Source organism: Marinobacter albus, from assembly GCF_030238305.1.
GTDB lineage: Bacteria > Pseudomonadota > Gammaproteobacteria > Pseudomonadales > Oleiphilaceae > Marinobacter > Marinobacter albus.
Map to the genome: position 1 here is coordinate 1 of NZ_JASSQD010000005.1, position 57,065 is coordinate 57,065.

Here is a 57,065-nt window from a genome sequence, read left to right on the forward strand (position 1 = left end):
CATGTGAGAGTAGGTCATCGTCAGACTCCTAATACCAAAAACCCCAGCTTCCTCGAGGCTGGGGTTTTTTATTGCCCGGAGAAAAGTTGCTGACGCGGTCAGGGCAACCAGATTTCGAAGACACCCCCACCAAGACTGCTGCCATTGTGCAACTTGATGGAACCGGTTCGCTCGCCCTCACAGTGAAGGCGAGCGATGGACGATGCGAAAAATAAGCCCAGGCTGGTACTGCCGTTGTCGAAGTCCAGCGATCTGAAATTCAGCGTCCCCGAGTGCTGCATGCTCTCCGGATAGCCTTCGCCGTCGTCCTCAACACCAATGACGAGATAGCCGTTCCGTTCCTCTGCCGTCAGTCGAATCCTGCTTCGCGTGTACCGTAGCGCGTTGTTGATGGTGTTGTTCAGCACGCCGGTCAGCAAGTCCACATCGAAGAAGCCATTAATATCCTGAGCTTCAATGTGACACTCGATGCCGAGGCCGTTAAGAAGGGGCGTGTGGCGGGCAAGATGCGCCGATAGAAAGTCCGGAACGAAATGCTCTTCGATGTGGGCCGACAGTTTTTCCTCACCGAGCCGGTAGATGCCGAGTAACTGCACCAGATCGTTATGCATACGTTCTGCTTCGTACTGCAGGGTATTGAAGCGGGATGAGTCATTCGGGGCTTTGTCGTAATCCGCTCGTAACTCGTCGAGAGAGTTCAGTAGCATCCCCAGAGAGTTTTTCATGTCGTGGACGGCCGATGCCAGGACCATTGAAAAATCGATGCTCTGGTCGCCCGGTCGGGCCGGTTTTTTTGACGCTTGTGAGTCGGTCATGCTGTAAGTCCCTCCAGTTTTCGGCACAGCGCCACATACCTTCGATGCTGCCGGTGTTGCTCGGGAAGCCCCTCAAGCCGGTTGAGGCACTCCCTGCACTGTTTCAGGAGTTCGGTGTTGTTGGAATCGGCTTCATGTTCCTTCATCAGCACCTGAACCAGATTCAGGTTCAGGGCAGCGTGGTCCGGAACCACGGCCAGTGCCCGGGAGAAAGCCTCAGCCGCGGTCCGGAGTTGGCCGGACTCAAAGGCTTTTATACCGTCCCGGTTGAGAGTACGAGCCTGAAGTTTCTGGCGAAATCCCACGGGTTCGTCAAGAAGGTTCTCAATCCGCTGCACAACGTCCGCATCGTCAGAAAAGCGCTCGGCAAGCTGTGCCAGCAGGGCCTTGGCGTCCTTGTCACGTTCGACCCGGAAAAGCGTCTTGGCAAAATCGAGACCGGTTTCGGCATCCAGCGTATCTGTGCTTTCAATAGCCTGCTCAATCCCGGCGAGAAGTTTTTCAGCGTCCTGCTGGTTCCCCTGGCCGGCGTGCACCCGGCACTGGATGAGCCTGCTCCGTAGGCCAATGTTGTCCCGGTCCGAAAATCGTTTCTCCATCCGGTTCAACACGGCAATGGCCTCGTGAGCACGATCTGCCCCTTCCGGTTCTCGATCACCCTCACTGAGCTCTGAGAGGCTCTGGCCGAGGGCCAGGTGATGTTCGGCACAGTCGTGGATGGAATGGGTGCCGAGCGACACAGTACGTCGCCAGGCCTCGGCTGCGGTTTCCATGTCCTGGTTGGCTTCGGCCAGTTCCGCCAACTGTCGCTGGCGCAAGAGTGCTTTTGGGGAATGGTCAACGGCCTGTTCGAGTACCCGTTGGGCCTCTGTTACCTTGCCTTGACGTTCGAGGCCGTCGGCCAGCAGATCGTAGGCTTCCATGTAGTCCGGGTGCTTGGTGATGAGTTGTCTGAGGCTGTCGACCGCCTGGTCGTAGCTCTGGTTGGCCAGCAGTACCTTGCTGCGCCCGAGCCGAGCCCAGGACAGCTCCCGCTGGTTGAGCACCTCGTCATAGATCTTCGCGGCATGCGCCAGGTCGCCAAGACGGAAGTAAAGGTCGCCCAACGTCTTCATCAACCAGGTTCTATAGCGCGGCTGTTTGGGTAAGGTCTGCAGGCACAGGGAGATGGCCTCGGGATAATTTTCCCGGTCGATCTCACGATTTATGGGATATAGCGCAGTACGCTGATCAATCAGGGCGCTCAGGCGCTGTTCCAGTACGGCGCGATTGATGGGTTTGGTCAGGTACCCGTCGGGCTGGTTTTCACGGGCGCCCATGACCATTTCTTTGGACGTTTCTGCCGTTACCATGAGAAAGAGCGACGAACGTTTCAGCAGTTTCTTGTGTCGGAGTTCCTCCAGTACATGCTGGCCATTTCGGCCTTCGCCAAGGTTGTAATCGCACAGAACGACGTCGATGTGATTGTACGTACAGATCTGGATGGCCTGTGCGGCATTGGCTACCAGTTCAATGTTATCTGCACCACAACTCCTGAGCATCTGGCGCATTGAAAGGCGGAAGTTCTCGAAATCATCAATGACCAGGTAGCTCAGTTTGTTGAACGCGCCGGCTTTGTTGCTGGGATCAGTCATGACCGCTTCTGCTTGAGTAACTTGTTGACCAAGGCTCGCAGGGCTGCTGGCTTAACGGGCTTGTAAAGTATGTGATAGCCACGGTTTATCGCATCGTCACGGACTTCTGGCGCCATGTAACCGGTGATCAGTATGCCGGGAATGTCATTGCTGACTGCTTCCCGGAGGCTGTCCATCGCATCCAGCCCGTTCTTGTTATCATCCAGTTGATAGTCAGCCAGAATGATTTCAGGCGTCCGACCATCCAGTTTCTGAACCGCGTCTTCCAGACTCTCTGCCGCGGTGACATCACACTTCCAGTTGCCCAGGAGCGCCACCATACCCTGGAGGATAGCGGGGTCGTTGTCGATACACAGCGCATGGAGACCGCCAAGGCTGGAAACCCGGCGGGAACCCGACGAGGGCTTGTCACTGACCGACTCGCGCTGTTCCGGAACAGCAATCGGAACAGTGATGCCGAACAGACTGCCGCGACCCTGGATTGAATGCACGGTTACCGGGTGGTTGAGCATGCCACTGATCCGGTCGACGATGGCCAGCCCCAGGCCCAGGCCTTTCTTGTCCCGCCCGGTCTGGAAGCGCCGGAATTCCTCAAAGATATGGGCTACCTGATCTTCCGGTATGCCCGGTCCGGTGTCCCAGACATCGATCCGGATATAGCCTTTGAGTCGGCGGCAGCCGAGCAGGATCTTGCCTTTTGGGGTGTAGCGAATGGCGTTGGAAAGGAAGTTCTGTATCACCCTGCGCAACAGCTTGGCATCGGACCGGACCCAGGCGGTGCTGGGTACCACGTGCAGGTCGAGTCCCTGATCCTTGGCAATGGCGGAAAAATCCGTCGCCAGGTGGCGCAGAATCTCGTTGACAGGGAAAACGCCAATGTCCGGCTCCAGTGCCCCGGCGTCGAGTTTGGAGATGTCCAGCAGCGTGCTGATGATCTCTTCGGCAGCGCCAAGGGAACTGTCGATGTGATCAACCAGATCCTTTGTTTCGCCATCGGAGGCCTTGCCGGCCAGGGCAGAGGTAAAGAGGCGGGCAGCGTTCAGGGGTTGCAGCAGGTCGTGACTCGCAGAAGCGAGGAATCGGGTTTTACTCTGGTTTGCCTGTTCAGCAACGGACTTTGCCTTGAGCATCTGCTCGTTGATGACCTGCAGTTCCTGGGTCCGTTCCTTGACCCGTTGTTCCAGATAGATATTAGTCTCTTTCAGCGCCTGTTCGGTTCGGCGCATGGCGGTGATGTCCTGGAAGGTGGTGACATAGCCCCCACCCGGTATGGGGCTGCCATCGACTCGCAGCACCGTTCCATCCGGACGCTGGCGCTCGTAGGACATCGGTTTGCCTTCGCGCATGCTGGCGCATCGGTTGGCGACGATGTCGTCAATACGCCTTGCGGACAGGTTGGCATTCGTCAGGTTGTAGCGCATCAAATCTTCCACCGGACGGCCGACCCGAACGAAGCCTTTAGGGTATGTGAACAGCTCCAGGTAGCGATGGTTCCAGACCACCAGTTGCTGCTGGTGATTCACGACCGACACACCGAGGCTGATATTCTCAATGGCCGACTGCAACAGTTCCCGACTGAATGTCATGGCCTGGGAGGCTTCGTCAACAATGCTGACCACGTCCTCAATCTGCATGTCGCGGCCGGTGAGGGTTGACTCCAGAACCACCCGCGCCGTTGATGCCCCGATCACCGATGCCAGTTGACGCTCAATGTACTTCATCAGATGCGAGGAAGCCGGACGGTGCGGATGCAGGCGAATTGCATTACGACGTTCGTAATTGCGGAAAATGGTTTCCGAACGCTCCTCTCCCATGAACCGATCGGTCAGCGCCTGCAGATCCGATGTCAGGATTTCTCCCTGCCAGCTTTGATGTTGAGCGGTCTCTGCCTTGGGTTGGGGATCATGGAAGAACGAGGCAATCTGGATCTTTTCCCGCACCCGTTGACGCGTCAGCATCGACAGGACGGTGTAGGTAAGGGTATTGATCCCGAGACTCCAGATAATGCCATGGCTGATCTGGTCCAGTTCCGATCCGAACAGGGCGGTTGGACGGGTCCAGCTCAATCCCCAGAGGCCCTGGTTGATCAGGGTGTCGGTAACCCATCCTGTGGTCGCGAGTGCTGGCAGCAACAGCGTGTAGCACCACATCAGAAAACCGAGAGCCAGACCCCAGACGGCGCCCATGTAATTGCCCCGGCGCCATATGATGCCTCCCACCAGAGCCGGACCAAACTGGGCAGCGGCCGCAAAGGAGAGGAGCCCGAAGGCCGTCAGGCTGTAGTCCTCGCCGGCCATTCGGTAGAAACCATAAGCGGTGAGCAGAACCACAAAGATGGCGACACGGCGAATGCTGAGCAGCAGATAGCTCAGGTCCGCTCGCCGGTTCATTCTCGGGCGGAAGAATTTCAGCAAGGCCGGCATTATGATTTCGTTGCTGACCATGGTCGCAATGGCGACAGAACAGACTATGACCATGGCGGCAGCGGCGGATCCGCCGCCCAGGAACGCCAGAATGGCGAGCCATTCTTCGCCTGCCATGATTGGGAGTTGCAGGATGAGGATGTCGGGGTTGCCGTTTGCAGCCTCAGGGGCCAGCAGCCCGGCGGCGGCAATCGGGAGCACGAAAGCGCTGGCAACAATGAGGTAGATCGGCATGGCCCAGCGGGCAATCTCAAAGTCCCGATGATCGGTGTTCTCGACAACCATGACGTGAAACTGCCGGGGCAGGCAGATGATGGCCAGCATGGCCACCAGTGTCTGAGTGATGAACGCCGGAGCCTCAAGACCTTCCGTGGTAAGGGTGCTGATCAGGTCTGCGTCCCTTGCCCTCGTCAACAGGTCGCCAAATCCGCCGTACAGTCCATACCCGACGAACAGCCCAACGGCGACGAAGGCGATCAGTTTGATCAGTGACTCGAAGGCAACGGCCTGAATCATCCCCCGGTGGTGTTCCGTGGATTCCAGGTGACGGGTACCGAACAGGACGGTAAAGACTGCCAGAGCAAGGGTGATGTACCAGGCCGAGTCGTTCCAGGCGACAGTACTGAGTTCGGTGGACCCAGTGCCGGTTTCGGAGAGGACATTAAAGCCCATGGAGATTGCCTTCAGCTGAAGCGCGATGTAGGGCACGCTTCCGATCAGTGCGAACGTGGCAATCATTGCCGCCAGGAGCTGAGATTTGCCGTATCGGGAGGCGATGAAATCGGCAATGGAGGTGCTGTTGTTGCGCTTGCTGATGTAGATGATGCGGCGGAGCAGCGGGGCACCGAACAGGAATACCAGCAACGGACCAAGATAGATGGGCAGGAAGCCCAGACCCTCCTGGGTTGCCCGCCCAACAGCGCCATAGAAAGTCCAGGACGTGAAGTAAACCGCCAGGGAAAGCGCATAGATATGGGTGCGCACGAGCCGGCGGCGATAGAGTCCCGGGTGTTTGTCACCGGCCCAGGCGATGACAAACAGAATCGAGATGTAGGTGAAAGAGATTAAAACCAGCAGCCAGGCACTAATCATGGTAAAGCGATTCCATCGGGTGCGGGCATTGTGCTACCGGCCCTTCAACCGGTGCAGACTGTTTTCAGCAGAGTGTCGGAGGTACCGAGTACCTTCATGTTATCCACCCGGGGCGAGCCGTCGGAGCCCAGTGGAACCAGTTCCCGGGATTCGCAATTGAGAATGTGGATCCGATGTGACACTGCGTCAGTCAGTTTCTGTTCGAAGCGATACAGGGTAAAACGGACAATATCCGAGTTGGAGGTATCGTGGCTAATGCTTTTGGTATCCACGGTCGAGAATGCGGTGACATAAGGGAAGGCAAAGGTCCAGGGACGCCAGAGAATGCTGTCGGATTCAGTGTTGACGATAACCGCCTCGTCCGGAAGCAGGGTTTTCTTGTGTTCATACCAGGTGTATTCGCCATGAATCAGGTATCCGAGCATCCCCATTCCGGCAAACACCGGGATAATCCACTTCGGAGCTCTATTGCGGGTGGCTTTGCGGATGCCAAGGGCAATACCGGCAGCGCCCAGGCCGCAGAATACAGTGGCGACTAAAATCCAGAACATACGATCGTTTCCTCAAAAAAGAACGGGCTCCCTCATTGAGGAAGCCCGTTCAGTACAACCTGTCAATTCAATGAATCAGGTCGGTTTGTAGCTTAGTGGTCTTGAGCCTGACCGGCACCGCGAGGGTAACGGACGCTTTCAACCAGCTCCTGAATCTCAACGGGCGGTTCTTCAGTTGCGTTGGATACAGCGAAGGCTACCGCAAAGTTGACGATTGCACCAACCGCACCTATCGACAGTGGGGAGATGCCCAGTACCCAGTTTTCCGGGGTGTCTGGCAGGTTGTTGGTGCCAGGAATGAACAGCCAGCCCTTGTACACGAAGATGTACGCGAGGGTGAAGACCAGACCGGTCAGCATACCGGCGATGGCGCCAGTGTTGTTAACGCGCTTGGAGAAGATACCCATCATCAGCGCCGGGAACAGGGATGCAGCGGCGATACCGAATGCCAGTGCAACAACCTGTGCCGCGAAGCCGGGAGGATTCGCCCCAAGCCAGGTGGCGACCACGATAGCGACGGCCATGGAGATCCGTGCCGCGAGCAATTCGCCTTTCTCCGAGATGTTCGGGTTAATGGAACCCTTGATCAGGTCGTGACTGACCGCGGAGGAGATCGCCAGCAACAGACCCGCTGCTGTGGACAGGGCCGCGGCAAGACCACCCGCTGCAATCAGACCGATAACCCAGCCTGGCAGGTTGGCGATTTCGGGGTTGGCCAGTACCAGGATATCCCGGTTAACGACCAGCTCATTGCCTTCCCAGCCGCGTGCCTGTGCTTCGGATTCGAAGGCGGGGCTGTCGTTATAAAGCTGGATACGGCCGTCCGAGTTCTTGTCTTCGAACTGGATCAGACCGGTAACTTCCCACTCTTTCACCCAGTTTGGACGCTCATCGTACTGGATCGGCTCGGAAGAGGTGCCGTCCGGGTAGATGGTGGTCATCAGGTTCAGGCGCGCCATGGAGGCAACCGCAGGGGCTGTCAGGTACAGCAGGGCAATGAACACCAGGGCCCAGCCGGCAGACCAGCGAGCGTCAGCAACCTTCGGTACGGTGAAGAAGCGGATGATTACGTGCGGCAGGCCCGCAGTACCGATCATCAGTGACAGGGTGAACAGAACCATGTTCAGCTTGTTGTCCACGTCTGCGGTGTACTCGTTGAAACCGAGATCAGTGATGATCTGATTCAGCTTGGTGAGCAGCGGCATGCCGGAATCCACGTGTGTGGAGAACAGACCGAGACCGGGAATCGGATTGCCGGTCAGTTGCACGGAGATGAACACGGCAGGGATGGTGTAGGCGATGATCAGAACGCAGTACTGGGCTACCTGGGTGTAGGTGATGCCCTTCATGCCGCCGAGTACGGCGTAGATGAAGACCACGATTGCTGCGATCATCAGACCCAGGGTGGCGTCAACTTCGAGGAACCGTGAGAATGCAACGCCCGCGCCGGCCATCTGACCGATTACGTAGGTTACCGAGGCCACAATCAGGCAGAGAACCGCCACCAGACGCGCATTCTTGCTGTAGAAGCGGTCACCGATGAACTCGGGGACGGTGAACTTGCCAAACTTCCTCAGGTACGGAGCAAGCAGCATCGCGAGCAGCACATAACCGCCGGTCCAGCCCATGAGGAAGGTGGAGTTGGCATAACCACCGGCGGCAATCAGGCCGGCCATGGATATGAAGGACGCCGCTGACATCCAGTCCGCACCGATCGCCATACCATTGGTGATCGGATGAACGCCGCCGCCGGCGACATAGAAGTCCTTGGTGCTACCGGCTTTCGCCCAGATAGCGATCAGGATGTAGAGGAGGAAGGAGCCCCCTACGAAGATGATGTTGATGGCAAATTGGCTCATTCGTTCTTACTCCTCGTGCACGCCGAATTTTTCGTCGATCTTGTTCATGCGCCATGCGTAGTGAAAGATCAGCGCGATGAACGTGAGAATGGAACCTTGCTGGGCAAACCAGAAGCCCAGGTCTGTTCCACCGACGGGAATACCGGCCAGCATTGGGCGGAGCAGAATGGCAAACCCGTAGGAAACGAGGGCCCAAACGACGAGGCTCCCGATTATCAGGCGCAGGTTTGCCTTCCAGTAGTTTTCAGCGTCGTAGCTATGACCAGACATAAGATCACTCCTGTGTTGTTGTTGTGGAGGTTGGGTGCGTTTTGTATGTGGTTTTCCGGATAGAGAATTTATTATTCATATAGTAACTCTCCGACTTGTTGTCATACCTGACTTTACCCGTCAAGGGATAGATAGATATTGGCAAAAGGTCTAATTCTCAGTGATTTGCCGCCGATTTCGACCATTCAGGGAGTCCCCCGATCGGTATTTGTTCAGAATCGATGCATGTTTTGCAGGCGACGGTGGTAATGCAGTTTGTCGTGAAGTTCCTTTAACGTCCTCAGGCCTTCCTTGCGCGCCAGATTCAGGGCGATCAGAGTGAGTTCGGCGGTGGCGAGGGCATCGGCCGCAGCATTGTGTCGGGCGCTGACCTCCAGACCGAAGTAGTCGGCCCAGTGATCCAGGCCTTTTCCACCGGTTTTGGCCTCCGGGAAGAACGCGGGCAGCAGGTCAGCCACGTCCATCCAGGTGTGGCTTGTGGTGTAGCCCAACTGGCTGCGGAGTGTTTTTTCCAGGAATTTCTGATCAAACGCCGAATGGTAGGCCAGCACGGGATCGCCGTTCATCCAGTCCAGCAGATAGAGCAGGGCGTCTTCGGTTTCGTGCCCCTGCGTCAGAGCCTCGTGGCCGATGCCGTGAATCAGGACAGTTTCGGTGATGTCCAGTTCCGGTCGCCGGAGAATCAGGTCGAATTGGTCATTCAGGTGAATGACGCCGCCGCGAATGGCGACAGCCCCAATGGCAATTACCTCGTCCTTGGCGGCATTCAGCCCAGTCGTCTCCAGGTCGAGGACAATCAGGCGGCTGTCCGAAAGCAACTGGTCGCCCGGGGTTTTGGGATTCGGCAGGTTCTCCGAGTCCAGGCCGGCGCTGCGGCCGCCGCGGCGCCGTTCTATCCACTGTTTGATCTGCTCAAGCATGGTTCAGGCCGGCCTTCAGAGTTGGTAGGTTACTTCCAGTTTCTGCTGCAATCGCTGCGCCTGCCGGAAGGACTCGCGCAGAATACGCCGGTCCAGCGGGTTCAGGTCGTCCGGATTGATATAGTTTGTCAGTTCCTCGCCCCGGTTCAGCATTTCCTGGTGGGATCGCATGCGAATGGCCTGGATCAGGCTGTAACCCTCTTTCCACGCGTTGGCATCTTTAGGATCGAATATTCCTTTCTTGGCGAGTTCGTCCATCCGCTCCAGTGTGTTCGCGGATTCCACTCCATTGGCGAGCGCAAACACCCGCACCGACTCAACAAACGGGGCAAGGCCCTGACGCTTGAGATCGAGGGCGTGCTTGTTGCCATCGGAGACGTAGCGGAAGTTGCGGAACATAGTCAGCGGCGGTTTGCGCTGGAACGCATTCCCGGCAAGCATTTTCTGGAACAGGGCATTCTTGCGGATGCGGGAAAGCACTTTATCCAGAAGACGGTGCAGAGGCTCGGTGGGGCCGAACACGGCCCGCATGTCCAGGAAAATAGAGGAGTAGACCAGGTTCTGCGGTGTCGAGGCATCGATAAACCGGATGAACCAGTCGTCCCATTCGCGATCGCTGAGGCAGAGCTTGGGATTGCTCGCCATGATGTTGCCCTTGCACAGCGTGAAACCGCACTCAGCGAGCTCCTGGTTCACCGTTTGCGCGAAGGGGAGCAGTTTCTCGCGAACCTGGTCCTCGGTCATGCCTTCTGGCGTCTGGAACAGGATGCCGTTGTCCTGGTCGGTTAACAGGGTTTGTTCCTGTCGGCCCTCACTTCCGAAGGTCAGCCAGGTGAACGGGACTCCGGGGTCGTTCTTCTTGATGTTGAGTTCCAGTACCCGGCGTACAGTGACGTCGTTCAGGGTGGTGATGATTTTTACCACCTGGCCCGAATCCGCGCCGTGGGCCAGCATGGCATCGACCAGTCGCGACACATCGGTTCTCAGGCTGATCAGGGTGCGCAGGTGGGTTGCGGTGCCGATGGTACGGGCGAGGTTGACGAGATCGACCCGTTGCAGGGCGAACAGGTCGCGCTCGGATACCACGCCGATCAGACGATTTTCATCATCGACCACACACAGGTGGGCAAAATGATGCTCCGCCATCAGCATGGCGGCTTCGAAGGCGTCGGCATGAGAGGGCAGGCAGCAAGGATCCTTGGTCATCACCTGCCGTATCGGGGTGTCCAGCGGACCTTTCTCCTCGGCAATCATGGTTCGCAGGTCCCGGAGAGTGAAAATGCCGGCGGGATGCCGGTTGTCGTCGGTCACGATGATGCTGCCGACACTGTTGTCGTGCATGCGGGCGACGGCTTTTCGCACTGGAAGGTCCGGAGAGCAGACGATGGGATTCCTGAGGGCGTAGCGCTCAAGCGGGGTGTCAAGGGTGTTGCTGGAGCCGATCGAGGCCATTGCGCTGGACTGGATTCGCTGATTGACCTGATCGAGCAGGCTGCTCACGCCGCGAAGACAGAAATCTCGAAAGGGGTCGCTTTCAGAGAACAGAGTGATAAAAGCGTCCTGTTCGATACTCAGGCAGAAGGTGTCGCCTGACGCCCTGTGGAGGGTGCGGGTCGGCCTCTCGCCGATGAGCGCGGCCAGCGGAAAGCACTCCCCCTGGCTGATTTCGAAGGTGGTATCGGTGCGATCTTCCTTTTCGTTGTGGCGTTCGCCGCGAATCCGTCCCTGCTTTACGATGTAGAATCGTTTTACCACCCCGTCGTCCGGAGATATGACTTCATCTCCGTCTGCGTAAAATCGAAGAGTGGCATGCTCTGCGAAATGAGCGAGATGGTTGTCATCCATGCTGGAAAACGGAGCATGCTCCCGAAGGAATGTCATGATCGCGCGGGTGTTGTGTGGGCGGGAGCTGTCCTGATTCGCTGCGGCCATGTCGGGGGTCCTTGCCTGCGTTATTATTGTCCGGTTCCAGTGTAGTTCACCTGGCCGATGAGGAGCCTTACGATTTTCGTCGAACGGGTGAGGCCGGATCGCAATTCTTTAAGGCAAAGAGAGCGAGTGGTAAAGTTTGCCAATTCACTGAACACTGACAGCACCGCCATGACCACGAAAGAAGAACGCCAGAGCTTTCTCGAAGAGATGAAGGATGTCAGGCGTATAAAAAAGCCCAATCGCGCCCAGGTCCAGACGCCAAGGGAACTGACGCCGGGCCATCTGGAACGTCAGCGTGCGGCGGTTGAAAAGGTTATCAAGGACAGGAATCCGCTGACCTCGGACATGGTTGAGCCATTGACGGCTCATGACATCCTGGCCTGGCAGCGTCCGGGTATCCAGCACGGTGTCTTTCGCAAGCTGCGTTTGGGGCAGTATCCGATCGAAGCCCGACTGGATCTGCACCGGATGACTGTTGATCAGGCGCGCCGGGAAGTGTTTGCGTTTGTCGGGGATTGCGTCCGGTACGGGTTGCGATCCGTAATCATTCTGCACGGCAAAGGTGAGCGCAATCCCGATGGTATTGCACAGTTAAAGAGTTATCTGGCGAAGTGGCTGCCCGAGCTTGAAGATGTGCTGGCTTTTCATTCGGCCCAGAAACACCATGGCGGCACCGGTGCCGTCTATGTCATGGTTCGAAAGAGTGAACGGGACAAGCAGCACAATCGTGAGCTTCACGGGAGCCGTTAATCCGCCCCGCATCCCAGTTTTTCCTAATCAAGCCGCCTAAGCGGTCCCAGAGAGGTAGTAGCGTGAAAAAAATGTTGTTGATTGTATTCGCCGTAGCCGCACTTGCCGGTTGCAAGGATCGAGTCATCTGGAATGACAACGGCAAGCTGGAAGGCGCCACCGAAAATCGAGAGGTATGGAACACCAACGGCCAGATGGACTCCGGAGAGCGCAAAATCTGGGTCGATAAGGAAGGCAAGGAAATCATCAAGTGATGGTCTGGCCCGGACACGATCCGGGTCGGCAAGAATAAAAACATAGCGTTTCGGATCGCCGGAAGCACCACAGGGAGAGCAGGGGTATGGCGTTGAGCCTGACAGTCAATGGCGAGCAGCGTTCACTGGAAGTCGAGGGGGATACTCCTCTGTTGTGGGTCATCCGGGACGAACTCGGGCTCAAGGGCACCAAATTCGGGTGTGGTGCAGGCCTCTGCGGCGCCTGCACGGTCCATCTCGACGGACAGCCGGTGCGCTCCTGTTCTACGCCCGTGGAACTGGCGGCCGGTGGCGAGGTTACGACCATCGAAGGTTTGGGCGACCGGGAACGCCTGCACGCCTTGCAGGAGGCCTGGATCGAACACGGCGTGCCGCAGTGCGGTTACTGCCAGTCGGGCCAGATCATGAGCGCAGCCCACCTGCTGGCCACCAACGCCAGCCCATCCCGCGAGGACATCGTCGCAGCCATGACGGGCAACCTCTGCCGCTGCGGCACCTACTCGCGAATAGTTGCCGCCGTTGAGTCGGTTGCCAATGCCATGCCTTCCGAGCCAAAGGAGGGCGCGTAAAATGATCATGAACCGACGCGACTTTCTGAAAGTCAGTGCCGGCACGTCCGGCAGTCTGATGCTTTCGCTCTCATTGCCCGGCTGTTCCGGCGTCCAGACCGGATTCCAACCTGACACCGGTGAATGGAAACCGGATGCCTGGCTCGAGCTGACCCGGGACGATGAAATCTTCTTTACCCTTGCGCGAGTCGAGATGGGGCAAGGCACTTATACGGGTCTGACGACTCTGATTGCCGAGGAACTCGAAGTGGCGCCCGAGGCGATAACGCCAAAGTTTGCGCCGGCGGCACCGGAATACCGCAACCCTCTGTACAAACTTCAGCTTACGGGTGGCAGTACCAGCGTGGCCACCAGCTGGGAACCGTTGAGAGTCGCTGGGGCGTCGGCCCGGCAGATGCTGGTAATGGCCGCAGCCCGGGTCTGGAGGGTTGAGGCTGCCGACTGTTCCGTCCATGACGGGCACGTAGTGCACCCCAACGGAATCGACTCCATGCGCTTTGGCGAGCTGGTCGAGCTGGCGTCCAACGAGGTTATTCGCGGCGATGTCCGGCTCAAACCCCGCAGCGAGTGGAAGTACATCGGTATGCGGGGTGGCCGGCTGGACGCCGAAGCGAAATCCACGGGCACTGCCGAATATGGTATCGATATTGAGCTGCCCGGCATGCTCTACGCGGTGGTGACCCGCGCGCCTCGCTTTGGTGGTCGTGCCCGTTCCTTCAACGCGGAAGAAGTTCGGGTCATGCCCGGTGTCGTGGACGTGATCGAGATCGAACGTGGCGTAGCCGTGGTCGCAGACAAATACTGGCGTGCCCGGAAGGCCCAGGCGAAATTGAGCGTTGAATGGGATTTCTCGGAGGCACTGGCCTTATCTACCACCGAGGTGTTCGAGACCTATCGCAAAGCCGCAGACGAGGACCCGGGGGAATCCGAACGCAGCGAGGGCGATTTTGACGAGGCTGTAAAGTCAGCACCGACGGTGCTGGAAGCGGAATACGCCCAGCCCTACCTGGCTCACGCGACCCTGGAACCGATGAACGCGACGGCCTGGTACCGGGAAGACAGCCTGGAAATCTGGGCTCCGACCCAGGCGCCGGATCTCGGGCAGATTGCAGCCGCCCGGGCGACAGACCTTTCGCCGGATGACGTCACGATCAATACAACCTTCCTCGGGGGCGGATTTGGGCGCCGTCTGACCCAGGATTTCATCGAGGAAGCCGCTGCGGTCTCGTACCGGACAGGAAAACCGGTGAAAGTCATCTGGTCCCGTGAGGAAGACACTCGCCATGATCTCTATCGTCCGGCCATGTTGCATCGGATGAGGGCGTCGCTCTCGGGCGGGGAGCTGACTGGCTGGCACCACCAGGTTGTTGGCCCCCAGATTCTCGACTGGTATGTGCGCAATGCGGCTCCGGCCCAATACCCATGGGCCCCCAAATTCATGTATGACAGTCTCGGATCGATGGGTCTGATGCTGGAGGGCGTTGCCACGCCCAAGGATATGTCGGCCATTGAAGGCGCAGTCGACTACCCCTACGCGGTCAGCAATATCGAGATCCGCCACACCCATACCGACCCCGGCGTGCCGATTACCTGGTGGCGTTCGGTGGGCTTTTCCCACAATGGCTTCGCGGTTGAGACCTTCATGGACGAACTTGCCCATGAGGCCGGAGAGGATCCGTACCAGTTTCGCCGCCGGCTGCTGGCGTCCGAGCCCCGTCACCTTGAAGTGCTTGATCGTGCCGCCCGGCTGGCGGACTGGGATCAGCCGGTGCCCAAGGGGCGTGGTCGTGGAATCGCCCTGTTCCGGAGTTTCGGAACCTTTGTTGCGCAGGTCGTCGAGGCCGGGATTGAGGATGGCGCCATCCGCGTGCACCGGGTGTCTGCGGCCGTGGATTGCGGCCAGGTGGTCAATCCCAGAATTGTTGAGGACCAGATCGAAGGGGGAATTCTCTTTGGTCTGACCGCGGCGCTCTATGGCGAGATCACCCTGCAAGACGGTGAGGTCCAGCAAAGCAATTTCCATGACTACCGGTTGATGCGGCATTTCGAGCGGCCGGATGTAACGGTAGACATCGTCGACAGCGAGGCTGCGCCAACCGGTGTCGGTGAGCCCGGCGTTCCCCCGGTCATCCCGGCGCTTGGAAACGCACTATTTGCCCTGACTGGCGAACGCCAGCGCAGCCTGCCGTTGAAGGCCAGGGGCTGAGATGTCCGGCGAAGGCGCACCGGTCGCAACTCGGTCATTCGTGATGTCGCAACCTGGCTGAACAAGGGCGAGCGGAGCCGGCTCTGTACGATTGTTGGACCCTGGTGGGGCTCTTCGCCCAGGTCTGTTGACTCCTGGCGGCACGACATCATTTGCGGGCTGCTTCACCATCCCTATAATGTCGGCAAATGAACGCTTCCAAGGCGATTCGATTCCTGGGGGATTAGCCGTGTTTGATGTAACCCGATACGCCGCTGCGGCGGATGCCATTGTTGAAGCAGGGCGCTTCCTGTATCAGCGGGGCTGGTCGCCGGCCACGAGCAGCAACTATTCCGCGCGCATCGATGACCAGCACATCGCCATTACTGTATCCGGTCGGCACAAAGGTGAACTGGGCGCCGGCGACGTCATGGTGGTGGATCTGGACGGCCATCCGGTTCAGAGTGATTGCCGGTCTTCGGCGGAAACCCTCTTGCACACGGTGCTCTATGACGTGTTTCCCGACGTGGGCGCGGTGCTCCACACCCACTCTGTCAAAGCCACGGTGCTGAGCCGGCTGCTGCCTGCCGGTCAGCCTTTGGTGCTGGAAGGCTATGAGCTGCAAAAAGCGTTCAGTGGCGTGCAGAGCCACGAATCCGTTTTGTCCGTGCCGGTCTTCGACAACACCCAGGATATTGAGGCGCTTGCCAGGGATACCAAAGCCTGGTTCGCCGACCATCCGGATCAGCCCGGTTATCTGATACGCGGCCACGGCCTCTATACCTGGGGCAAAACCATGGCGGACTGCCTCCGCCATGTGGAAGCCTTTGAATTCCTGTTTGAATGTGAGCTTGAAACCATGAGGGTTCGCCCATGACTACCTTGAGTATTTTTAACCAGAGCCAACCAGAGACAGCGCACACAGTGACTGAACAGCCGTCGGAGATTCGTGACCTGCTGGCAAAGCAGGGCATTCGCTTCGAGCAGTGGCCGACCCGAGATTTGCCGGCGGACGCCTCCCAGGACGACATTCTGGAGGCTTATCAGGACGAGGTTGCCGCGCTGAAGGACGAGTGCGGTTTTCAGACCGCCGATGTGATCAGTCTGAATCCGGACAATCCGCAAAAGGACGCGTTTCGCCAGAAGTTTCTGGACGAGCATACCCACAGCGAGGACGAAGTCCGTTTCTTCGTCCGCGGGCAGGGGCTCTTTTACCTGCACCTCGGAGATCAGGTTTATGCGGTACTGTGCCAGAAAAATGACCTGATCAGTGTGCCGAACGGTACCCGGCACTGGTTCGACATGGGGCCGGAGCCCCGGTTCACCTGTATCCGTCTGTTCACCAATCCCGAAGGCTGGGTGGCGGACTTTACCGGTGAGGACATTGCAGGGCGCCTGCCGCGGTACGAAGCATTGGCGGGAGTTGCCGGATGATCCGGGTGGTCCTGACCGACATCGAGGGGACGACGAGCTCGATCTCCTTTGTGCACGACGTGCTGTTTCCCTACGCCAGTGAGCATCTCCCGGAATTCATACGGGCGCATCACGGAGACAGTCCGGTGGTGGCCGAACAGCTGGATGCGGTGGCGCAGAAGGCCGGCATTGATCGAGACGATATTGAGGCTCTGATCCAGACCCTGCAGGCCTGGATCAGAGAGGACCGCAAGGAAACCCCGTTGAAAACGCTCCAGGGCATGGTGTGGGAGCAGGGGTATCAGCAAGGCGAGATCAAGGGGCACATCTACGCTGATGCGGCCGACTACCTTCAGCGCTGGCATGATCGGGGTTTGCGTCTGTTCGTATATTCCTCTGGCTCGGTCAAAGCCCAGCAGCTGATTTTCGGGTTTACTGAGGCCGGTGACTTCACTCCGTATTTCTCCGGCTATTTCGATACCCGCATAGGTGGCAAGAAAGAGGCCGATTCCTATCGGGCGATCCTGGGCGAACTGGGTGTGGAGGCCAAGACGGTTTTGTTCCTGTCTGATGTCGAGGCGGAGCTTGAAGCGGCCGAGGCCGCCGGTATGAAAACAGCCTGGCTGGTTCGCGAGGGCGAACTGCCGGAAGCCGGTCGGTTCGTGGCCCGTGATTTCTCGGAGGTAGATACCCTTCTGCGCAAGCGGTAACTTTTCCCTTGGCAAGACTCAGGAGACGTTCATGCCCGGTGCCAGATGGATCAGGATTTTTGTTCCCGGCCTGTTCCTGGTCCTCCTGAGTGGATGCAACCCCTTCTCTGAGGCCCGCCCGATGATGGATGAGTACGTCGAGCGGGTCGCCCGGGTTCTGGAAACGGAGCCCGTATTCTCTGCCATTGAGACTCCCTCGCAAATACCCAGACGCCGCCACCGGGTTCTTCCCATGCCGGAACTGGATATGGGCATGCTGGATTTCCTGTCGTTGTATGGCTGCGAATTGCAGTTCGTGGTCGGCGAAAAGAATTCAGTCATGGGCAAGGTCATGCAGCCTTTGAACCGGCTGCGCTATGAACTGCGGTTTATCGAGGCGGCGCAAGACTGCTTGCCCGAAACCGACGATGAAGAACTGGTGGAAGCGCTGGAAAAGGCCATAGAAAGCAAACGCGAATCCCTGCCTATTGCGATCTGGAATGCCACCTGGGGGGTTGAGGAAGTCGAGACCCTGTTTACCCTCGCCAAAGGCTATTATCCCGTCTCCCCTGAGAACAATCCGGTGTCGGATCTGGCGCTTGATGCCAACGAACTGAAAAATGCGGTGGCGGCTCTGCGGTCGGGAACGCTTGATATGTCGCTCGAATTCGCCGGGTCTGTGCAGCAGCGGTGGCAGGCAGAGTACCGGGCCGGTCAGCTGATCAACAGCGCAGCCTTGCTGAAGACCCGACTTGATGATGCCACGGCTTTGATTCGGGGTCGGGTCAAGGGGCGTCCCCTGTGCCTGAACGGCAAACCGAATAATCAGTCCGAGATCGTTGAGGGCATGTTCTTCAGCGTCTACATCGAGAAAATTCAGCCGTATATGAGCGATGTGCGTCGTGCCAGGGTTGCCCTGATCGAGCCACTTGCCGCGTTGGCCCAAGAACAGCGGAGTGTCATGCCGTCAGCCTTTGAGACCTGGTATCAAAGGCATCTGTCCCAGGCTGCAGAGAGCAGCCTCTGGCGGGAACTTGATGGGGCCATGTCACGCCATACCCGGGCCTGGCAGAACCTTCTCGATCAGTGCGGGTTGCGGCCGGGTGCCTGAGGTCAGCTGATCATCACCGCTGGCTTTCCGGGGTGACCCGAAGAATCTCTTCAACGGTGGTCAGTCCTGCCGCAATTTTTTGGGCGCCGCTTAACCTCAAGGATTTCATGCCCTCCTTGTAGGCATCCAGTCGCAACTGTTCGAGTTCGCAGCGGTCGGTGATTTGTCGGGTCAGGCCATCCGACAGGCTCATGATCTCGTAGACGCCGGCCCGACCAAGATACCCGGTGTTCCGGCACTCCAGGCAGCCGACGGGCTGGTAGAACTGCTTGGGAATCGGAGCTTTCCAGGGCCGGGTCAGGGTCTGCCAGGCCTGCTCGTCGGCAGGGCCGGGCGTCTTGCAGTGCGGGCACAGGTTTCGGGTAAGGCGTTGGGCCATGACACCGAGAACGGTTGCGCGGATCAGGTAGGGAGGAATGCCAAGTTCCATCAGGCGGGTGATGGCACTGGGCGCATCGTTGGTGTGCAAGGTGGAAAGCACAAGGTGGCCAGTGAGTGCCGCCTGCACGGCCATCTCGGCGGTTTCCAGGTCGCGGATCTCCCCGATCATGATGATGTCTGGATCCTGACGCAACAGCGCCCGAACCCCTGCGGCAAAGGTAAGTTCAATGTTGTTCTGAACCTGCATCTGATTGAACGCCGGTTCCACCATCTCGATCGGGTCTTCAATGGTGCAGACATTCAGCTCCGGTGAGGCGACCTGCTTGAGTGTGGAGTAGAGCGTCGTGGTCTTGCCGGAGCCGGTGGGGCCGGTCACCAGGACAATGCCATGGGGATGGGAGGTAATCCTCTGCCAGCGCTCCCGGTCTTCCTTGCCGAACCCCAACTGCTCGTATGACTTCAGCAGCACGTCCGGGTCGAAGATCCGCATCACCATTTTCTCGCCAAAGGCGGTCGGCATGGTGGCAAGCCGCAGCTCCACTTCCCGGTTGTCGGGCTTTCGGGTCTTGATCCGGCCGTCCTGTGGGCGCCGTTTCTCGGCAACATTCAGGCGGCCCAGAATCTTCAGGCGGCTGGTAACCGCCACGCCAACGTGCTCCGGAAATTCATAGACGTTGTGCAGCACACCGTCGATCCGGAACCGTACCTGGGTAACGGCTCGGCGAGGTTCGATATGGATATCGGAAGCCCGTTGGTCAAAGGCATATTGGAGCAGCCAGTCGACGATTTTCACCACATGCTGATCGTTGGCATCGGGGTTTTCGCTGGTGCCAAGGTCCAGTAACTGTTCGAAATTCTGGTTGCCGCCGGTGCCGGAGGACTGGCTGCCCCCGGCCTTACTCACCGAGTTGGCCAGTTGATAGAATTCAACGGTGTAGCGCCGGATATCCTCGGGGTTGGCAACGACCCGTCGGATGTCTTTGCGCAGGGCCTGACGCAGATTGCCTTGCCAGTCACTTTTGAACGGTTCCGGGCTGGCCACCAACACCTCGTCCGGATGGATTTCCACCGCAAGAATCCCGTGGCGTTGGGCAAACGCGTAAGACATCACTTTGGCGATGGCGGGGGCGTCAATCCTGAGCGGATCGATGTGATAGTAGGGTTGTCCGGCCCAGTCGGCGAGCCATTGGGTGAGGCGGTCGAGGTCCAGCGCCCGGTCGGTTCTCTGGCTGGTCAGGGCTGCGATGGCAACCAGTTCCAGCGGATGGCGTTTTGCCGCCTGGCCTGTGCCCGTGGCCGCGCCAAGATTGGCTGTCAGAACCCGTTCGGCGTCGTCCTGGCTGATTTCCCCGCTGGTAACCAGCGCCGTGCACACGTCCCTCAGGGTCAGTGTGCTGTGCGCGGGTACCGTTGGTGTTCGTGCGCTTTCAGGCGTACTGGTGTCAGACATGGGGTCTCGTTGTCGGGCTCATTGTCAGGGTGGATCAGCTTGCGACCGGCCGGTTCACTTTCAGGTGTACCATGGCCGTCGTAAACAGCAGAAAAGTAAGCACGGTCAGCAGCATCGGCCCGGCCGCCCCCTCGCTCAACCAGGCGGAAACCACCGCCTGGGTGAAGTAGAAAATGACCACGAACGCCAACCAGATGTAACCCCGGTTGTGGCCACGGAACACCGGTACCGCGAAAGCCAGTAATGGCAACAGTTTAACCGTCAGCATGAGCGGAACTGAGACACCCTCCACAGGGGTGGGATAAAAGGTGGTGACCAGCAGCGTTGCCAGCACTCCCAAGTACAGCAGGATAGTCAGCCGGGCTGTGTTCCGGGCTTTCGGATTGTGAAGCATAGCGTGATTCCAGAAAGAGTATACAAGTGCATTACGTCAGGCGGGGCCTGGTGTATCAGGCTGCCAGCTTGAGTGCAAAACTCGCCAGGCGCTCGCCCAGCGCCTGGCATAACGCCTTTTCATGGGGGCTTACGGGTAATTGCTCCCCGGTGCCCGCCCAGTGGCTGGGACCGTATGGTGTGCCCCCCGTCTCTGTTTCGCCCAGCGCCTTTTCGGTATAGGGCAGGCCGCACAGCACCATACCGTGGTGCAACAGCGGAATCATCATGGTCAGCAGGGTGCTTTCCTGGCCGCCGTGAAGGCTTCCCGTCGAGGTGAAGGCACCGGCGGGTTTGCCGGACAGCGCACCGCTGAGCCAGAGATCACCGGTGGTGTCCAGGAAATGCTTCAGAGGTGCTGCCATGTTGCCGAAACGGGTCGGGCTGCCGAGGGCCAGTCCGGCACAGTTGGCGAGGTCCGATTTACTGGCGTATGGTGCGCCACTGTCCGGAACCGGTGGAAGCGACGCCTCCGTCTCCGGTGAAACCGGTGGGACGGTGCGTACGCGGGCGTCGACCCCAGAGACCCGGGCCACACCCCGACCGATCTGGTTTGCCAGTTCGGCAGTCTGGCCGTTCCGGCTGTAATACAGGATCAGGATATAGGGTGCCTGTTCGGCCATTGCGTGTTCCTTCGATCAACGGTGGGTTCTGGAGCGTGTTACAGGATTGACAGCACGTTTTCCGGCGGTCGACCTACCGCAACCTTGCCATTCGCGATTACAATGGGCCGCTCAATCAGTTTTGGGTGGGCCACCATGGCCGCAATCAGCTGGTCACGGCTGAGATCGGGGTTGTCCAGTCCGAGTTCCTTGTATTCCTTCTCCTTGGTGCGCATCAGTGCCCGGGGCTCGGCATCAAGCGCTGCCAGAATGTCGGCCAGCTCGTGCTCTGTCGGCGGCGTCTCCAAGTAGCGTATAATTTCCGGTTCAATTCCCCGATCTGTAAGCAGTTCAAGGGCTTGTCGGGATTTTGAACACCGAGGGTTGTGGAAAATCCGGGTTGGTTCTGTCATCTTCGAGCCTGATTGTCTGTCTGGATGGATACCGCAGTTTGAGTGGTCCGTAGTCTAACAGGAGGTTTTCTCGTGCAGTACCCTGCAAACCGGAGGTTTCTCCACTGGATGGCCCGCTTCGGGTTATTCGTTCTGATTCTGGTGTCCGCCGGTTGTGAGAAAATCGAGCTGGAGCGCGCTGGCGGCCCCAAACTGAACTGGGACCAGCTCCGTGGTCAGTGGGTCCTGGTCAATTACTGGGCGGAATGGTGCAAGCCCTGCCTGGAAGAAATTCCTGAACTCAATGAGCTGGACAAGGCACCCGATATTGCCGTGCTGGGTGTGAATTTTGATGGTATCTCGGGCGTAGAGCTGGAAGAGTTGGGCGAACGCATGGGCATCGAGTTCACCATGCTGGCGGAAGACCCGGGCCATAAATTTGGTTGGCAGACGCCCGTTGCCTTGCCGGCGACGTTTGTTGTCAATCCCGATGGGGATTTGCTCGAGGCCCGTTTTGGGCCCCAGACAGAAGCAGACATCAGAGCCCTGATAGGCGGTTAAGAGCCGGGGCCGAACAGAAATTACCAGCAGGAATTGCCTGACATTATGGCGCAGACTTTTGTACACCTTCGCGTACATTCCGAATATTCAATGGTTGACGGACTGGTGCGGGTCAAACCCCTTATCGGCCGGGTCGCCGAGCTTGGCATGCCCGCCGTCGGACTCACCGAGCAGTCCAACATGTGTTCGCTGGTTCGCTTCTACAAGGCGGCGACCGGTGCCGGAGTGAAGCCAATCATCGGTGCCGATCTGTGGCTGGAAAATCCGGATGAGCCGGACAACCCGTTCCGGCTGACCCTGCTGGCCCGGAATAACGATGGCTACCTGAATCTGACCGAAATCATCTCCCTGGGCTATACCGAGGGGCAGCGATTCGGCAAGCCAATTATCCAGCGCAAATGGCTGGAAGAGCGACCTGCCGGCCTGATCATGCTGTCCGGGGCGAAGCTTGGTGATATCGGTAAGGCCCTGCTGGCGGACAAGCCAGAGCTCGCTCGCGAGCGAGCGGCCTACTGGATGAACCTGTATCCGGATGCCTGTTACCTGGAGCTCCAGCGAACCGGGCGGGCCGGGGACGAAGACTGCCTGCATCTGAGTGTCGGGCTGGCCCAGGAACTGGGGTTGCCGGTGGTGGCCACCAACGACGTGCATTTCCTCGATGCCGAAGACTTTGAAGCGCACGAGGCCAGGGTCTGCATCGGTGAAAGCCGGACCCTTGACGATCCGCGCCGTGATCGGCGGTTCAGCGACCAGCAGTACCTGCGCAGTGCCGAGGAGATGATTGAGCTGTTTTCCGATATTCCGGAGGCGGTGGAAAACACGGTGGAGATTGCCCGCCGGTGTTCCGTGAAGGTTCGGATGGGTGAGTATTTCCTGCCGAACTATCCGATCCCCGATGGCATGACCATGGACGACTATTTCCGCAAGGTGTCCGAGGAAGGGCTCGAGGAGCGGCTGGCCAAGACGCTGAGCAAGGATGACCCGGAGTATGATGCCAAGCGGGCTGCCTATTACAAACGCCTGAACTTTGAGCTGGACATCATCATCCAGATGGGGTTCCCGGGCTACTTCCTGATCGTGATGGACTTCATCAAGTGGGCCAAGAACAACGGCGTGCCGGTGGGGCCGGGGCGGGGGTCCGGTGCCGGCTCCCTGGTCGCCTACGCCCAGCTGATTACCGATCTCGATCCGCTTGAATACGATCTGCTGTTCGAGCGTTTCCTGAATCCGGAGCGGGTCTCCATGCCCGACTTCGACGTCGATTTTTGCATGGAAGGCCGTGACCGGGTCATCGAGTACACCGCACAGAAATACGGCCGGGAGGCGGTCTCCCAGATCATCACCTTCGGTACCATGGCGGCCAAGGCGGTGGTGCGGGATGTGGCCCGGGTTCAGGGCAAGTCATACGGTCTGGCGGACAAGCTCTCGAAGCTGATCCCGTTCGAAGTGGGTATGACGCTTGAAAAGGCGATTGAGCAGGAACCCCAGCTCAAGGACTTCCTCGAGCAGGACGAGGAAGCCCAGGAAATCTGGGAGATGGCGCTCAAACTCGAGGGTGTGTGCCGGAATGCCGGTAAGCACGCCGGGGGCGTGGTGATCGCGCCCACCAAGATCACCGACTTTTCACCGCTTTATTGCGATGACGAGGGCGGCAGCCTCGTGACCCAGTTCGATAAGGGTGACGTGGAAGACGCGGGTCTGGTCAAATTCGACTTTCTGGGGCTGCGGACGCTCACCATCATCAAGTGGGCCCTGAACATGATCAACCCGCGCCGGCAACAGCGTGGTGAGTCGGAGCTGGATATCAACGAGATTCCGCTCGATGATGTGCCCTCGTTCGACATGCTCAAGAAGGCCGAAACCACTGCGGTGTTCCAGCTCGAATCCAGGGGCATGAAGGATCTGATTCGACGGCTTCAGCCCGATTCCCTGGAAGACATGATCGCCCTGGTGGCCTTGTTCCGCCCGGGGCCACTGCAATCCGGTATGGTTGATGACTTTATTGACCGTAAGCATGGCCGTCAGCCCATGTCTTTCCCGCACCCCGACTATCAGTATGAAGGCCTGAAACCGGTTCTGGAGCCCACGTACGGGGTCATCCTTTACCAGGAGCAGGTCATGCAGATCGCCCAGGTCATGGCCGGGTACACTCTCGGTAACGCCGACATGCTGCGCCGGGCCATGGGTAAGAAAAAGCCCGAGGAGATGGCCAAGCAGAAGCAGTTCTTCCTGGACGGCTGTGAGCAGAATGGCATTGACAAGACCCTGGCAGAAAACATCTTCGACCTGGTGGAGAAGTTTGCCGGTTACGGCTTCAACAAGTCCCACTCTGCCGCCTACGCACTGGTGTCCTACCAGACCCTGTGGCTGAAAGCCCATTACCCGGCCGAATTCATGGCTGCGGTACTCACTGCCGATATGCAGAACACCGACAAGGTGGTCACGCTGGTGGAAGAGTGCCGGAACATGAAACTGGACCTGTTGGTGCCCGACGTCAGCCGTTCGGAATACACCTTCACGGTCAACGAAGAAGGTCAGATTGTGTACGGCCTCGGGGCAATCAAGGGGCTGGGTGAGGGCCCGATCCAGAGCATCGTCGAAGGGCGCGGCGACGGGGAACCGTACGAGGATATTTTCGATTTCTGCCGTCGGGTCGACCTGAGAAAGGTCAACAAGCGCGCCATGGAAGCGCTGATCCGGTCCGGTGCGATGGACAAGTTCGGTGCCGGTCGGGCCCAACTGATGGCGAGTATCGACAAGGCCGTCCAACAGGCTGATCAACAATCCCGGAACGAATCTGTGGGCATGATGGATATGTTCGGGGAAATGCTTGAAGGCGGTGAGGGCGGTGATCCCTACGCCGATGTCGCAGATGTCCGAGAGTGGCCGGAGAAGCAGCGTTTGAAAGGGGAGAAGGATACTCTCGGTCTGTACCTGACGGGCCATCCTTTTGATGAGTACGAGAAGGAAGTACGCCGTTTCGTGCGCTCGTCCATTGCCGATCTGAAGCCGAGCAAGGCACCGCAGCGGGTGGCCGGTCTGGTGGTCGCCCAGCGAACCATGAAAACACGGACCGGTTCTACCATGTGCTTCATAACCCTTGATGATCGCAGCGCCCGTATCGAGGCCACGCTGTTCTCGGAAGCCTTTTTCGAGAACCGGGAACTGTTGCAGTCGGATCAGGTGATTGTGGTCGAGGGGCAGGTCAGCCATGACGACTATTCCGGCCAGATGAAAATGCGGGTGAGTTCCGTGATGGACGTTGGAACCGCGCGCCAGCAGTTCAGTCGGGGGCTGAAACTGGCTCTGCGATCGGACCAGCTGCAGAACGGACTGCTCGAAAAGCTGGACAACACCCTCCGTCCCTTCCGGTGCGAGGGGAGTCCGGTCTGGATCGAGTACTCCAGCGCTGAGGCCCAAACTCGCATTGAACTGGGCGAATCCTGGCGGGTACAGCCTGACGACAACCTTCTGCTGGAGCTTCGGTACCTCGTGGGCGACCAGTCCGTAGAACTGGTCTATGATTAGATCAGTCCGGCAAGGTTCTGGGCGCAAATACGGCTGACATATTGAAAAATTAAGCTTTTGTCAGAAAGTGGACTCATACCAAGGTCCGCTTTAGCCGTGTTGCTGGCGCTGCTATCTTTGTCCCAAATTCTGGTTTGGCGGAGTGTTTCTCCACCTGGCAATCAAATGATGGAACATCATGAACCCTAATTATCTGGATTTCGAGCAACCCATTGCTGACCTGGAAGCCAAGATTGAAGAGCTTCGCATGGTCGGTAACGACACCGATATTAATATCACCGACGAGATTTCCCGGCTCAAGAAGAAGAGCGTCAGCCTGACTGAAAGCATCTTCTCGAATCTCAAACCCTGGGACGTTGCCCGTCTGGCCCGTCATCCTCGCAGACCCTACACTCTCGATTACATTGAATCGATTTTTGAGGATTTCGACGAACTGCACGGCGACCGCCGGTACGCGGACGACCAAGCCATTGTGGGCGGGACTGCGCGTCTGAATAACAAGCCGGTGATGATCATCGGTCATCAGAAAGGCCGCGAAGTAAGGGACAAGGTCAAGCGCAACTTCGGCATGCCCCGCCCGGAAGGCTATCGCAAAGCCTTGCGTCTGATGGAAATGGCGGAACGTTTCAAAATGCCGATCCTCACGTTTATCGACACTCCGGGTGCCTATCCGGGGATCGGTGCCGAGGAGCGTGGCCAGAGTGAAGCCATCGCGTTCAACCTCGCCGTGATGTCCAGACTGAAAACCCCGATCATTTCCACGGTGATCGGCGAGGGCGGTTCCGGTGGTGCCCTGGCGATTGGCGTTTGCGACCAGTTGAACATGCTTCAATACTCCACCTACGCGGTTATCTCCCCGGAAGGCTGCGCCTCCATCCTCTGGAAGAGCGCTGAGTTTGCGGCCCAGGCCGCAGAGGCCATGGGGGTCACGGCGGACCGCCTCAAGGACCTCGGGCTCGCGGACAATGTCATCCAGGAGCCTCTGGGCGGCGCCCACCGCAATCCGGAGGAGATGTCGGAATCCCTGAAAGAGATCCTGGCCAATGGTGTGGCGGAACTCAGCCGCTTGCCGACGGATGAGCTGGTAGCCCGTCGCTATGAGCGACTGACCCGCTATGACAACGGGCGCTGAGCCCGATCACGGCTTTGCCTGGCCGGATGTGCTGTGCGCGCCGGTCAGGTCGCTCCCCGAGCATTCCCGCTTATGGGTCGCCCTGAGTGGCGGCCTGGACTCCGTCCTGCTCCTGCATTTGGCGGCTTTCTGTCATCGCTCCCGCGTTGATGTCCACGCTATCCATGTAAACCACCAGCTTCAGCCCAACGCCAACGAAACCGAGGCCTTTTGTCGTACCCAGTGCGCTGCCCTGGGTATCCCTCTGGTCGTCCGTCGGGTTTCGGTCAACATCGGACAGGCTGGCGGTAATCTGGGTGGGGTGGAAGAGGCTGCCAGGGAGGCCCGCTACGCGGTGTTTGAGGAAATTCTCGGGCCCGGCGACCTTCTGCTTTTGGCCCATCATGCGGACGATCAGGTGGAAACGGTTCTGTTCCGCCTGATCCGGGGTAGTGGAGTGGCGGGTCTGGCCGGCATGCCCCGCGCTCGTCCGCTGGCGGCGGGGCAGCTTGTGCGGCCACTGCTGGAACTGGAGCGGGCGGAGCTTGAGCACTGGGCGCGGGAAGCCGGGATTGAGTGGGTAGAGGATCCAAGTAATGCCGATCAGGGATATGACCGCAATTACCTGCGGCATACCATTATCCCGGGTCTGAAAGCGCGCTGGCCCGGTCTCGCGCGGCGTGTTAGGCACAGTGCCGGTGCCTGTGCCGACAGTGAATTTCTGAACGAACGCCTGGCAGAGCGGCAATGGACTGAATGCTCGAAAGGGTCGAGGGCGTTGTCTGTGCCTGCCTTGCAGGCGCTTACGGTAGTGGAGCAGAAAAACCTTGTGCGTTGGTGGGCCCGGAAGCGGGGATTCCGTCCGCCGGTGGTTTCGGACTGGAGCCAGGTCATGCACGACTTGCTTGAGGCCGCCGAGGACCGGGAGCCGGAGCTGCGTGAAGAAGGGTTTCGTCTGCGCCGGTTTCAGGGATGGATTCATCTGGTCCCGGAGCAACCCGAGGTGCCCGTGTCGCCGGTCACGCTGTTGCCGGGTGAGCCGTTGCACTGGGCTTACTGGACGCTCACGCTTGAGTCGGTGGCTAACCCGGAAAGTCCGTCCAGGCCAATAAGGGTATCTACGAGGCAGGGAGGGGAGCGCGTGCGATTCCGTCCTGAAGGATCGTCGAAATCACTGAAAAACTGGTTTCAGGAACAGGCGGTGCCGCCCTGGGAAAGAGCCTGTCTCCCGTTGGTTTTTGCGGGCTCCGGAGACGCCGGCGAGCTGATTGCCATTGGCGATTTGTGGTGTTCTGAACAATACTCGGGAGGCGCTCCTGCCGCCGGTTGGCGGCTTGTTGTGAGGCGGGAATGTGATTGAGTCAGATGGGGGTTTCTGGTAGTCTGGCGTCCCATCTTGAGATGACAATCTCCCTCCTTCACCGAACCAGACAAGCATGGAATCTGCATGACGCGTTATATTTTCGTCACCGGCGGTGTCGTGTCCTCCTTGGGGAAAGGTATCGCATCCGCCTCTCTGGCAGCGATCCTCGAGGCACGCGGCCTGAAGGTCACTATTCTCAAGCTGGACCCGTACATCAACGTGGACCCCGGCACCATGAGCCCGTTCCAGCACGGTGAGGTTTTTGTCACCGAAGACGGCGCGGAAACCGATCTCGACCTGGGCCACTACGAGCGGTTCATCCGCACGCCAATGAGCCGTCGGAACAACTTCACCACCGGCCGTGTATACGAAGAAGTCATTCGTAAGGAGCGCCGTGGTGATTACCTGGGCGGCACGGTTCAGGTTATTCCGCACATCACTGACGAAATCAAGCGTCGCGTCGTTGAAGGTGCAGCCGGTGCTGATGTGGCAATGATCGAAATTGGCGGCACGGTGGGTGATATTGAGTCACTGCCATTCCTCGAGGCCTGCCGGCAACTGAAGGTTGAGGTTGGTCCGCAGCGTGCGCTGTTCATGCATCTGACCTTGGTTCCGTACATCGCCACTGCGGGCGAGATCAAGACCAAGCCGACCCAGCATTCTGTGAAGGAAATGCGCTCCATCGGCCTCCAGCCGGACATTCTGCTGTGCCGTTCCGAGCACGAAGTGGACGCCAGCTCCCGCCGCAAGATTGCACTCTTCACCAACGTTGAAGAACGCGCAGTCATTCCGCTCCAGGATGCCAAGTCAATCTATGCCATTCCGCGCACCCTCCACGAGCATGGTCTGGATCAGCTGGTGATTGAGCGCTTCGGTCTGGATGCGCGTCCGGCCGACCTGCGTGAATGGGACGAGGTGGTCGAGTCTCTGATGAATCCCGAGGCCGAAATCACCGTGGCCATGGTTGGCAAGTACATGGAACTGCTGGACGCTTACAAGTCGCTGATCGAGTCCCTGCTTCACGCGGGAATCAAGACCCGCACCAAGGTCAATATCAATTACATCGACTCGGAAGATATTGAACGTGACGGCACCGGCGCCCTGGAGAAAGCTGACGCGATCCTGGTACCCGGCGGCTTCGGAGAGCGCGGTGTTGAAGGCAAGATTCGCACAGTACAGTACGCCCGTGAGAACAAGGTTCCCTACCTGGGTATCTGTCTGGGCATGCAGGTGGCGGTTATCGAGTACGCCCGGAACGTGGCCGGTCTGAAAGATGCCCACAGCACCGAGTTCCGTGAACACACGCCGGAACCGGTGGTTGGTCTGATTACCGAATGGCTCGATGCCAGCGGTGAGAAAGAAGAGCGTACCGAAGAATCCGATCTTGGCGGCACCATGCGTCTGGGCGCCCAGGACTGTGTGTTGACCGAAGGCACCACCATTGCCAACTGCTATGGCCGGAAAACGATCCGCGAACGCCATCGTCACCGCTATGAGGTGAACAACCACTTCCTGCCGAAACTGGAAGAGGCCGGTCTCAAGATCTCCGGTCGCTCCTCGGATGGCAAGCTTGTGGAAGTGGTTGAAGCTGGTGATCACCCGTGGTTCGTCGCTTGCCAGTTCCATCCGGAATTCACCTCGACACCGCGTGACGGGCATCCGTTGTTCAAGGGCTTTGTTGAAGCCGCCCTGGCGCGCAAGAAGGGGGTCTGATCATGGCGCGGAGCACCGTTAGCGTTTCGGGCATCGAGGTGGCCAACGACAAGCCGTTTGTACTGTTCGGTGGCATGAATGTCCTGGAATCCCGAGAGCTGGCGTTCGAGGTTGCCGAGGCCTACGTCGAGGTGTGCCGGAAACTGGGCATTCCCTACGTTTTCAAGGCGTCCTTCGACAAGGCCAACCGCTCATCCGTGCATTCCTTCCGGGGCCCGGGTCTGGAGCAAGGGCTTCAGATCCTGGCCGATATCAAAAGCAAGTTCGGTGTGCCCATCATTTCTGACGTGCACGAACCCGAGCAGGCCGCGCCAGCCGCGGAAGTCTGTGATGTCATCCAGCTCCCGGCCTTTCTGAGCCGCCAGACCGACCTGGTAGTCGCCATGGCCGAAACCGGCGCGGTGATCAACATCAAGAAGGCCCAGTTCCTGGCACCCCAGGAAATGAAACACATCATCAGTAAGTGCGAGGAAGCCGGTAACGACAAGGTGATCCTTTGTGAGCGTGGCACCAGCTTCGGGTACAACAACCTGGTAGTGGATATGCTCGGCTTCGGGATCATGAAAGCAATGGACGTGCCGGTGATGTTCGACGTGACCCACTCCCTGCAGATGCCTGGCGGTCGCGCCGATTCTGCCGGCGGACGTCGTGCCCAGGTTACCGATCTGGCGCTTGCGGGCATGTCCCAGGGGCTCGCTGGCCTGTTTCTGGAGGCTCATCCGGACCCGGATAAGGCCAGGTGCGATGGCCCGTGTGCCCTGCGCCTGAGCCAGCTGGAACCCTTCCTGGCGCGCGTGAAAGCCGTCGATGATCTTGTAAAAAGCTTTAAACCTATCGACACCGCCTGATTGGCGGTGTTCTTCGTTTCGTTACCCTTTGACTACTTGAATACTTTGGAGATCCATCACAATGACCAAGATTGCCAACATCAAGGCTCGCGAGGTTCTCGACTCCCGCGGTAACCCGACTGTTGAAGCCGATGTCCTCCTTGAAGACGGCACCCTGGGCCGGGCCTGCGCGCCTTCCGGCGCGTCTACCGGTTCCCGCGAGGCTCTGGAGCTGCGTGATCAGGATGCGTCCCGCTATCTGGGCAAGGGGGTGCGCAAGGCCGTCGAGGCTGTGAACGGGAAGATCCGTGAGGCACTGTTGGGCAAGGATGCGGCCGATCAGCGCGCTCTGGACAGCCTGATGCTGCAACTGGACGGCACCGACAACAAGGCCAATCTGGGCGCCAACGCCATTCTGGCGGTGTCCCTGGCGGCCGCCAAGGCTGCCGCCGAGTCCCTGGGCAAGCCATTGTATGCCCACATTGCAGACCTGAACGGCACCTCTGGCCAGTTCAGCATGCCGGTGCCGATGATGAATATCCTCAATGGTGGTGAGCACGCCGACAACAACGTTGATATCCAGGAGTTCATGGTTCAGCCGGTCGCCGCCAAGAGCTTCGCCGAAGCCCTGCGTATTGGCGCGGAGATCTTCCACAGCCTGAAGAAAGTACTGAAGGCCCAGGGCCTGAACACGGCCGTTGGTGACGAGGGCGGCTTTGCGCCGAACCTGCCGTCCAACGAAGCGGCGCTGGCCGTTATCAAGGAAGCGGTTGAAAAGGCCGGCTACACCCTTGGGACCGACGTCACCCTGGCGCTGGATTGTGCCTCCTCGGAATTCTACAAGGACGGCCAGTATCAGCTGTCTGGTGAGGGCAAGAGCTTTGATTCCGAAGGTTTTGCCGACTATCTGGCAGGCCTGTGCGAGCGTTACCCCATTGTCTCCATCGAAGATGGCATGGACGAGAGTGACTGGGACGGCTGGAAAGTGCTGACCGAGAAGCTGGGGAGCAAGGTCCAACTGGTGGGTGATGATCTGTTCGTGACCAACACCCGGATCCTGAAGCAGGGTATCGATAAGGGTGTTGGCAACTCCATCCTGATCAAGTTCAACCAGATCGGAAGCCTGAGTGAGACCCTCGACGCCATCAAGATGGCCCAGGACGCCGGCTATACTGCCGTCATCTCCCATCGCTCCGGCGAAACCGAGGACACCACCATTGCCGATCTGGCGGTGGCAACCTGCGCCGGCCAGATCAAAACCGGTTCCCTCTGTCGTTCGGATCGCGTTGCCAAGTACAACCAACTGCTGCGCATTGAAGAAGCCCTGGATGGCAAGGCACCCTACCGAGGTTTGAGCGAAATCAAAGGTCAGGGCTGACTCCAATCCTTCCATTTTGATCCACGATCCTTATGATTGTGGTCCCAGAAGTGTTAAGGCCATCGTATTCTGAGCATTAGTTCAGTTACGATGGCCTTTTTACACAAGCGCTTAGAAGAATTTGTTGCTAATCTACTCTAAGGTCTATACTCGACGAACGGTGTCGAAATTTTGATCGGATAATTCTGGACGGAACCGGCAATGAAGTTGCTCTGGACCACAATGGTTGTTCTGATACTCCTGCTGCAGGTTCGCCTGTGGGTCGGGGAGGGCAGCTTTGCGCAGGTCTGGGCGCTTGAGCAGTCGATCGCGGAACAGCGGGCGGAGAATGCTGAGCTGGCCACCCGCAACGAGCGCCTTTATGCCGAGGTCCGGAATCTTCGCGGAGAGCGCGGCGCCGTGGAAGAGCGAGCCAGAATGAACCTGGGGTTGATTCGCGAGGATGAAACGTTTTTTCTCGTTGTAGAGAATTAAGGTTCAGGTTTCGAGTCTCCGAACGTTCCACGGATAACCCATGACTACTCCCAAACTCTGGCTTGTGGTACCTGCGGCAGGAATCGGCCAGCGAATGCAGGCCGAATGTCCGAAGCAGTACCTCCGCATTAACTCCCGCTTCATTCTTGATATCACCCTGTCACGGCTGCTGGACTCGGTCCCGTTTTCCGGCTGTATGGTTGCCTTGAATTCTGCCGATCATTGGTGGCCCGATACCGGGGCCAGCGCGGACCGCCGCATTCAGACCTGTACGGGGGGCACGGAGCGCTCCGATTCCGTGCGGGCTGCGCTGCTGGCGCTGGCGGAGCAGGTCGCTGAAGATGATTGGGTCCTGGTACACGATGCGGCTCGCCCCTGCGTTCATCCGGGGGATCTTCACAAATTGGTTGAAACCCTGTCGGACCACCCGGTTGGCGGACTCCTGGCGGCGCCGGTGGCAGACACCCTGAAAAAGGTGGGCAAGGGGACTAACCCCGAAGTGCTGGAAACGGTGGATCGGGGTCACCTCTGGCGAGCGCTGACGCCACAGATGTTCCGCTATCGGATGCTTGTGAATGCACTGGAGCGGGCTCACGAATCCGGACACAGGGTAACTGACGAGTCCTCTGCCATGGAGTTTTCCGGTAATATGCCGTTACTGGTAGAAGGTCGTCCGGACAACATCAAGGTAACTGTTCCGGCCGACCTCGACCTTGCAGGCTTTATTCTCAGCCGGTTCTGAACTTTCTGTCTTCCCGGAGTGTGTTATGCGTATCGGTCAGGGCTTTGATGTCCACGCCTTTGGTCAGGGCGATGCGGTTGTTCTCGGGGGCGTGTCCATCCCCCATCATCAGGGACTGAACGCCCATTCTGACGGTGATGTCCTGCTGCATGCGCTTGCGGATGCGCTCCTGGGCGCGGTTGCCCTTGGGGATATTGGGCATCTGTTTCCGGATACCAGTGATGAGTGGGCCGGTGCCGACAGCCGTGACCTATTACGTCGGGTCATGTTGCGGGTGAGGGAAGAAGGCTATGGTGTGGTCAATATCGACAGCACGATCATTGCCCAGGCACCAAAGATGGCGCCGCACATCGAAGCTATGCGCCTCAATATTGCCGAAGACCTGGGGATCCCGGCCAGCCGGGTCAGCGTGAAAGCGACCACCACTGAAAAACTCGGGTTCACCGGTCGCGGCGAAGGTATCGCCTGTCAGGCCGTGTGTCTGCTGGAGCCGGTCTCCTCATGACCGAAATCATGGAGGCCGGTCGGTGGCGCCTGGATTGGCCGACCTCGGCGGGTGCCCGTGTGGCTCGGGCGGGTCTGAAAACATCGCCCGAGGATTTTCAGGTCGATGAAGAGTTTTCTGGCTTTCCCGCGCAATCTGGCCCCGAAGTAATTGCCGGGGAGGGCGAGCACCTCTGTCTGCGACTGCAGAAGATCGGTGACAACACCGAATTTGTCGCGCGCGAGTTGGCTGCGCTTTGCGGATGCCGGACGTTCGATGTCGGCTTCTTCGGCCTCAAGGATCGCCACGCGGTGACCAGTCAGTGGTTCAGTCTCTACCGCCCGGGCATGGCCAATTCCGACGCAGACTTCGTCGCGCGCGTGGCGGAGCGATGGCCAGTATTGTCTGTTTGGCGCCATAATCGCAAACTCCGTCGTGGTGAACACGAGGGTAACCGGTTTATCCTTACCCTGCGCGACGTTGACGGCGTCCGCGGCGAAATTGACGAGGCCCTTGCGCGCCTGAAGAGCCATGGCGCACCCAATTATTTTGGTCCCCAGCGATTTGGTTTTGGCGGCGCCAATCTGGATCGGGCGGCCGCCATGGACGCCTCTGCGATGAATTCCCGTGGCCGCCCCGCAGGCCGGGGCCGCCGAGGAAAAAACCGCGCTGGCAGAGATGCCTCGAAAAACGTATTGTACTTTTCGGCGGCGCGTTCGTGGTTGTTCAATGAAGTTCTTGCCCGCCGGGTGGCCGATGGCACCTGGTTTATGCCGATTGACGGCGAACCCGGCCTGTCCTGCGGCGATTTGGTACCGACCGGGCCGCTCTGGGGCGATGGCGGCACCACCGCTACCGGGCATCAGGAAACCCTGGAACGGGGCGTCGTCGAGCAGTCACCGGATCTGGTCCGGCTGTTCTCGACAACCCGAATGAAGCCTGAGCGTCGATTGCTCAGGACCAGGCCGGCTGAACTCGCGTGGCAGTGGCACGACGAGGGTTGCCTTAAACTGGAATTCTCGTTGTCGCCGGGCCAGTACGCTACCACTATTCTGAGTGATATTTTCGAGCTAGAGGACATGAGCCTCGGCCGCCATAACAAGCAACAAGGCTAGCGGAGAACACAGTGCGTATTCTGTTGTCGAACGATGACGGCGTCCATTCGCCCGGGCTGATAGCTCTTTTCGACGGGCTTCAAGGGGTCGGCGACCTGGAGGTAGTAGCCCCGGATCGGGACCACAGCGGGGCCAGTAACGCCCTGACGCTGAACCGTCCATTAACCGTGGAACAACATCCAAACGGCTTCCGCTCCGTTGACGGGACTCCCACGGATTGCGTTCACCTGGCGGTCAACGGCCTGTTCCAGACGCCTTTCGACCGGGTTGTATCCGGGATCAACACCCACGCCAATCTCGGCGACGACATCATCTATTCCGGAACCGTTGCCGCAGCAACGGAAGGCCGCCACCTTGGGTTGCCTGCCATTGCCGTCTCTCTGGTTAACGATGGCCATTTTCATTACGAAACGGCGGCTCGGGTGGTTCGCCTGCTGCTTGAGACCGAGCGACCACTGGTGCTTGGTCCCCGCTCCATCCTCAACGTCAATGTACCGGATGTGCCCTGGGACCAGCTTAACGGCTTTCGGGTCACCAGGCTCGGACATCGTGAGCGGGCCGAGGGCGCGGTTCCCATGACCTGTCCCCGGGGAAAGGAGCGCTACTGGATCGGCGCTGCCGGTGCGGGTGGAGATGCCGGACCGGGCACCGATTTCCATGCCGTGCGCGACGGCTATGTTTCCATCACACCGGTTCACATTGACATGACCCGTCATGACGCCCTGGTTCCCCTCCGGGATTGGGTCGAAGGTCTCGGTGATGTCGGGGAGGCGCGGGGATGAGTGCGCAACTCCAGGGTATCGGTATGACCTCCCGGCGCACCCGTATGCGACTGGTCCAGCGCCTGCGTGAGGCCGGTATCGAGTCCGATCGGGTGCTGGACATTATTGGCGAGGTTCCGCGCCATATTTTTCTGGACGAGGCGCTTTCTCATCGGGCCTATGAAGATACCTCGCTGCCGATCGGCTACGGTCAGACCCTTTCCCAGCCCTACATTGTTGCCCGCATGTCAGAGCTGATGCTGGCCCATTCGCCGGCTCGCGTGCTTGAGTTGGGTACCGGGTCCGGCTACCAGACCGCTGTTCTCGCCCGCCTTTTTGACGAGATATACAGTGTCGAGCGGATCAAGCCGCTGCAGGACCGGGCCCGGGACCGTCTGCGCCAGCTTAATGCGCGAAACGTCCTTCTGAAGCATGCCGATGGTGGCATGGGCTGGCCTGACCGGGGCCCCTTCGACGGCATTATCGTGACCGCCGCACCAGTGGAAGTGCCGCAGGAACTGTTGGCGCAGCTGTGTGATGGCGGTGTCCTGATTGCGCCGGTTGGCGAGCAGAACCAGACCCTGGTAGAAGTGACAAGGAGGGGCGATCGGTTTGACCACAAGGAGCTTGAGCCGGTGCATTTCGTCCCGCTTCTGGGTGGGGTGGTCCGTTGAACGATGACATACCGGATACCTCTGGCCTGAATCGATCGCATCACCCGGCCGCGGTCTTCATACGGGGCATGGCGATGGGGGCAGCGGACATTGTGCCCGGCGTGTCGGGCGGCACGATTGCCTTTATCACCGGTATCTATTTCCGATTGCTGGAAGCCATCAATGCGGTGCCCGGTGCTGTCGTGGGTGATCTGTTCCGGGGGCGGGTAAAGGTTTTCTGGCAAGCCTGCGACGGCACCTTCCTGGTTTGTCTGCTCTGCGGAGTGTTGACCAGTATCCTGACTCTGGCTTCCGCCATCAGTTATGCGCTCGTCGAGTATCCCATCCTGATCTGGAGCTTCTTTTTTGGGCTGATTATCGCGTCAGTCTGGCATGTCGGGCGTCAGGTCCGGCACTACCGATTCTCCCTGGGCGTTCCACTTGTTATCGGCATTGGCGTGGCCTGGTGGATAACCACCTTATCGGCGGGACAGGTTGACCCTTCTGCGCTGGCTTTCTTCGGTGCGGGCGCACTGGCGATCTGTGCCATGATTCTTCCGGGTATTTCGGGAAGTTTCATTCTGGTCATCATCGGCATGTATTCCCCGGTGCTTGCGGCCATAAAAACCGCCGACCTGGGGATTCTGCTGCTGTTCATGGCGGGATGCTTGCTGGGGCTTCTTTCAATCGCGCGTGTTATTACCTGGGCGTTCCACCACTTTCACGACCTGGTGCTGGCGCTTCTCACCGGCTTTATGGTGGGAGCCCTGAACAAGGTTTGGCCCTGGAAGCAGACGCTCAGCTGGCGCACCAACAGTTCCGGTGAACAGGTGCCGCTTAATGAACTCAGCATCGGTCCCTTCACGTTTGCGGATCTGACCGGACAGGATCCGAAACTCGGGCTTGCAGTGTTGATTGCACTCGGTGGATTTTTCCTGGTGCTGTTGGTCGAATGGGTTGGAACGCGAAACCATCGTGGCAGGGTTTCCTGAGAATGTGCGGTCAAGCATGAACGAAGTGTTACCTAACGCACAAAAAGGATGTTTCTCCCGGTAACAGATGTGTCTGTGGGGTAACTTGGATTGAAAGGGAAATTGTGCAATATATTAGCAAGTTACTTTTAGAACCTGAGAAAGTTGTGTGACACATCGGACGCGTTATACGGATTTTTTATAACTAGGTCGTTTTTATTCTTGTGAGATTCTTGCGTGGGCTGTTCAGTGCCGCTTCGCCGGCTTTCCCGCGGTTCCCTTCCGGTGCCTGTGCTTCCCCTCGTGCCCTGAAATGCCCAAGCGGCCAATCCCCGATAGCTGCGATTCTGCTCCTGACCGCCTTGCTGAGCGGTTGCAACACCTCTGCGCTGTACCGGGACGACCTCTACAACCCGCCGGTATACTGGGGCCGCCATGTGGTCCAGCCGGGCGAAACCCTGTACAGCATAGCCTGGCGTTACGGCCGTGATTACCGCGAACTGGGCAGTGCCAATGGAATTGACCCACCCTGGAACTTAAGGGCAGGCCAGGTCCTGCGCCTCGACCTTCGCGGAACTGTCACATCCGGCCGTCAGAATCAGGTAGCAACGAGAAAATCTGCGCCTGCATCAAGCAAACCCCGGGTCGCGCCACCCGCGCCCACACCGAAAGCCGCGCCCGAGCCAACGGTGACCCGGTCTCCTGAAAAGGGTGCTCCGCTGGCATCGCAGACTCAGACGGTTGCCCGGGTGAATTGGCGTTGGCCGCACATTGGCACCGTAATTGCTGGTTATTCAACATCCGGAAAAGTCAATAAAGGTATTGATATTGCCGGAAAAGCCGGTGATGCTGTAAAGGCAGCCGCAAGTGGTAATGTCGTATACGCCGGCAATGGGTTGCTTGGTTACGGTAACCTGATTATTGTTAACCATAACGAGCACTATTTGAGTGCTTATGCACACAACCGGAAGATTCTGGTGCGGGAAGGGGAGGATGTGAAAGCCGGTCAGGTGATCGCAGAGCTCGGTAGCAGTGGCGCTGAACGACCCATGTTGCATTTTGAAATCCGAAAAAATGGCAATCCGGTTGATCCCGCCCACTACCTTCCAAGACGCTAGCGCAGAAGCAGACAGGATTCTGTTTCCCGCCACCAACCGGCACTGACAGAAAGACCGCGTTCAAAAAATAAAAAAGAACGGTTGCAGTTGTAACCGGCCAACCAACAGATGTCCTGAAGAAGAAAAGCAGTTGCACGAAGAGCGTCCGCAATAACAAGAAGTACCGGACGAACACCCAGGATTATTGAGAGGCGGGGCAAGAAAATGTCAGCAGAGCAGGAAGATATCATCATTGATCGCGTGGCGGACGTGGATGAGTCCGAGGATCAATTGCTAGCAGAAGAGAAAGTCGACAAAGCTTCGGCGGACGAAGATACCGCAGATGCAGATGAAGAAATTCCCACCCAGGGGCGTTATTTCACCAGCCAGAAACAGCTGGATGCCACTCAGCTGTACCTCAACGAAATCGGATTTTCACCCCTCCTGACCCCTGAGGAAGAAGTCTATTTCGCCCGCCTGGCACGGAAGGGCGAGGATTCAGGCCGCAAGCGGATGATCGAGAGCAACCTTCGTCTCGTGGTCAAGATTGCGCGGCGTTACGTAAACCGGGGGCTGACGCTGCTGGATCTGATCGAGGAAGGTAACCTCGGCCTGATCCGGGCGGTCGAGAAATTTGATCCGGAACGCGGTTTCCGCTTCTCAACCTACGCCACATGGTGGATTCGCCAGACCATTGAACGCGCGATCATGAACCAGACCCGGACCATCCGTCTGCCGATTCACGTGGTCAAGGAGCTTAACCTATACCTGCGTGCCGCGCGGGAGCTGACGCAGAAACTGGATCACGAACCTTCCGCCGAAGAAATTGCGCGAATGGTCGACAAGCCAGTTGCCGATGTTAAGCGCATGCTGGGTCTCAATGAGCGGGTTGCCTCCATGGACACCCCGATTGGCACCGGGGGCGAGAAGTCTCTACTGGACACTGTGGCGGATGAGGGTGCTACCGACCCTGCGGATCTGCTTCAGGACAACAACATGTGCTCGTGCCTGGAAAAATGGATCGACCAGCTCAGCGAAAAGCAGCAGGAAGTCCTGTCCCGTCGCTTTGGTTTGAGGGGGTATCCGGTCAGTACGCTGGAAGAGGTCGGGCAGGAGATCGGGCTTACCCGTGAACGAGTCCGCCAGATTCAGGTGGAAGCGCTGAGACGCCTGCGTGAAATCCTCGAGAAAGAAGGCCTCTCCGGAAACCTTCTGTTCAAGTAACGCCTTCCAGACCTTGATCATGCCAAAACCGGCCGGGGAAACCCGGCCGGTTTTTCTGTTTCATTATCGCTGCAAATGAGAACCAGGTTCCGCCTGATGGTCCCCTGTCGTTGTTAGAATGCCCGGACCGGGCGGGGATAAGGGTGTCGAAACCCGGTGCACGAATGAAACACGTCAATAATAACGATCGAAAAGGAAAGGACTATGAAGAAGGCTCTCTTTACCGGTTTTATGTCTCTGGCCATGGCAGCTGCTCTGTCAACGCCGGTGTCGGCACTGACCGTGGAAGGTGTGGATGTTCCAGATACCTACTCGGCCATGGATACCGAACTGAAACTTAATGGCGCGGGCACGCGGTCAAAGTGGTTTATGGACCTCTACGTTGGTGGCCTGTACGTGCCGGAAACCATTGATGATGGCGAGGCTGTTATCAACGCGGATGAGCCACAGGCCATCACGCTGCACATCATTTCCGGCATGATCACCAGTGAACGCATGACCGAAGCGACTCTGGAAGGTTTTGAAGCGTCTACCGGTGGTGACATGGCCGCGATTCAGGGTGACGTTGACCAGTTCATGGCCGTGTTCGAGGAAGAGATCAAGGAAGGTGATGTTTTTGATCTGGTGTACCTGCCGGGCGAAGGCGTCAAGGTCCTCAAGAACGGCCAGCACAAGGACACCATGGGTGATCTGGCGTTCAAGAAGGCCCTGTTCGGGATCTGGCTGTCTGACAAGCCAGCCCAGGAAGACCTGAAAGAGAAGATGCTGGGACAGCGGTAACCGCCGCTTCCTGACAGAAAAAGCCGGCATTCAATGCCGGCTTTTCTGTGCGTGCCCCTGTGTTAAAACGCGGCGGGGCGCCTACAGGTAATCCCGCTTTTCCTTGAACTCGCAGAGGTCTTCAATAATGCAGGCGCCGCACTTGGGTTTACGGGCGGTGCAGGTGTAGCGACCATGGAGAATCAGCCAGTGGTGCGCATCCAGCAGGAACTCCTTGGGCACGAGACGCATCAGCTTTTGCTCCACCTCCAGGACGTTCTTTCCGGGGGCAATCCCGGTGCGGTTCGAGACCCGGAAAATGTGGGTGTCCACGGCCATCGCCATATGTCCGAACGCCGTGTTGAGAACCACGTTGGCGGTCTTCCGGCCGACACCCGGTAAGGCCTCGAGATCTTCCCGTTTTTCCGGGACCTGGCTGCCATGTTTGTCAATAAGGATCCGGCAGGTCTTGATGACATTTTCGGCCTTGCTGTTAAACAGGCCGATGGTCTTGATGTATTCCTTCAGCCCGTCGACGCCCAATGCCAGAATCGCCTCCGGGGTGTTGGCCACCGGAAACAGTTTGTCAGTTGCCTTGTTGACGCCGACATCGGTTGCCTGGGCAGACAGAATGACAGCAATCAACAACTCGAACGGCGTGGAGTAGTTCAACTCCGTGGTGGGGTTCGGGTTTGCGTCCCGCAGCCGGGTAAAGATTTCAATGCGTTTCTGTTTGTTCATGGGAGCTTACATTCACCTTGCCTGCTGGTCAGGAAACGTTGCCGGTGACGCGAACGCGTTTGCTGCCACTGGCCGCAGGGGCCGTTTCGGTGGCCTTGCGACGCTTCTCCAGATGGTTGTCGATGCCATTCTTCAGGGCAATCAGGAGGCCAAGACCCACGAATGCGCCCGGAGGCAGGACCATGAACAGGACGTCGGGGTAGCTCTCGAACGGACGAATCACCCAGTCGGCGGCCATCGGGCCGAGCAGCAGGTTCATATCGATAAACAGCGTGCCCTGGCCGATCAGTTCGCGCATGCCACCCAGCACCACCAGCACCGCCAGGAAGCCGAGCCCCATCATGACGCCATCCAGCAGAGCCGGCCCGGGCGTGGTCTTGGAGGCGAAGGCATCAGCCCGGCCAAGAATGGCGCAGTTGGTCACGATCAGGGGAATGAAGATGCCCAGGATCTGGTAAAGCTCGTAAGTGAATGCCTGCATCAGTAGTTCGGCGCAGGTGACGAACGATGCAATGATCATAACGAATGCCGGCAGTCGGACCGATTCGCCGACGAAGTTCCGGATCAGCGACACTGCGAGGTTGGAGCCCATCAGCACCATCAGGGTCGCCAGGCCCAGACCAATGGCGTTGACGACAGTGCTGGTCACCGCCAGAAGCGGGCACAGACCCAATACCTGAACGAGGGCGGGGTTGTTGTTCCAGAGCCCGTCGCGAATGATTTCACTGGACGTCTTGGTGGTCATAGTCAGGAATGCTCCGAACGGGTTGCTTCTCCGGCAATGGTCTCCGGAGTAATGGCTTTCGGTCTGGGCGACGGCGCTTCGTTGAGCCGCTCCCGAATTACCTGCCGATTCTTGCGAAAATAGATCAGGGATTTCTGGACCGCTTTAACCACTGCCCGGGGTGTGATGGTGGCACCCGTAAACTGATCGAATTCCCCGCCGTTTTTCCTTACGTTCCATTCCCGGTGGGGCGGCTGGCCAAGCGAGCGGCCTTCAAAGCTTCGAATCCAGTCCGACTTCTTGGTTTCGATACGGTCCCCGAGCCCGGGCGTTTCCTTGTGACTGATGACGCGGACACCAAGGACTGTGCCGTTCAGGTCCACACCGACCAGCAAGTGGATTTTGCCGGAATAGCCGTCCGGGGCAACAATCGGCAGGATCATGCCAGTGGGCCGACCGTCCTGACGCGCTACCCAGGCGGTCAGTGGACCATCGGTGGCAAGACGGTCACTGGCGGGTAACTGGACCGTGTCCCGGAGCAGATTATTGTCGTGAGCGCTTTCGGGAATGATTTCGAGCAGAGCCTTGGCTTCGGCGCGCGCGGCCTGCTCCTGTATTCGCTTTTCGGTGAGGGCCTGGGTGACCGCGATAGTGCCACCGGTGATCATGGCGAACAGGCCCAGGCCAACGGCGCTGCGACGAATCGATTGTGCAAGTGCGGCCATACGTTATCCCTGCTTCCTGCTCGGCACACCGCGGCGAGCCTTGTGATGGCCGTAGGTCCGCGGTGGCGTGTAGTGATCGATGAACGGCACGGCGAAGTTCATCAGCAGGACGCTGAAGGCCACGGCATCGGGATAGCTCCCCCAGGTTCGTATCAGGTAAATGAGCACGCCGATTCCGGCCCCGTAGATCAGTTTGCCCTGGTGGCTGGTCGCTGCCGACACCGGGTCGGTGGCAATGAAGAAGGCCCCGAGCATGGTGCCGCCGGCCAGCAGATGCATGGACAGTGGCGCATACTGATCGGCGTTGCTGCCGAACGCGAGGCTCATTGCCGCAAGCCCGGCGAGAAACCCCACGGGAATGTGCCAGGTGATGATCCGGAGCAGAACCAGAAGGAGGCCGCCAGCCAGGAAACCGGCATTTACCCATTCCCAGCCCCGGGCAATGCCGTTGCCGAAGGTGGGGTGCTGCAGAACCTCGGCGGCCGTCCGGTTCGCGATCTTGTGTTTGTACTCATCCAGCGGAGTTGCCATGGTCCAGCCGTCTACCGCGGTTTGCTTTGCCGAGGCGATCGTGCTGAGGGTTTCGGAGAAACCGGGCGCCCCTTTCCAGAGCAATGCCGGTTCGGCCCAGTTGGTGGTCATGGCAACCGGGAAGGAGATCAGCACCAGGGCATAGCCCACCATGGCCGGATTGAACGGGTTGGAGCCAAGGCCCCCGTATAGTTGTTTGGCGACGACGATGGCGGAGACGACAGCAATGCCGGATACCCACCAGGGGGCGAACTGGGGGAGCGACAAGCCGAGCAGCAGGCCGGTTACTGCAGCTGTGTTGTCTTTCAGGAAAAAGCCGATGGGCTTGTTCCGGAGCTTGAGGATGGCAGCCTCGCAGGCCATCGCCAGTGCAACGCACCAAACCACATTGATCAGGTTGCCCCAGCCAAAGAACACCGTCTGCGCGAACAGGCCAGGCAACGCAGCGATGATCACCCAGAGCATAACCCTTGATGTGGGACGGGCATGATGGGCATGGGGTGAAGACTGTTGAGCAAATGCCATGAATGTCGGGCCTGAATTCGGTTATTCGGTTGACTGGGATTCGGGCTGGGACGCCAGCTGCTGGCGGGCGTCGGCCAGAGCTTCTTCCGCGCGCGTTACCCGGTCGTGGTTCTTGGCGACCGCTCGTTCCAGTTTCTCTACATTGTCGGCCTGCTGGGCTTTGGCGTCTTCCAGCATGCCCTGCATGGTTTCGAGCTTGGATTGTGCCTGGGCCAGCTGCTTTTCGAGTGCCTCCAGGTCGGGCTTCTCCTGAGCGGGTTCGGCGGCAGGCGCTTGCGGTTTGGCGGCCTCGGTCTTGGCTTTCTTGCGCGCGAGGGCCTGTTGCACCAGTGCCGCCTTGGCCGAACGCTCATCCACCGCATCGCCTTCGGTGGCAGCTTTTTCAGCTTCCGCCTTTTTCTTCGCCTGGGCTTCCGCTGCGGCTTTTGCCCGTTCCTTCCGGCGCTGCTCCTTCTCCTGCTGTTCCCGCTCCAGGCGCTCCAGGCGAGCTTCAAAACGCTCCCGAGCCCGGTCCGCCTTCAGCTGTTCGGCTCGCTGCACCCGAATCTCTCCCTTGGCGTAGCGATAGTACTGCACAAGGGGAATGGAACTCGGGCAGACGTACGAACAGGCGCCGCACTCAATGCAATCAAACAGGTTCAGGTGCTCGGCTTTCTCAAACTCTGCAGCCTTGGAGTACCAGAATAGCTGCTGTGGCAGGAGCTCCATCGGGCAGACCTCGGCGCATTCACCACATCGGATACAGGGTTGCTCTGGCGGCGGTGTGGGCAACTCAGCGGCGGTGGCGGCAATAACGCAGTTGCTGGTCTTGATCACCGGCACGGCCGTGGTGGTGAGGGTGTAGCCCATCATCGGGCCACCCAGCACCAGACGGTTGACCTTCTCAGGCTGCAGGCCGGCCTGGTCCAGCAGATATTGCACCGGCGTACCGATCAGGGCTTCGAAATTCCCCGGTTCCTGTACAGCCTCTCCGGTGATGGTCACGATTCTGGAAATCAGAGGGCGACCTTCAAATATCAACCGGGATACAGCAACCGCGGTGCCGATGTTCTGGCACATCACGCCGATATCGGCCGGGATGCCACCACTGGGCACTTCCATACCCGTCAGTATCTGGATCAGCTGCTTTTCCCCGCCGGAGGGGTATTTGGTCGGAATGGCGGCAAGCTCAATCTGGGTGCCTTTGGTGGCCGCTCGCATGGCCTCAACGGCTTCCGGCTTGTTGTCCTCGATCGCAATCACGCATCGTTCCGGACGCAGGATCCAGGCCATGACCTTGAGACCCGCGACGATCTCATCGGCCTGCTCACGCATGGTCATGTCATCGGCGGTAATGTAAGGCTCACACTCGGCGCCATTGAGAATCAGGGTATCAACCTTGCGGTCTCTTGGCGGGCGCAGCTTGATGTTGGTCGGAAAGCCCGCTCCGCCCATGCCGGAGATGCCGCCGTCCCGAATGAGTTCCAGTACCTGGTTCCGCTCCAGACTGCGGTAATCGGAGACTGGCTGGCGTGCGGTCCACTGGTCTTCGACATCGGGCTTGAGGGTGATGCACCAGTCGTTCATGCCGGAGGGGTGCGGCACCGGCAGCTCGGCAATACTCTCGATGACACCGGAGGTCGGGGCATGCACCGGCACGCCCATTCCATTGGTCACATCGGCGATTTTCTCGCCCTTCAATACCCGGTCACCCACGCTGACTATGGCGGCCGCCGGCTCACCAATGTGCTGTTGCAGCGGCAACACCAGGCGGTCGGGGATGCCGGCGGCGCGAATTGGGAGAGCCGTGGACTGATGCTTGTTCTCGGCCGGGTGAATACCGCCGGCGAAATCCCACAACTGAGTCATCAGGCGCTGACTCCCTGGCGATCGGTAGCAATGACGCCGGAAGCCGGCGGTGTCCAGGTCCAGGTTCGGATATCCGGTTCGACGGTAACCATGTCGATACAGTCCACCGGGCAGGGTTCAACGCACAGGTCGCAGCCGGTGCACTCGCTCTCGATGACCGTGTGCATGTGCTTGGCTGCGCCGAGGATGGCGTCCACCGGACAGGCCTGGATGCACTTGGTGCAGCCAATGCATTCGTCCTCGCGGATGATTGCCACGCGTTTGGCTTGTTCGACCCCGTGCTCGGCATCTAGCGGCTGGGGCTCCACATCAAGCAGATCGGCCAAGGCCTTGATGGTTGCTTCACCGCCCGGTGGGCATTTGTTGATGGCGCCGCCATTGGCAATGGATTCGGCGTAGGGGCGGCAGCCGGGAAACCCGCACTGGCCGCACTGGGTCTGTGGTAGCAGCGAATCAATCTGGTCCACCAGCGGATTACCTTCAACCCGGAAACGCTCGGCCGCAAAGCCCAGCAGGCCACCGAAAATCACGGCAAGGGCCAGAAGAACCAGAACGGCGATGACAATGCCTGTCCACATACCACGTGTCTCCGTTAAACGCTGACCAGGCCTGTGAAGCCCAGAAACGCCAGTGACATCAACCCTGCGGTTACCATACCAATGGCGGCACCCTGGAAGGCAACCGGCACATCGGCCACGGCGATGCGTTCACGCATGGCCGCGAACAGCACCAGAACCATCGAGAAACCGGCGGCGGCACCGAAACCGTAGAGGACGGATTCAACGAAGTTGTTGTTTTTGTTCAGGTTCAACAGAGCGACACCAAGAACTGCGCAGTTGGTGGTGATCAGGGGCAGGAAAATGCCGAGCACCCGATACAGAAGCGGGCTGGTCTTGCGAACCACCATCTCGGTGAATTGGACCACCACTGCAATCACCAGGATAAAGGTGATGGTCTTCAGGAACGCCAGATCCAGCGGCGCCAGCAGGTAGGTATAGGCCAGGTAACTGCATACCGATGACAGGGTCAGCACAAAGGTGGTTGCCAGAGACATGCCCATGGCTGTCTCCAGCTTCCCGGACACACCCATGAACGGGCACAGGCCCAGGAACTGAACCAGTACAAAATTGTTCACCAGAATGGTGCTGACCAGAATCAGCAGATATTCGGTCATTTACCTTGCTCCATTGGCCCCTGCCAGCTCTGCCCGGCCGCCCTTACATAACCCGCATGCCGGGGGTGGCGCCGGAATCCGGGGACAGAATGAAAATATCCTCGCCACCGGGGCCCGCTGCCAGAACCATGCCCTCGGACATCCCGAACTTCATCTTCCGCGGTTTGAGGTTGGCAACCATGACGGTCAGGCGTCCCTCGAGATCTTCCGGCTTGTAGGCTGACTTGATACCAGCAAACACGTTGCGCTCGCCATGCCCTACGTCAAGCGTGAGGCGAAGAAGTTTGTCGGCACCTTCAACATGCTCTGCTTTGACAATTTTAACGACCCGAAGGTCCACTTTCGCGAAATCACCGAATTCTATCTCATCGGCGATCGGCTCCAGATTGGCAGCTGGTGCCGGCTTGCCGGTCGCTGCGGGCAGTTCCTCTTTGGAGGCATCAAGCATCTTTTCGATCTGGTCCATATCCACCCGGTTCATCAGCGGCTTGAACTTATTGATGCCATGGTTTTCCAGGCGTTGAGCGCGGTTGTTCCAATCCAGTCTGGCGTTGAGGAAGGCTTCGGAGGCCTTGGCGGTCTCCGGCAGGACTGGCGCCAGATAGGTGATCAGCAGATGGAACATGTTGATGGCGTTAGTGCAGATGGCCTGCAAGTTCTCTTCCTGGCCTTCCTGCTTGGCGATCACCCACGGTTGTTCGTCATTGACGTACTGGTTTGCAATGTCGGCCAGTTCCATGATCCGGCGCATGGCACGGCCGAATTCACGGGATTCGTAGAATTCCTCGATGTCCTTGCCGGCATCAATGAACTCCCGGAGTTTGTCATGCTCGGTGACCCTGCCCAGCTGTCCGTCGAAACGCTTGGTAATGAACCCGGCGCTACGGCTGGCAATGTTAACCACTTTGCCCACGAGGTCCGAGTTCACCCGGGCGGCGAAGTCTTCGAGGTTGAGGTCCATGTCATCCACACCACCGGTGAGTTTGGCGGCGAAGTAGTAGCGCAGGTACTCCGGGTTCAGGTGGTCCAGGTAGGTGCGAGCCATGATAAAGGTGCCGCGGGACTTGGACATCTTCTTGCCATTTACGGTTACGAAGCCGTGAGCCCAGACCGCAGTCGGTGTCCGGAAGCCGGCATCGTGCAGCATGGATGGCCAGAACAGGGCGTGGAAATTAATGATGTCCTTGCCGATGAAGTGGTACACCTCGGCGGTGGAGTCAGCCTTCCAGAAATGCTCGAAGTCGATGCCTTCGCGGTTACACAGGTTCTTGAAGCTGGCGAGGTAGCCTATGGGGGCGTCCAGCCAGACATAGAAGTACTTGCCCGGCGCATCTGGGATCTCGAAGCCGAAGTAAGGCGCATCGCGGCTGATGTCCCACTCCTGCAGACCAGCATCCAGCCATTCGGCCAGCTTGTTGGCGACTTGGGGCTGCAGAGTGCCGCTGCGGGTCCAGTTGGCCAGGAAGTCGTGGAAATCGGGGAGCTTGAAGAAATAGTGCTCAGACTCTTTCTCGATCGGGGTTGCGCCGGAGACCGCGGAGCGCGGGTTGATCAGTTCGGCCGGGGTGTAGGTCGCCCCGCAGGCCTCGCAGTTATCACCGTACTGGTCCTCGGTCTTGCATTTCGGGCAGGTGCCCTTGATGAAGCGGTCCGCCAGGAACATGTTCTTTTCCGGGTCGTAGGACTGGGTAATCTTGCGCGTGGCAATGTGCCCGTTTTCCTGAAGCTGCCGGTAGATGTACTCGGAGAACTGACGGTTTTCCTCCGAGTGGGTGGTGTAGTAGTTATCAAAACGGATATGGAATCCGGCGAAATCCTCCTGGTGCTCCTCGCGGATTCGATCAATGAGCTGCTCGGAAGTAATGCCCTCGCGCTCGGCTCGCAGCATAATGGCAGTGCCGTGGGCATCATCGGCGCAAACGTAGTAGCAGTTCTGGCCACGCATGTTCTGGTAGCGCACCCAGATGTCGGTCTGAATGTATTCCAGCAGGTGGCCCAGATGGATGGGGCCATTGGCATAGGGCAGGGCGCTGGTGACCAGGATATCGCGCTGTTGCTTTGAACTCGCTTGCGTCATGGTGTGTCCGAACCTTTCTTCAAAGTAGGGTTGTATGGTCAGAAACGGGCACAGATGATACCTTCCGAGCAGAAATTTTTCACCCGAATCACCTGTTTCCGTGCTTAAAATCAAGTATGAGCTTATTCCGGAGAGTCCGATGACACAGATTTCAGAGCAGGCCCTGCAGACAGCAATTCGTGAGTACCGCGATCCGTACCTGCAAAAGGACCTCTACGAGCTGGATGCGGTAAAAACACTGAACGCCGACGACGCCGGCAACGTAACCCTGATGGTCGAGCTGCCTTACCCGTCCAAGGGCATTGCCGGCGCCCTGAAGCAGCTGGTCTCCGTGGCGCTGGAAAACGTGGATGGGGTCGAGCATGCCGAAGTACACGTGGGGCAGAAGATTCACTCCTACAAGGTCCAGAAAGACCTGCCGTCCGTTCCCGGGGTGAAAAACATCATTGCCGTGGCGTCTGGCAAGGGCGGTGTGGGCAAATCGACTACCGCCGTCAACCTGGCTTTGGCCCTGCAGGCGGAAGGCGCCCGCGTTGGCATTCTGGACGCGGATATTTACGGCCCAAGCATCGGCATGATGCTGGGCGTGCCGGAAGGTAAGCGACCGGACACCCGTGAGAACAAGTATTTCGTGCCCATGGAAGCTCACGGCCTGCAGGCCAACTCCATGGCTTTCGTGGTCACTGATAAAACGCCCATGGTGTGGCGCGGACCGATGGTCAGCGGCGCGGTTATGCAGCTGCTCCAGCAGACCCTCTGGAATGAACTCGATTACCTGATCGTGGACATGCCGCCGGGCACCGGCGACATCCAGCTCACGCTGGCCCAGAAAGTCCCGGTCACCGGCGCGGTTATCGTCACCACGCCTCAGGACATCGCGCTGCTGGATGGCAAGAAAGGCATCGAAATGTTCCGCAAGGTGGATATTCCGGTGCTGGGCGTGGTGGAGAACATGAGCGTCCACATCTGCAGCAACTGCGGCCATGAAGAGCCGCTGTTCGGCCAGGGCGGGGGCGAGCGCATTGCCGAGGAATACGACACCACCTTGCTCGGCCAACTGCCGCTGCACATGACCATCCGCGAGCAGACCGACGGCGGCACGCCCTCGGTCGTGGCCGAGCCGGATTCGGAAGTGGCCCGCCGGTACCGGGACATCGCCCGCCGGGTCGGGGCTGAACTGTCTACTCGCGAGCGCAATTTGAGTGGATCTATTTCCAGTGTGTCCGTTACTGAGCACTAGGTAACCTGTGACCGCAGCCCCACAACTGAGCGGGATTGGGCCTTCGACAGGCCCCCGCCGAACAGGTAAACTACGCCTCAATTTTTCCAGTGGAAACGAGACTTCACCCATGAGCATCAAATCCGATAAGTGGATTCGCCGGATGTCCGAGCAGCACGGCATGATCGAACCGTTCGAGAGCGGTCAGGTCCGTGAAACCGAAAAGGGTCGTGTCATCTCCTACGGCACCTCAAGCTATGGCTACGACGTGCGTTGCAGCAACGAGTTCAAGATTTTCACCAACGTGCATTCCGCCACCGTGGATCCCAAGAACTTCGACGAAAACAGCTTCGTCAACTACACCGGTGATGTCTGCATTATTCCACCGAACTCCTTTGCGCTCGCCCGTACCGTCGAGTACTTCCGGATTCCCCGCAGTACGCTCACCATTTGTCTCGGCAAATCGACCTACGCTCGTTGCGGCATTATCGTCAACGTCACGCCGCTGGAGCCGGAATGGGAAGGTCAGGTCACCCTGGAGTTTTCCAACACCACCAACCTGCCTGCCAAGATCTACGCTAACGAAGGCGTGGCGCAGATGCTGTTCTTCGAGTCCGACGAAGTCTGTGAAACCAGCTACAAGGATCGCGGTGGCAAGTATCTTGGTCAGACCGGCGTGACCCTGCCCAGGACATGAACGCCAATCAGTTTCTAAAAGCTGTTTCGCAACTGCAGGGATGGCGCGAATGCGCCTTCCTGCTGGCGCTTGCCGAGCGCTCGTTTCCCAACTACGCCCTGTTCGCTGATGCCGTTGGCCTGAAAACCGGTGCCAAGATGCGCCAGATGCTGGACCTCGGCTGGGACATGCTGCAAAAAGAGGCGTCTGAATCCGCCATTCCCCAGCTGTTGGCCAAGCTTGAGGCGCTGTCTCCGGATGTCGACGCCTACGATGCCTATGGTGTGTATCCAGCCTTCGATTTCTGCCAGTTGCTGGAGCAGGCGCTGCTGAACCGACTGAATCCCACCAAGCACCGGGCCACCGATGCATCCCAGCTGGCCACCGGCACGGTCATGAATTTCCTGGAAGTGTCCGAGGGTGATGAGCTGGACGAGGATGAGCTGGTGCGACTGCTGGATCATCATCCGTTGATGAAAGAGGACAAGGCTTTCCAGCGCGACATAGTGCTGGCGCTCAAGCGCCAACGCACCCCCACGCAACAGTTTGTCGACAAGCTGCGGGACGATGCGGCCAATGACGGCGTCAGCAATCTGGGGATATCCCTGACCGAATAAGTCCCTGCCGCAGGGACCGGCTACACTTTCCCTGTTGCTGACTGTTTTATTCACCCGGTGTGCACGACGGATTTAACGCCATGAAACTCTCTGCATTTGGTCGCAAATTTACAGCCGATGCCGGCATAACCTCGCTGATGGACGATCTGGGCAATGCCATGGCGTCCGGCGACGACATGATCATGATGGGCGGCGGAAACCCTGGTCATATCCCTGAGATCCAGAAGCGGGTCCAGGAAATTCTGGCGGATATGAGTCGGAGCGAGGCCGACGTGCGGCGTCTGGTTGGCATTTATGATCCGCCCCAGGGCGAAAAGCAGTTCATTGGCGCACTCGTAGAGTTATTGAACCGCGAGTACGACTGGGGTCTTGAGCCCGAGAACATCGCGCTCACCAACGGCAGCCAGGCCGCATTTTTCATGCTGTTCAATATGTTTGGCGGCGATTACGGTAACGGTCAGCACAAACATATTCTCTTGCCCCTGGCCCCCGAGTATATCGGCTATGCGGACGCTGGCATCGAACCCGGCCTGTTTCACGCGGTTCAGCCTGACATCTCATTCACCGATGCCCACGAGTTCAAGTACCGGGTCGACTTTGATGCCGTTGAGGTCACCGGGGAAACTGGCGCGATCTGTGTTTCCCGCCCCACCAATCCCACCGGGAATGTGGTGACCGACGACGAGCTGGCCAGGCTCGAAGCCCTCGCTCGGGAGCACGATGTGCCGCTGATCGTGGATGGGGCCTACGGGACTCCCTTCCCAAGCCTGCTGTTTGTCGATGCCGAACCAACCTGGAACGACCGGATCATCCTGTGTCTGAGTCTCTCCAAGCTCGGGTTGCCGGCGGCCCGGACCGGCATCGTGATCGCCGCAAAGCCAGTGATCAAGGCCTTGTCCGGCATCAACGCCATCATGAATCTGGCGACCGGCAGTTTCGGTGCCATGCTGGCGGATCCATTGGTCCGGTCTGGAGAGATTCTGTCGCTGAGTCGGGACGTGGTCTGCCCGTTCTACAAGGCGAAAATGGAAAATGCCGTAGCCACGTTCCGGGAGGCGATGGGGGAGGACACCTGCCGTTGGTATATTCACAAGCCCGAAGGTGCCATGTTCCTCTGGCTGTGGTTCCCGGATTTGCCGATCACGAGTCTGGAGCTATATCAGAGGCTGAAAGCGCGTGGTGTGCTGGTAGTGTCCGGTCATTATTTCTTCCCGGGCCTGCCGGAGGATGGCTGGAAACATCGGCATGAATGTCTGCGGGTGACCTATTCCCAGGACGACGCCCGGGTCGCCGAGGGGTTGCGGATCATCGCAGGCGAGGTCAAGGCGGTGTGGGCCGAGGCCGGCGGCGCGGCCTAGCTGCCCAGATCGGCCCGGTTCAGCCTGAGCTCGTAGCTGCTGCCGTCGGGTTCGACCTGGCGAAGCCGAACCAGCAGGAAATCTTCGTCTGGCGCAAACCACATCAGCGTTTCACGCTTTGAGGACTTATCCCGTACCTTTTCCGCTTTCAGGGTCGAGATGGAGCCGCGTGAGGTTTTCAGCGGTTCCTTGTCGAGAACCGCAAAGCGGTCGTGGTCGTAGTCACCGCCATCAATCACCTGGTAGGTCAGGTCTCGCTTGCCGGACTTGATGTCCTGGCTCAGTTGCAGTTGGAAGCCCAGCGGGTCCAGCACCCCTTCCGTGAGTTCCAGTTCAAAAGGCTTGCCCCGATACTCGCCGGTGGCGACTCCGGCGTCCCAGTCAAAATCAATTGACTGTTCCCGGTCCTTGATCAGAAAACCTGACAGGCGATACCGGTAACGCAGCGGCACAACATGGTTATTTTCCCATTTGAGGACCAGAGACTCGTCAATATCCGCAATGAAGGAGTCGACGTCCGTGCGGTACAGCCAAACCCCGTTGCCCTGATCGCTGAGCGTGCGCTTTGCGGTGCCATTCAGGGATACGCCTTTATTCATTGAGGCGGTGTAAATGGCCTGATAGGGGACGAGGGTGGAGCCAGGCTTTTCCGCATGGGCAGCGGTGATCAGTGATACCGGGAGCAGCAGCGTTGCCACTCCCTTGATCAGTATCGTTGCGATCAGTCGAATCAAATGCATAGAAGGTAACCCAAAAGCCGTCTCTGTTGGCGACAGTTTAGCGGGTTACCAGCGGAGGGGAGATGACAATCCGTTCAGGGTGGGACTCAGTTATCAGGTAGCCGCATCGGGCTGTTCAGCAGTTCGCCGTCAAACAGCACGTAATCCGTCCCGAGCTGGATGCGCCCCTCGCAGAACCAGCGCACAACGATTGGGTAGAGGATGTGTTCCTTTTCCTGCACCCGCTCTGCCAGTGTCTCCGCGGTATCATCCGGTGCAATGCTCACCTCCGCCTGAGCAATGACAGGGCCGCCATCCAGCTCTTCGGTGACAAAGTGAACAGACACGCCGTGTTGCGTGTCACCGGCATCCAGCGCCCGCTGATGGGTATTAAGGCCGGTATACTTCGGAAGCAGTGACGGATGAATGTTGAGCAACCTGCCGCGGAAGGCCCGGACAAAATCGGTGGTCAGAATTCGCATGAACCCAGCCAGAACAAGCAGGTCCGGATTGTGGCGGCGGATTTCCGCCATCAGCGCACCGTCGAATTCTTCCCGTGAGTCGTATTTCTGGTGATCGACCACGAACGTTTCGATGTGGGCCTGGGCGGCACGCTCCAGGGCAAAGGCATTCGGGCGGTTACTGCCAACGGCGCAGATCTGGCCCGGGAAGTCTCGTTCCCGGCTTGCATCAATCAGTGCCTGGAGGTTGGTGCCGCTGCCGGAAGCCAGTACCAGGATCCGGGGCAGGGGGGGCTGGTCTGCCTTCATGCCGAGAGCAGCCCTGGTGCGTAGCGAACCGCCGGATCGCTGTCTGCGGAGTCTGCCGCTTCGATCACGCCCACCTGCCAGGCGTTTTCACCCAGCGCTTTCAGAGTGTCCAGGGCCAGGTCTTTCTGATCGGCCGGAACGCAGACAATCATGCCAATGCCGCAGTTGAAAGTGCGGTACATTTCCTCGCTGGCAACGCCACCGGCGTCCTTCAGCCATTGGAAGACCGGGGGCAGGGTCCAGCTGGTAGTGTCGATGGCGGCAATGCTGCCGTCGGGGAGTACCCGGGGAATGTTCTCGGGCAGGCCGCCACCTGTGATGTGAGACAGTGCCCGGACATCCACTTCCCGAATCAATTGCAGAAGGTTCTTGACGTAGATTCGAGTCGGTGCCATCAGGGCGTCGCCGAGGGTGGTGCCGTCCAGTGTCTGGTCCAGCTTGGCATCGCTGATTTCCAGGATTTTGCGAATCAGTGAGTAGCCGTTGGAGTGGGGACCGGAGGAGCCCAGAGCCAGCAACACGTCGCCAGCCTGCACGCGGCTGCCGTCAATGATTTCGCTGCGTTCGGCCACGCCGACACAGAAGCCGGCGAGATCGTAGTCATCACCTTCATACATGCCAGGCATTTCGGCGGTTTCACCACCAACCAGGGCACAGCCGGCCTGAGCGCAGCCCTCACCAATGCCGGATACCACCTGTGCCGCAACGTCAACGTTAAGCTTGCCGGTGGCGTAGTAATCCAGGAAGAACAGCGGTTCGGCGCCGCCGACCACGAGATCGTTGACGCACATGGCCACCAGATCGATACCAATGCTGTCGTGCTTTTGCAGTTGCATCGCCAAGCGCAGCTTGGTGCCCACGCCATCCGTTCCGGAAACCAGCACCGGCTCCTTGTATCCGGCCGGGATAGAAACCATGGCGCCAAACCCGCCCAGTCCGCCCAGTACTTCCGGACGCTTGGTGCGCGCGGCCGTCTGTTTGATGCGGTTTACGAGTTCATTGCCTGCGTCGATATCAACGCCGGCATCGCGGTAGGTCAGGGAGGGCTTCTGTTCGCTCATGGGGTACTTTAACCGTTGGCCAGTGGGTCAGGCGGCGGATTTTAACAGGTGCTGTGTGGCGCTCCAAATGTAATTCCCCCTACGGCGCACGGTCAGGAGCGGGAAGCTGGCAAGGTATTGCCAATATTGCTTTTCCGAAACCCTGGCCTGCTACTCACACCCTGGGCCATGGTGTATCCTATGCGCCATTCATGCGAACTGCAGGGTGTTTCATGTCAGTATCAGGACCTAAGTCGGCATTCCAGTCTGGACCGGCAGCGTGGGCGTTCATGTTGGGGCTTATTCTCGCGGCCTTTTGTGTTCCCGCCTCCGCGGTCACCGTGTCCGGACTTTATTCTGTTGAGGTTCCCGTGACCGGGTCTTCTCCAGACGAACTCGCGGTCGGCTATGCCGATGGCCTCGCAAGAGTCTTTGTCCGAGTTTCCGGTACCCGGGACGTGCTGGACCAGGAAGGCGTGGAAGCCTTGTTGGCTGATGCCGAGTCCCTGCTTCTTTCCTATCAGTACCTGCGTGGTGAGAACGGTGACAACCGGCTTCGCATGGCGTTTGGTGCTGTTGGCGTAAACCGTGCCTTGGCCTCCATTAATGCGCCGGTATGGGGTGCAAACCGCCCCCTGACCCTGGCCTGGGTGGCGGTGGAAGATCGCGGTGCCCGGACACTGATTACCGAAAGCCCGGATTCGGGTGCCTCTGGCGGCCAGCAGACGTCTTCGACGTGGCAGCGCGCGTTCGATCAGGCCGCTCTCGATCGGGGGCTGCCCGTGGCGTTACCCCCTGCGAAGTACAGCGGCGATCGTGAACTGCTGTCTGATCTCTGGGGGCAGTTCGTCAACCGCCTTCGTGGCGTTTCCGGTGATATTGAACACGATGTCATGGCGCTGGTCCGGGTTAACCGTACCGGTGGCCAATGGCGTGCCGGCTGGGTGTTCGATGGCATGTCCATGGACGGTGGAGAAGAGTCCGTGACGGCACCCACGCCGGAAGCCCTGGCGCAGACGGTTGTTAATCGCTGGGCAGAGCGCTACGCGAATCGGTACGCAGTTGCCGCCGGCGAAGTTGGAGAATCTCCTCAGGTGGATATTGTCCTGCGCGGTGTCTCATCCATTGAGGATTATGGAAAAATCAACAAGGTACTCGAAGGGCTGACACCCGTGGTGAGCGTTGGCGCCACCCGGGTCAAAGGCGATCAGCTGACCCTTCGCGTTGCGTTTTCCGGGGAACTGGATCAGCTCAAGGAATATATCGCTCTGGATCCCCGTTTCGTGGCTATGGAAGGGGAGCCGAGTGGCCCCGAAGTGACGTCGCCAGAGCCTGCGGGGGCGGAAGTGGTTCCGGGACCCGCCGCCACCGAGGTCGAAGAGGCGACAGCGTCCGAGGCCCAGGGGGCGCCGGCGGCAGATGCCAACTCTGAATCTGAATCAATTGCCGCAGGGGCTGACGGCAATCGGTCCATGTTTTCCTATCAGCCAATGCCGGTTGATGAGCAGGAGGCCGAACAGGCGTTCGAATCCCTGTACCAGGTGCTGTATTATCGTTGGGAAACAACGCCCGTCATCGGGAAGGGTGACGGAGAGTAAGGCGTTACCGGAGGGAGTCTTGTGAGTTTGGAACGCTGGCGCTGGATTCCCAATGCCCTGACGTTTTTGCGCATTTTGCTGATTGCTCCCTTTGCGGGTGGTTTGCTGGCCGAAAACTATCGCCTCTCGTTGCTGATATTTGTCGTGGCGGCAGCCACCGATGCCTTTGACGGCTTCCTGGCCAGGCATTTCAACTGGCGGTCGCGATTTGGCGCCATCGCCGACCCCCTGGCCGATA

At 58.8% G+C, this 57,065-nt stretch carries 54 protein-coding genes (1 of these 54 running past the window's edge); 31 read left to right on the forward strand and 23 right to left on the reverse strand.

The window, feature by feature from the left end; translation table 11 throughout:
• Positions 1 to 98: 98 nt before the first annotated feature.
• The 8 genes from QQF73_RS18715 to QQF73_RS18750 all read right to left on the reverse strand — a co-directional run bounded on the left by QQF73_RS18715 (position 99) and on the right by QQF73_RS18750 (position 11,496).
• On the reverse strand, positions 99 to 815 hold the full coding sequence (locus QQF73_RS18715) for a sensor histidine kinase (RefSeq protein ID WP_285369081.1): 717 nt from the start codon (positions 813 to 815) through the stop codon (positions 99 to 101).
• Positions 812 to 2,449 carry a tetratricopeptide repeat-containing response regulator gene (locus tag QQF73_RS18720; protein WP_219865230.1) on the reverse strand — a complete coding sequence of 546 codons (1,638 nt, stop codon included), beginning with the start codon at positions 2,447 to 2,449 and terminating at the stop codon, positions 812 to 814. Before QQF73_RS18720 ends, QQF73_RS18715 begins: the two co-directional genes overlap by 4 nt.
• Positions 2,446 to 5,964, reverse strand: a complete 3,519-nt coding sequence (locus tag QQF73_RS18725; protein WP_219865231.1) for a hybrid sensor histidine kinase/response regulator — start codon at positions 5,962 to 5,964, stop codon at positions 2,446 to 2,448. The genes QQF73_RS18720 and QQF73_RS18725 overlap by 4 nt, the downstream gene beginning before the upstream one ends.
• Before the next feature lie 44 nt (positions 5,965 to 6,008).
• The gene (locus QQF73_RS18730) at positions 6,009 to 6,515 is read right to left on the reverse strand and encodes a hypothetical protein (RefSeq protein ID WP_219865232.1); all 507 of its coding nucleotides are present in this window, start codon (positions 6,513 to 6,515) and stop codon (positions 6,009 to 6,011) included.
• 92 nt (positions 6,516 to 6,607) lie between these two features.
• A complete protein-coding gene (locus QQF73_RS18735; protein ID WP_219865233.1) occupies positions 6,608 to 8,374 on the reverse strand; it encodes a sodium:solute symporter family protein in 1,767 nt (588 codons plus the stop codon).
• Between the two features lie 6 nt (positions 8,375 to 8,380).
• Complete coding sequence (locus tag QQF73_RS18740; RefSeq protein WP_219865234.1) at positions 8,381 to 8,644, reverse strand: DUF4212 domain-containing protein; 264 nt, start codon at positions 8,642 to 8,644, stop codon at positions 8,381 to 8,383.
• A gap of 212 nt (positions 8,645 to 8,856) precedes the next feature.
• A complete protein-coding gene (locus QQF73_RS18745; protein WP_219865235.1) occupies positions 8,857 to 9,564 on the reverse strand; it encodes a 3'-5' exonuclease in 708 nt (235 codons plus the stop codon).
• 15 nt (positions 9,565 to 9,579) lie between these two features.
• Positions 9,580 to 11,496, reverse strand: a complete 1,917-nt coding sequence (locus QQF73_RS18750) for a putative nucleotidyltransferase substrate binding domain-containing protein (protein WP_219865236.1) — start codon at positions 11,494 to 11,496, stop codon at positions 9,580 to 9,582.
• Positions 11,497 to 11,622: 126 nt separating this feature from the next.
• On the opposite strand from QQF73_RS18750, the gene smrA reads away from it, so the two are divergent.
• The 8 genes from smrA to QQF73_RS18790 all read left to right on the forward strand — a co-directional run bounded on the left by smrA (position 11,623) and on the right by QQF73_RS18790 (position 18,467).
• Positions 11,623 to 12,246: a DNA endonuclease SmrA gene (smrA, locus tag QQF73_RS18755; protein WP_285369082.1), complete on the forward strand. Its 624-nt coding sequence runs from the start codon at positions 11,623 to 11,625 to the stop codon at positions 12,244 to 12,246.
• Between the two features lie 71 nt (positions 12,247 to 12,317).
• Positions 12,318 to 12,500 (forward strand): hypothetical protein, encoded by a 183-nt coding sequence (locus tag QQF73_RS18760; protein ID WP_228743114.1) that lies wholly within the window; start codon positions 12,318 to 12,320, stop codon positions 12,498 to 12,500.
• 86 nt (positions 12,501 to 12,586) lie between these two features.
• Positions 12,587 to 13,069: a (2Fe-2S)-binding protein gene (locus QQF73_RS18765; protein ID WP_219865238.1), complete on the forward strand. Its 483-nt coding sequence runs from the start codon at positions 12,587 to 12,589 to the stop codon at positions 13,067 to 13,069.
• 1 nt (position 13,070) lies between these two features.
• Entirely contained in the window at positions 13,071 to 15,275 is a 2,205-nt protein-coding gene (locus tag QQF73_RS18770) for a xanthine dehydrogenase family protein molybdopterin-binding subunit (RefSeq protein WP_285369083.1), read from the forward strand.
• A 229-nt stretch (positions 15,276 to 15,504) separates the two neighbouring features.
• On the forward strand, positions 15,505 to 16,131 hold the full coding sequence (locus tag QQF73_RS18775; protein ID WP_285369084.1) for a methylthioribulose 1-phosphate dehydratase: 627 nt from the start codon (positions 15,505 to 15,507) through the stop codon (positions 16,129 to 16,131).
• Positions 16,128 to 16,688: a 1,2-dihydroxy-3-keto-5-methylthiopentene dioxygenase gene (locus tag QQF73_RS18780; protein WP_285369085.1), complete on the forward strand. Its 561-nt coding sequence runs from the start codon at positions 16,128 to 16,130 to the stop codon at positions 16,686 to 16,688. Before QQF73_RS18775 ends, QQF73_RS18780 begins: the two co-directional genes overlap by 4 nt.
• Positions 16,685 to 17,377, forward strand: a complete 693-nt coding sequence (gene mtnC, locus QQF73_RS18785) for an acireductone synthase (RefSeq protein WP_285369086.1) — start codon at positions 16,685 to 16,687, stop codon at positions 17,375 to 17,377. Before QQF73_RS18780 ends, mtnC begins: the two co-directional genes overlap by 4 nt.
• Before the next feature lie 31 nt (positions 17,378 to 17,408).
• Positions 17,409 to 18,467, forward strand: coding sequence for a DUF3080 domain-containing protein (locus QQF73_RS18790; RefSeq protein ID WP_285369087.1), 1,059 nt, complete (start codon positions 17,409 to 17,411; stop codon positions 18,465 to 18,467).
• 13 nt (positions 18,468 to 18,480) lie between these two features.
• Here the strand turns inward: QQF73_RS18790 and tfpB are convergent, their stop codons facing one another.
• From tfpB to arsC, 4 genes are read right to left on the reverse strand one after another with little or no spacing between them, the layout of a single operon-like run.
• Complete coding sequence (tfpB, locus tag QQF73_RS18795) at positions 18,481 to 20,298, reverse strand: type IV pilus assembly ATPase TfpB (RefSeq protein ID WP_285369088.1); 1,818 nt, start codon at positions 20,296 to 20,298, stop codon at positions 18,481 to 18,483.
• A gap of 34 nt (positions 20,299 to 20,332) precedes the next feature.
• The gene (locus tag QQF73_RS18800) at positions 20,333 to 20,692 is read right to left on the reverse strand and encodes a DUF2069 domain-containing protein (protein ID WP_285369089.1); all 360 of its coding nucleotides are present in this window, start codon (positions 20,690 to 20,692) and stop codon (positions 20,333 to 20,335) included.
• Between the two features lie 55 nt (positions 20,693 to 20,747).
• Positions 20,748 to 21,353, reverse strand: a complete 606-nt coding sequence (gene wrbA / locus QQF73_RS18805) for an NAD(P)H:quinone oxidoreductase (RefSeq protein ID WP_219865246.1) — start codon at positions 21,351 to 21,353, stop codon at positions 20,748 to 20,750.
• Positions 21,354 to 21,391: 38 nt separating this feature from the next.
• Entirely contained in the window at positions 21,392 to 21,745 is a 354-nt protein-coding gene (arsC, locus tag QQF73_RS18810; protein WP_219865247.1) for an arsenate reductase (glutaredoxin), read from the reverse strand.
• A 72-nt stretch (positions 21,746 to 21,817) separates the two neighbouring features.
• Between arsC and QQF73_RS18815 the strand changes: the two genes are divergently transcribed.
• From QQF73_RS18815 to QQF73_RS18895, 17 genes are all read left to right on the forward strand, one after another.
• Positions 21,818 to 22,285 carry a TlpA family protein disulfide reductase gene (locus tag QQF73_RS18815; RefSeq protein WP_416383185.1) on the forward strand — a complete coding sequence of 156 codons (468 nt, stop codon included), beginning with the start codon at positions 21,818 to 21,820 and terminating at the stop codon, positions 22,283 to 22,285.
• Positions 22,286 to 22,330: 45 nt separating this feature from the next.
• Positions 22,331 to 25,813 (forward strand): DNA polymerase III subunit alpha, encoded by a 3,483-nt coding sequence (gene dnaE / locus QQF73_RS18820; RefSeq protein WP_285369090.1) that lies wholly within the window; start codon positions 22,331 to 22,333, stop codon positions 25,811 to 25,813.
• Between the two features lie 178 nt (positions 25,814 to 25,991).
• Positions 25,992 to 26,945 (forward strand): acetyl-CoA carboxylase carboxyl transferase subunit alpha, encoded by a 954-nt coding sequence (gene accA, locus QQF73_RS18825; protein WP_219865249.1) that lies wholly within the window; start codon positions 25,992 to 25,994, stop codon positions 26,943 to 26,945.
• Positions 26,929 to 28,284, forward strand: coding sequence for a tRNA lysidine(34) synthetase TilS (gene tilS, locus QQF73_RS18830; RefSeq protein WP_285369091.1), 1,356 nt, complete (start codon positions 26,929 to 26,931; stop codon positions 28,282 to 28,284). Before accA ends, tilS begins: the two co-directional genes overlap by 17 nt.
• An 87-nt stretch (positions 28,285 to 28,371) precedes the next feature.
• A complete protein-coding gene (gene pyrG / locus QQF73_RS18835; protein WP_285369092.1) occupies positions 28,372 to 30,000 on the forward strand; it encodes a CTP synthase in 1,629 nt (542 codons plus the stop codon).
• 2 nt (positions 30,001 to 30,002) lie between these two features.
• On the forward strand, positions 30,003 to 30,848 hold the full coding sequence (kdsA, locus tag QQF73_RS18840; RefSeq protein ID WP_219865252.1) for a 3-deoxy-8-phosphooctulonate synthase: 846 nt from the start codon (positions 30,003 to 30,005) through the stop codon (positions 30,846 to 30,848).
• 61 nt (positions 30,849 to 30,909) lie between these two features.
• Entirely contained in the window at positions 30,910 to 32,205 is a 1,296-nt protein-coding gene (gene eno, locus QQF73_RS18845) for a phosphopyruvate hydratase (RefSeq protein WP_219865253.1), read from the forward strand.
• A 201-nt stretch (positions 32,206 to 32,406) separates the two neighbouring features.
• Complete coding sequence (locus tag QQF73_RS18850) at positions 32,407 to 32,679, forward strand: septum formation initiator family protein (RefSeq protein WP_218637625.1); 273 nt, start codon at positions 32,407 to 32,409, stop codon at positions 32,677 to 32,679.
• 40 nt (positions 32,680 to 32,719) lie between these two features.
• The gene (gene ispD / locus QQF73_RS18855) at positions 32,720 to 33,421 is read left to right on the forward strand and encodes a 2-C-methyl-D-erythritol 4-phosphate cytidylyltransferase (RefSeq protein WP_285369093.1); all 702 of its coding nucleotides are present in this window, start codon (positions 32,720 to 32,722) and stop codon (positions 33,419 to 33,421) included.
• 25 nt (positions 33,422 to 33,446) lie between these two features.
• Positions 33,447 to 33,926, forward strand: coding sequence for a 2-C-methyl-D-erythritol 2,4-cyclodiphosphate synthase (ispF, locus tag QQF73_RS18860; RefSeq protein ID WP_219865255.1), 480 nt, complete (start codon positions 33,447 to 33,449; stop codon positions 33,924 to 33,926).
• A complete protein-coding gene (truD, locus tag QQF73_RS18865) occupies positions 33,923 to 35,020 on the forward strand; it encodes a tRNA pseudouridine(13) synthase TruD (RefSeq protein WP_285369094.1) in 1,098 nt (365 codons plus the stop codon). Before ispF ends, truD begins: the two co-directional genes overlap by 4 nt.
• Before the next feature lie 11 nt (positions 35,021 to 35,031).
• A complete protein-coding gene (surE, locus tag QQF73_RS18870) occupies positions 35,032 to 35,802 on the forward strand; it encodes a 5'/3'-nucleotidase SurE (RefSeq protein ID WP_219865257.1) in 771 nt (256 codons plus the stop codon).
• Positions 35,799 to 36,455, forward strand: a complete 657-nt coding sequence (locus QQF73_RS18875; RefSeq protein ID WP_219865258.1) for a protein-L-isoaspartate(D-aspartate) O-methyltransferase — start codon at positions 35,799 to 35,801, stop codon at positions 36,453 to 36,455. Before surE ends, QQF73_RS18875 begins: the two co-directional genes overlap by 4 nt.
• Positions 36,456 to 36,523: 68 nt before the next feature.
• Positions 36,524 to 37,426 (forward strand): DUF368 domain-containing protein, encoded by a 903-nt coding sequence (locus tag QQF73_RS18880; protein ID WP_285369130.1) that lies wholly within the window; start codon positions 36,524 to 36,526, stop codon positions 37,424 to 37,426.
• Between the two features lie 212 nt (positions 37,427 to 37,638).
• Positions 37,639 to 38,523 (forward strand): peptidoglycan DD-metalloendopeptidase family protein, encoded by an 885-nt coding sequence (locus tag QQF73_RS18885; RefSeq protein WP_345782977.1) that lies wholly within the window; start codon positions 37,639 to 37,641, stop codon positions 38,521 to 38,523.
• Between the two features lie 204 nt (positions 38,524 to 38,727).
• Positions 38,728 to 39,726, forward strand: coding sequence for an RNA polymerase sigma factor RpoS (gene rpoS, locus QQF73_RS18890; protein WP_219865259.1), 999 nt, complete (start codon positions 38,728 to 38,730; stop codon positions 39,724 to 39,726).
• A 204-nt stretch (positions 39,727 to 39,930) separates the two neighbouring features.
• Entirely contained in the window at positions 39,931 to 40,506 is a 576-nt protein-coding gene (locus tag QQF73_RS18895) for a chalcone isomerase family protein (RefSeq protein ID WP_285369096.1), read from the forward strand.
• An 81-nt stretch (positions 40,507 to 40,587) separates the two neighbouring features.
• Here QQF73_RS18895 and nth read toward each other — a convergent pair whose 3' ends face one another.
• The 8 genes from nth to metG are packed head-to-tail and all read right to left on the reverse strand — an operon-like array spanning position 40,588 to position 48,830.
• Positions 40,588 to 41,226, reverse strand: coding sequence for an endonuclease III (gene nth, locus QQF73_RS18900; RefSeq protein ID WP_219865261.1), 639 nt, complete (start codon positions 41,224 to 41,226; stop codon positions 40,588 to 40,590).
• Between the two features lie 28 nt (positions 41,227 to 41,254).
• Positions 41,255 to 41,971, reverse strand: coding sequence for an electron transport complex subunit E (locus QQF73_RS18905; protein WP_285369097.1), 717 nt, complete (start codon positions 41,969 to 41,971; stop codon positions 41,255 to 41,257).
• A 2-nt stretch (positions 41,972 to 41,973) separates the two neighbouring features.
• Complete coding sequence (gene rsxG / locus QQF73_RS18910; protein WP_219865263.1) at positions 41,974 to 42,675, reverse strand: electron transport complex subunit RsxG; 702 nt, start codon at positions 42,673 to 42,675, stop codon at positions 41,974 to 41,976.
• 3 nt (positions 42,676 to 42,678) lie between these two features.
• On the reverse strand, positions 42,679 to 43,731 hold the full coding sequence (rsxD, locus tag QQF73_RS18915; protein WP_219865264.1) for an electron transport complex subunit RsxD: 1,053 nt from the start codon (positions 43,729 to 43,731) through the stop codon (positions 42,679 to 42,681).
• A gap of 21 nt (positions 43,732 to 43,752) precedes the next feature.
• Positions 43,753 to 45,579 (reverse strand): electron transport complex subunit RsxC, encoded by a 1,827-nt coding sequence (gene rsxC, locus QQF73_RS18920; protein WP_285369098.1) that lies wholly within the window; start codon positions 45,577 to 45,579, stop codon positions 43,753 to 43,755.
• Positions 45,579 to 46,157, reverse strand: coding sequence for an electron transport complex subunit RsxB (gene rsxB, locus QQF73_RS18925; protein ID WP_219865266.1), 579 nt, complete (start codon positions 46,155 to 46,157; stop codon positions 45,579 to 45,581). The genes rsxC and rsxB overlap by 1 nt, the downstream gene beginning before the upstream one ends.
• Before the next feature lie 14 nt (positions 46,158 to 46,171).
• Positions 46,172 to 46,753: an electron transport complex subunit RsxA gene (gene rsxA, locus QQF73_RS18930; RefSeq protein ID WP_219865267.1), complete on the reverse strand. Its 582-nt coding sequence runs from the start codon at positions 46,751 to 46,753 to the stop codon at positions 46,172 to 46,174.
• A 43-nt stretch (positions 46,754 to 46,796) separates the two neighbouring features.
• Positions 46,797 to 48,830, reverse strand: a complete 2,034-nt coding sequence (metG, locus tag QQF73_RS18935) for a methionine--tRNA ligase (protein ID WP_285369099.1) — start codon at positions 48,828 to 48,830, stop codon at positions 46,797 to 46,799.
• Positions 48,831 to 48,969: 139 nt separating this feature from the next.
• On the opposite strand from metG, the gene apbC reads away from it, so the two are divergent.
• The 4 genes from apbC to QQF73_RS18955 all read left to right on the forward strand — a co-directional run bounded on the left by apbC (position 48,970) and on the right by QQF73_RS18955 (position 52,700).
• Positions 48,970 to 50,070, forward strand: a complete 1,101-nt coding sequence (gene apbC / locus QQF73_RS18940) for an iron-sulfur cluster carrier protein ApbC (protein WP_219865269.1) — start codon at positions 48,970 to 48,972, stop codon at positions 50,068 to 50,070.
• Between the two features lie 109 nt (positions 50,071 to 50,179).
• Positions 50,180 to 50,746 (forward strand): dCTP deaminase, encoded by a 567-nt coding sequence (dcd, locus tag QQF73_RS18945; RefSeq protein ID WP_219865270.1) that lies wholly within the window; start codon positions 50,180 to 50,182, stop codon positions 50,744 to 50,746.
• Entirely contained in the window at positions 50,743 to 51,342 is a 600-nt protein-coding gene (locus QQF73_RS18950) for a YjaG family protein (protein ID WP_285369100.1), read from the forward strand. Before dcd ends, QQF73_RS18950 begins: the two co-directional genes overlap by 4 nt.
• A gap of 80 nt (positions 51,343 to 51,422) precedes the next feature.
• Positions 51,423 to 52,700, forward strand: coding sequence for a valine--pyruvate transaminase (locus QQF73_RS18955; RefSeq protein ID WP_285369102.1), 1,278 nt, complete (start codon positions 51,423 to 51,425; stop codon positions 52,698 to 52,700).
• On the opposite strand, the gene QQF73_RS18960 is transcribed toward QQF73_RS18955, so the two are convergent.
• The 3 genes from QQF73_RS18960 to purM all read right to left on the reverse strand — a co-directional run bounded on the left by QQF73_RS18960 (position 52,697) and on the right by purM (position 55,250).
• On the reverse strand, positions 52,697 to 53,440 hold the full coding sequence (locus QQF73_RS18960; RefSeq protein ID WP_285369103.1) for a DUF3108 domain-containing protein: 744 nt from the start codon (positions 53,438 to 53,440) through the stop codon (positions 52,697 to 52,699). The genes QQF73_RS18955 and QQF73_RS18960 overlap by 4 nt on opposite strands.
• A gap of 86 nt (positions 53,441 to 53,526) precedes the next feature.
• Entirely contained in the window at positions 53,527 to 54,189 is a 663-nt protein-coding gene (purN, locus tag QQF73_RS18965) for a phosphoribosylglycinamide formyltransferase (RefSeq protein WP_219865274.1), read from the reverse strand.
• Positions 54,186 to 55,250, reverse strand: coding sequence for a phosphoribosylformylglycinamidine cyclo-ligase (purM, locus tag QQF73_RS18970; RefSeq protein WP_219865275.1), 1,065 nt, complete (start codon positions 55,248 to 55,250; stop codon positions 54,186 to 54,188). The genes purN and purM overlap by 4 nt, the downstream gene beginning before the upstream one ends.
• Positions 55,251 to 55,462: 212 nt before the next feature.
• On the opposite strand from purM, the gene QQF73_RS18975 reads away from it, so the two are divergent.
• Both QQF73_RS18975 and QQF73_RS18980 read left to right on the forward strand, forming a co-directional pair.
• The gene (locus QQF73_RS18975; RefSeq protein WP_285369104.1) at positions 55,463 to 56,827 is read left to right on the forward strand and encodes a DUF2066 domain-containing protein; all 1,365 of its coding nucleotides are present in this window, start codon (positions 55,463 to 55,465) and stop codon (positions 56,825 to 56,827) included.
• Between the two features lie 21 nt (positions 56,828 to 56,848).
• On the forward strand, positions 56,849 to 57,065 hold the start of the coding sequence (locus tag QQF73_RS18980; RefSeq protein ID WP_219865277.1) for a CDP-alcohol phosphatidyltransferase family protein. 344 nt of this gene lie beyond the right edge of the window; the window shows 217 of its 561 coding nt (coding positions 1–217); it begins with the start codon at positions 56,849 to 56,851; its stop codon lies off the right edge, out of view.

Bases quoted from the DNA above. Each gene is read 5' to 3' on its own strand.
- QQF73_RS18715 (WP_285369081.1), bottom strand. From the start codon at position 815: ATGACCGACTCACAAGCGTCAAAAAAACCGGCCCGACCGGGCGACCAG.
- QQF73_RS18720 (WP_219865230.1), bottom strand. From the start codon at position 2,449: ATGACTGATCCCAGCAACAAAGCCGGCGCGTTCAACAAACTGAGCTAC.
- QQF73_RS18725 (WP_219865231.1), bottom strand. From the start codon at position 5,964: ATGATTAGTGCCTGGCTGCTGGTTTTAATCTCTTTCACCTACATCTCG.
- QQF73_RS18730 (WP_219865232.1), bottom strand. From the start codon at position 6,515: ATGTTCTGGATTTTAGTCGCCACTGTATTCTGCGGCCTGGGCGCTGCC.
- QQF73_RS18735 (WP_219865233.1), bottom strand. From the start codon at position 8,374: ATGAGCCAATTTGCCATCAACATCATCTTCGTAGGGGGCTCCTTCCTC.
- QQF73_RS18740 (WP_219865234.1), bottom strand. From the start codon at position 8,644: ATGTCTGGTCATAGCTACGACGCTGAAAACTACTGGAAGGCAAACCTG.
- QQF73_RS18745 (WP_219865235.1), bottom strand. From the start codon at position 9,564: ATGCTTGAGCAGATCAAACAGTGGATAGAACGGCGCCGCGGCGGCCGC.
- QQF73_RS18750 (WP_219865236.1), bottom strand. From the start codon at position 11,496: ATGGCCGCAGCGAATCAGGACAGCTCCCGCCCACACAACACCCGCGCG.
- QQF73_RS18760 (WP_228743114.1), top strand. From the start codon at position 12,318: ATGTTGTTGATTGTATTCGCCGTAGCCGCACTTGCCGGTTGCAAGGAT.
- QQF73_RS18765 (WP_219865238.1), top strand. From the start codon at position 12,587: ATGGCGTTGAGCCTGACAGTCAATGGCGAGCAGCGTTCACTGGAAGTC.
- QQF73_RS18770 (WP_285369083.1), top strand. From the start codon at position 13,071: ATGATCATGAACCGACGCGACTTTCTGAAAGTCAGTGCCGGCACGTCC.
- QQF73_RS18780 (WP_285369085.1), top strand. From the start codon at position 16,128: ATGACTACCTTGAGTATTTTTAACCAGAGCCAACCAGAGACAGCGCAC.
- mtnC (WP_285369086.1), top strand. From the start codon at position 16,685: ATGATCCGGGTGGTCCTGACCGACATCGAGGGGACGACGAGCTCGATC.
- QQF73_RS18790 (WP_285369087.1), top strand. From the start codon at position 17,409: ATGCCCGGTGCCAGATGGATCAGGATTTTTGTTCCCGGCCTGTTCCTG.
- tfpB (WP_285369088.1), bottom strand. From the start codon at position 20,298: ATGTCTGACACCAGTACGCCTGAAAGCGCACGAACACCAACGGTACCC.
- QQF73_RS18800 (WP_285369089.1), bottom strand. From the start codon at position 20,692: ATGCTTCACAATCCGAAAGCCCGGAACACAGCCCGGCTGACTATCCTG.
- wrbA (WP_219865246.1), bottom strand. From the start codon at position 21,353: ATGGCCGAACAGGCACCCTATATCCTGATCCTGTATTACAGCCGGAAC.
- arsC (WP_219865247.1), bottom strand. From the start codon at position 21,745: ATGACAGAACCAACCCGGATTTTCCACAACCCTCGGTGTTCAAAATCC.
- dnaE (WP_285369090.1), top strand. From the start codon at position 22,331: ATGGCGCAGACTTTTGTACACCTTCGCGTACATTCCGAATATTCAATG.
- accA (WP_219865249.1), top strand. From the start codon at position 25,992: ATGAACCCTAATTATCTGGATTTCGAGCAACCCATTGCTGACCTGGAA.
- tilS (WP_285369091.1), top strand. From the start codon at position 26,929: ATGACAACGGGCGCTGAGCCCGATCACGGCTTTGCCTGGCCGGATGTG.
- pyrG (WP_285369092.1), top strand. From the start codon at position 28,372: ATGACGCGTTATATTTTCGTCACCGGCGGTGTCGTGTCCTCCTTGGGG.
- kdsA (WP_219865252.1), top strand. From the start codon at position 30,003: ATGGCGCGGAGCACCGTTAGCGTTTCGGGCATCGAGGTGGCCAACGAC.
- eno (WP_219865253.1), top strand. From the start codon at position 30,910: ATGACCAAGATTGCCAACATCAAGGCTCGCGAGGTTCTCGACTCCCGC.
- QQF73_RS18850 (WP_218637625.1), top strand. From the start codon at position 32,407: ATGAAGTTGCTCTGGACCACAATGGTTGTTCTGATACTCCTGCTGCAG.
- ispD (WP_285369093.1), top strand. From the start codon at position 32,720: ATGACTACTCCCAAACTCTGGCTTGTGGTACCTGCGGCAGGAATCGGC.
- ispF (WP_219865255.1), top strand. From the start codon at position 33,447: ATGCGTATCGGTCAGGGCTTTGATGTCCACGCCTTTGGTCAGGGCGAT.
- truD (WP_285369094.1), top strand. From the start codon at position 33,923: ATGACCGAAATCATGGAGGCCGGTCGGTGGCGCCTGGATTGGCCGACC.
- QQF73_RS18875 (WP_219865258.1), top strand. From the start codon at position 35,799: ATGAGTGCGCAACTCCAGGGTATCGGTATGACCTCCCGGCGCACCCGT.
- QQF73_RS18880 (WP_285369130.1), top strand. From the start codon at position 36,524: ATGGCGATGGGGGCAGCGGACATTGTGCCCGGCGTGTCGGGCGGCACG.
- rpoS (WP_219865259.1), top strand. From the start codon at position 38,728: ATGTCAGCAGAGCAGGAAGATATCATCATTGATCGCGTGGCGGACGTG.
- QQF73_RS18895 (WP_285369096.1), top strand. From the start codon at position 39,931: ATGAAGAAGGCTCTCTTTACCGGTTTTATGTCTCTGGCCATGGCAGCT.
- nth (WP_219865261.1), bottom strand. From the start codon at position 41,226: ATGAACAAACAGAAACGCATTGAAATCTTTACCCGGCTGCGGGACGCA.
- QQF73_RS18905 (WP_285369097.1), bottom strand. From the start codon at position 41,971: ATGACCACCAAGACGTCCAGTGAAATCATTCGCGACGGGCTCTGGAAC.
- rsxG (WP_219865263.1), bottom strand. From the start codon at position 42,675: ATGGCCGCACTTGCACAATCGATTCGTCGCAGCGCCGTTGGCCTGGGC.
- rsxD (WP_219865264.1), bottom strand. From the start codon at position 43,731: ATGGCATTTGCTCAACAGTCTTCACCCCATGCCCATCATGCCCGTCCC.
- rsxC (WP_285369098.1), bottom strand. From the start codon at position 45,579: ATGACTCAGTTGTGGGATTTCGCCGGCGGTATTCACCCGGCCGAGAAC.
- rsxB (WP_219865266.1), bottom strand. From the start codon at position 46,157: ATGTGGACAGGCATTGTCATCGCCGTTCTGGTTCTTCTGGCCCTTGCC.
- rsxA (WP_219865267.1), bottom strand. From the start codon at position 46,753: ATGACCGAATATCTGCTGATTCTGGTCAGCACCATTCTGGTGAACAAT.
- metG (WP_285369099.1), bottom strand. From the start codon at position 48,830: ATGACGCAAGCGAGTTCAAAGCAACAGCGCGATATCCTGGTCACCAGC.
- apbC (WP_219865269.1), top strand. From the start codon at position 48,970: ATGACACAGATTTCAGAGCAGGCCCTGCAGACAGCAATTCGTGAGTAC.
- dcd (WP_219865270.1), top strand. From the start codon at position 50,180: ATGAGCATCAAATCCGATAAGTGGATTCGCCGGATGTCCGAGCAGCAC.
- QQF73_RS18950 (WP_285369100.1), top strand. From the start codon at position 50,743: ATGAACGCCAATCAGTTTCTAAAAGCTGTTTCGCAACTGCAGGGATGG.
- QQF73_RS18955 (WP_285369102.1), top strand. From the start codon at position 51,423: ATGAAACTCTCTGCATTTGGTCGCAAATTTACAGCCGATGCCGGCATA.
- QQF73_RS18960 (WP_285369103.1), bottom strand. From the start codon at position 53,440: ATGCATTTGATTCGACTGATCGCAACGATACTGATCAAGGGAGTGGCA.
- purN (WP_219865274.1), bottom strand. From the start codon at position 54,189: ATGAAGGCAGACCAGCCCCCCCTGCCCCGGATCCTGGTACTGGCTTCC.
- purM (WP_219865275.1), bottom strand. From the start codon at position 55,250: ATGAGCGAACAGAAGCCCTCCCTGACCTACCGCGATGCCGGCGTTGAT.
- QQF73_RS18975 (WP_285369104.1), top strand. From the start codon at position 55,463: ATGTCAGTATCAGGACCTAAGTCGGCATTCCAGTCTGGACCGGCAGCG.